This window comes from Serratia sp. H1w, from assembly GCF_000633355.1.
Lineage (GTDB): Bacteria > Pseudomonadota > Gammaproteobacteria > Enterobacterales > Enterobacteriaceae > Chania.
Genome location: NZ_AYMQ01000045.1, coordinates 115,344 through 164,464 on the forward strand (window position 1 = coordinate 115,344; position 49,121 = coordinate 164,464).

Annotated in this window: 48 protein-coding genes (1 of these 48 only partly in view); 33 read left to right on the forward strand and 15 right to left on the reverse strand. The window is 56.5% G+C overall.

Translation table 11 applies throughout. The features are described from left to right. On the forward strand, positions 1 to 887 hold the 3' portion of the coding sequence (gene recQ / locus U869_RS0109160) for an ATP-dependent DNA helicase RecQ (protein WP_025118990.1). It extends 946 nt beyond the left edge of the window; 887 of the gene's 1,833 nt are visible here — the last part of the coding sequence; the start codon falls outside the window, past its left edge; its stop codon occupies positions 885 to 887. Between the two features lie 12 nt (positions 888 to 899). Then, entirely contained in the window at positions 900 to 1,526 is a 627-nt protein-coding gene (rhtC, locus tag U869_RS0109165) for a threonine export protein RhtC (protein WP_025118989.1), read from the forward strand. Positions 1,527 to 1,653: 127 nt separating this feature from the next. On the opposite strand, the gene rhtB is transcribed toward rhtC, so the two are convergent. After that, positions 1,654 to 2,274, reverse strand: a complete 621-nt coding sequence (gene rhtB, locus U869_RS0109170) for a homoserine/homoserine lactone efflux protein (protein WP_025118988.1) — start codon at positions 2,272 to 2,274, stop codon at positions 1,654 to 1,656. Positions 2,275 to 2,411: 137 nt separating this feature from the next. Between rhtB and pldB the strand changes: the two genes are divergently transcribed. The 10 genes from pldB (at position 2,412) to U869_RS0109220 (ending at position 12,831) form a co-directional block, all read left to right on the forward strand. After that, entirely contained in the window at positions 2,412 to 3,449 is a 1,038-nt protein-coding gene (gene pldB, locus U869_RS0109175; RefSeq protein WP_025118987.1) for a lysophospholipase L2, read from the forward strand. 11 nt (positions 3,450 to 3,460) lie between these two features. Then, entirely contained in the window at positions 3,461 to 4,261 is an 801-nt protein-coding gene (gene yigL, locus U869_RS0109180; RefSeq protein ID WP_025118986.1) for a sugar/pyridoxal phosphate phosphatase YigL, read from the forward strand. 286 nt (positions 4,262 to 4,547) lie between these two features. Then, on the forward strand, positions 4,548 to 5,213 hold the full coding sequence (locus U869_RS0109185; RefSeq protein ID WP_025118985.1) for a cysteine hydrolase family protein: 666 nt from the start codon (positions 4,548 to 4,550) through the stop codon (positions 5,211 to 5,213). 21 nt (positions 5,214 to 5,234) lie between these two features. Next, positions 5,235 to 6,125 carry a DUF2877 domain-containing protein gene (locus U869_RS32380; RefSeq protein ID WP_025118984.1) on the forward strand — a complete coding sequence of 297 codons (891 nt, stop codon included), beginning with the start codon at positions 5,235 to 5,237 and terminating at the stop codon, positions 6,123 to 6,125. Between the two features lie 111 nt (positions 6,126 to 6,236). Continuing rightward, positions 6,237 to 7,796 (forward strand): acyl-CoA synthetase FdrA, encoded by a 1,560-nt coding sequence (fdrA, locus tag U869_RS0109195; protein ID WP_025118983.1) that lies wholly within the window; start codon positions 6,237 to 6,239, stop codon positions 7,794 to 7,796. Beyond that, positions 7,793 to 9,214: a DUF1116 domain-containing protein gene (locus tag U869_RS0109200; protein ID WP_025118982.1), complete on the forward strand. Its 1,422-nt coding sequence runs from the start codon at positions 7,793 to 7,795 to the stop codon at positions 9,212 to 9,214. Before fdrA ends, U869_RS0109200 begins: the two co-directional genes overlap by 4 nt. Further along, on the forward strand, positions 9,211 to 10,170 hold the full coding sequence (locus U869_RS0109205) for a carbamate kinase (protein WP_025118981.1): 960 nt from the start codon (positions 9,211 to 9,213) through the stop codon (positions 10,168 to 10,170). The genes U869_RS0109200 and U869_RS0109205 overlap by 4 nt, the downstream gene beginning before the upstream one ends. Positions 10,171 to 10,189: 19 nt before the next feature. Continuing rightward, positions 10,190 to 10,582, forward strand: coding sequence for a hypothetical protein (locus U869_RS0109210; RefSeq protein ID WP_025118980.1), 393 nt, complete (start codon positions 10,190 to 10,192; stop codon positions 10,580 to 10,582). 34 nt (positions 10,583 to 10,616) lie between these two features. Continuing rightward, a complete protein-coding gene (locus U869_RS0109215) occupies positions 10,617 to 11,840 on the forward strand; it encodes a cytosine permease (RefSeq protein ID WP_025118979.1) in 1,224 nt (407 codons plus the stop codon). A gap of 82 nt (positions 11,841 to 11,922) precedes the next feature. After that, positions 11,923 to 12,831 (forward strand): LysR substrate-binding domain-containing protein, encoded by a 909-nt coding sequence (locus U869_RS0109220; RefSeq protein ID WP_025118978.1) that lies wholly within the window; start codon positions 11,923 to 11,925, stop codon positions 12,829 to 12,831. Positions 12,832 to 12,834: 3 nt separating this feature from the next. Here the strand turns inward: U869_RS0109220 and U869_RS0109225 are convergent, their stop codons facing one another. Together U869_RS0109225 and U869_RS0109230 are read right to left on the reverse strand one after the other, a co-directional pair. Continuing rightward, on the reverse strand, positions 12,835 to 13,545 hold the full coding sequence (locus U869_RS0109225) for a hypothetical protein (RefSeq protein WP_025118977.1): 711 nt from the start codon (positions 13,543 to 13,545) through the stop codon (positions 12,835 to 12,837). A 103-nt stretch (positions 13,546 to 13,648) separates the two neighbouring features. Next, positions 13,649 to 14,320 (reverse strand): metalloregulator ArsR/SmtB family transcription factor, encoded by a 672-nt coding sequence (locus tag U869_RS0109230; protein WP_025118976.1) that lies wholly within the window; start codon positions 14,318 to 14,320, stop codon positions 13,649 to 13,651. A gap of 90 nt (positions 14,321 to 14,410) precedes the next feature. Between U869_RS0109230 and U869_RS0109235 the strand changes: the two genes are divergently transcribed. Beyond that, positions 14,411 to 14,899, forward strand: coding sequence for a DUF2938 domain-containing protein (locus tag U869_RS0109235; RefSeq protein WP_029987206.1), 489 nt, complete (start codon positions 14,411 to 14,413; stop codon positions 14,897 to 14,899). A gap of 37 nt (positions 14,900 to 14,936) precedes the next feature. On the opposite strand, the gene glpQ is transcribed toward U869_RS0109235, so the two are convergent. After that, positions 14,937 to 16,016 (reverse strand): glycerophosphodiester phosphodiesterase, encoded by a 1,080-nt coding sequence (gene glpQ, locus U869_RS0109240; protein ID WP_025118974.1) that lies wholly within the window; start codon positions 16,014 to 16,016, stop codon positions 14,937 to 14,939. An 88-nt stretch (positions 16,017 to 16,104) separates the two neighbouring features. After that, on the reverse strand, positions 16,105 to 17,457 hold the full coding sequence (gene glpT, locus U869_RS0109245) for a glycerol-3-phosphate transporter (RefSeq protein WP_024484654.1): 1,353 nt from the start codon (positions 17,455 to 17,457) through the stop codon (positions 16,105 to 16,107). Positions 17,458 to 17,817: 360 nt separating this feature from the next. Between glpT and glpA the strand changes: the two genes are divergently transcribed. Genes glpA through glpC form a run of 3 tightly spaced genes read left to right on the forward strand, consistent with a single transcriptional unit; the run spans position 17,818 to position 21,924 of the window. Then, a complete protein-coding gene (gene glpA, locus U869_RS0109250) occupies positions 17,818 to 19,467 on the forward strand; it encodes an anaerobic glycerol-3-phosphate dehydrogenase subunit A (protein ID WP_025118973.1) in 1,650 nt (549 codons plus the stop codon). Next, entirely contained in the window at positions 19,457 to 20,728 is a 1,272-nt protein-coding gene (glpB, locus tag U869_RS0109255; protein ID WP_025118972.1) for a glycerol-3-phosphate dehydrogenase subunit GlpB, read from the forward strand. The genes glpA and glpB overlap by 11 nt, the downstream gene beginning before the upstream one ends. Then, positions 20,725 to 21,924: an anaerobic glycerol-3-phosphate dehydrogenase subunit GlpC gene (glpC, locus tag U869_RS0109260; RefSeq protein ID WP_025118971.1), complete on the forward strand. Its 1,200-nt coding sequence runs from the start codon at positions 20,725 to 20,727 to the stop codon at positions 21,922 to 21,924. Before glpB ends, glpC begins: the two co-directional genes overlap by 4 nt. Before the next feature lie 38 nt (positions 21,925 to 21,962). On the opposite strand, the gene U869_RS0109265 is transcribed toward glpC, so the two are convergent. The 3 genes from U869_RS0109265 to U869_RS0109275 form a co-directional block, all read right to left on the reverse strand. Beyond that, positions 21,963 to 22,529: a DcrB family lipoprotein gene (locus tag U869_RS0109265; RefSeq protein ID WP_025118970.1), complete on the reverse strand. Its 567-nt coding sequence runs from the start codon at positions 22,527 to 22,529 to the stop codon at positions 21,963 to 21,965. A gap of 73 nt (positions 22,530 to 22,602) precedes the next feature. Continuing rightward, positions 22,603 to 23,037, reverse strand: a complete 435-nt coding sequence (locus tag U869_RS0109270; protein ID WP_025118969.1) for a GNAT family N-acetyltransferase — start codon at positions 23,035 to 23,037, stop codon at positions 22,603 to 22,605. A gap of 36 nt (positions 23,038 to 23,073) precedes the next feature. After that, complete coding sequence (locus U869_RS0109275; RefSeq protein ID WP_025118968.1) at positions 23,074 to 23,739, reverse strand: 7-cyano-7-deazaguanine/7-aminomethyl-7-deazaguanine transporter; 666 nt, start codon at positions 23,737 to 23,739, stop codon at positions 23,074 to 23,076. 199 nt (positions 23,740 to 23,938) lie between these two features. On the opposite strand from U869_RS0109275, the gene tusA reads away from it, so the two are divergent. Further along, positions 23,939 to 24,190 (forward strand): sulfurtransferase TusA, encoded by a 252-nt coding sequence (tusA, locus tag U869_RS0109280; protein ID WP_025118967.1) that lies wholly within the window; start codon positions 23,939 to 23,941, stop codon positions 24,188 to 24,190. A 48-nt stretch (positions 24,191 to 24,238) separates the two neighbouring features. Here tusA and U869_RS0109285 read toward each other — a convergent pair whose 3' ends face one another. Together U869_RS0109285 and U869_RS0109290 are read right to left on the reverse strand one after the other, a co-directional pair. Continuing rightward, positions 24,239 to 26,560, reverse strand: a complete 2,322-nt coding sequence (locus U869_RS0109285; RefSeq protein ID WP_025118966.1) for a zinc/cadmium/mercury/lead-transporting ATPase — start codon at positions 26,558 to 26,560, stop codon at positions 24,239 to 24,241. Between the two features lie 139 nt (positions 26,561 to 26,699). Then, positions 26,700 to 27,326 carry a lysoplasmalogenase gene (locus tag U869_RS0109290; protein WP_021181510.1) on the reverse strand — a complete coding sequence of 209 codons (627 nt, stop codon included), beginning with the start codon at positions 27,324 to 27,326 and terminating at the stop codon, positions 26,700 to 26,702. Between the two features lie 164 nt (positions 27,327 to 27,490). On the opposite strand from U869_RS0109290, the gene U869_RS0109295 reads away from it, so the two are divergent. Further along, the gene (locus tag U869_RS0109295) at positions 27,491 to 27,850 is read left to right on the forward strand and encodes a DUF2500 domain-containing protein (RefSeq protein ID WP_025118965.1); all 360 of its coding nucleotides are present in this window, start codon (positions 27,491 to 27,493) and stop codon (positions 27,848 to 27,850) included. A gap of 22 nt (positions 27,851 to 27,872) precedes the next feature. On the opposite strand, the gene U869_RS0109300 is transcribed toward U869_RS0109295, so the two are convergent. After that, positions 27,873 to 28,145 carry a DUF1145 family protein gene (locus tag U869_RS0109300; RefSeq protein ID WP_025118964.1) on the reverse strand — a complete coding sequence of 91 codons (273 nt, stop codon included), beginning with the start codon at positions 28,143 to 28,145 and terminating at the stop codon, positions 27,873 to 27,875. Then, positions 28,135 to 28,758, reverse strand: a complete 624-nt coding sequence (gene rsmD, locus U869_RS0109305; protein ID WP_025118963.1) for a 16S rRNA (guanine(966)-N(2))-methyltransferase — start codon at positions 28,756 to 28,758, stop codon at positions 28,135 to 28,137. Before rsmD ends, U869_RS0109300 begins: the two co-directional genes overlap by 11 nt. Before the next feature lie 208 nt (positions 28,759 to 28,966). Between rsmD and ftsY the strand changes: the two genes are divergently transcribed. From ftsY to rpoH, 4 genes are all read left to right on the forward strand, one after another. Beyond that, the gene (gene ftsY, locus U869_RS0109310) at positions 28,967 to 30,526 is read left to right on the forward strand and encodes a signal recognition particle-docking protein FtsY (RefSeq protein ID WP_025123975.1); all 1,560 of its coding nucleotides are present in this window, start codon (positions 28,967 to 28,969) and stop codon (positions 30,524 to 30,526) included. 5 nt (positions 30,527 to 30,531) lie between these two features. Beyond that, positions 30,532 to 31,203, forward strand: coding sequence for a cell division ATP-binding protein FtsE (ftsE, locus tag U869_RS0109315; protein WP_025120118.1), 672 nt, complete (start codon positions 30,532 to 30,534; stop codon positions 31,201 to 31,203). Beyond that, positions 31,193 to 32,146 (forward strand): permease-like cell division protein FtsX, encoded by a 954-nt coding sequence (gene ftsX / locus U869_RS0109320; protein ID WP_025120117.1) that lies wholly within the window; start codon positions 31,193 to 31,195, stop codon positions 32,144 to 32,146. The genes ftsE and ftsX overlap by 11 nt, the downstream gene beginning before the upstream one ends. Before the next feature lie 315 nt (positions 32,147 to 32,461). Beyond that, complete coding sequence (rpoH, locus tag U869_RS0109325) at positions 32,462 to 33,319, forward strand: RNA polymerase sigma factor RpoH (RefSeq protein WP_025120116.1); 858 nt, start codon at positions 32,462 to 32,464, stop codon at positions 33,317 to 33,319. A 58-nt stretch (positions 33,320 to 33,377) separates the two neighbouring features. Here the strand turns inward: rpoH and U869_RS0109330 are convergent, their stop codons facing one another. Genes U869_RS0109330 through panM form a run of 3 tightly spaced genes read right to left on the reverse strand, consistent with a single transcriptional unit; the run spans position 33,378 to position 37,043 of the window. After that, positions 33,378 to 35,447, reverse strand: coding sequence for a hypothetical protein (locus U869_RS0109330; RefSeq protein ID WP_025120115.1), 2,070 nt, complete (start codon positions 35,445 to 35,447; stop codon positions 33,378 to 33,380). Continuing rightward, a complete protein-coding gene (locus U869_RS0109335) occupies positions 35,434 to 36,651 on the reverse strand; it encodes a DUF3142 domain-containing protein (protein ID WP_025120114.1) in 1,218 nt (405 codons plus the stop codon). Before U869_RS0109335 ends, U869_RS0109330 begins: the two co-directional genes overlap by 14 nt. After that, a complete protein-coding gene (panM, locus tag U869_RS0109340; RefSeq protein WP_025120113.1) occupies positions 36,648 to 37,043 on the reverse strand; it encodes an aspartate 1-decarboxylase autocleavage activator PanM in 396 nt (131 codons plus the stop codon). The genes U869_RS0109335 and panM overlap by 4 nt, the downstream gene beginning before the upstream one ends. Positions 37,044 to 37,507: 464 nt before the next feature. Here panM and U869_RS0109345 point away from each other — a divergent pair, with 464 nt between their 5' ends. The 11 genes from U869_RS0109345 to ugpQ all read left to right on the forward strand — a co-directional run bounded on the left by U869_RS0109345 (position 37,508) and on the right by ugpQ (position 49,016). Then, positions 37,508 to 38,623, forward strand: a complete 1,116-nt coding sequence (locus U869_RS0109345) for a branched-chain amino acid ABC transporter substrate-binding protein (protein ID WP_025120112.1) — start codon at positions 37,508 to 37,510, stop codon at positions 38,621 to 38,623. A gap of 148 nt (positions 38,624 to 38,771) precedes the next feature. Continuing rightward, entirely contained in the window at positions 38,772 to 39,698 is a 927-nt protein-coding gene (gene livH, locus U869_RS0109350) for a high-affinity branched-chain amino acid ABC transporter permease LivH (protein WP_025120111.1), read from the forward strand. Beyond that, positions 39,695 to 40,978, forward strand: a complete 1,284-nt coding sequence (locus U869_RS0109355; RefSeq protein ID WP_025120110.1) for a high-affinity branched-chain amino acid ABC transporter permease LivM — start codon at positions 39,695 to 39,697, stop codon at positions 40,976 to 40,978. The genes livH and U869_RS0109355 overlap by 4 nt, the downstream gene beginning before the upstream one ends. Further along, a complete protein-coding gene (gene livG, locus U869_RS0109360) occupies positions 40,975 to 41,742 on the forward strand; it encodes a high-affinity branched-chain amino acid ABC transporter ATP-binding protein LivG (protein WP_025120109.1) in 768 nt (255 codons plus the stop codon). The genes U869_RS0109355 and livG overlap by 4 nt, the downstream gene beginning before the upstream one ends. 4 nt (positions 41,743 to 41,746) lie before the next feature. Then, a complete protein-coding gene (gene livF, locus U869_RS0109365; RefSeq protein ID WP_025120108.1) occupies positions 41,747 to 42,448 on the forward strand; it encodes a high-affinity branched-chain amino acid ABC transporter ATP-binding protein LivF in 702 nt (233 codons plus the stop codon). A 201-nt stretch (positions 42,449 to 42,649) separates the two neighbouring features. Continuing rightward, the gene (locus tag U869_RS0109370; protein WP_025120107.1) at positions 42,650 to 43,837 is read left to right on the forward strand and encodes a PLP-dependent aminotransferase family protein; all 1,188 of its coding nucleotides are present in this window, start codon (positions 42,650 to 42,652) and stop codon (positions 43,835 to 43,837) included. 190 nt (positions 43,838 to 44,027) lie between these two features. Further along, positions 44,028 to 45,347, forward strand: coding sequence for a sn-glycerol-3-phosphate ABC transporter substrate-binding protein UgpB (gene ugpB / locus U869_RS0109375; protein WP_025120106.1), 1,320 nt, complete (start codon positions 44,028 to 44,030; stop codon positions 45,345 to 45,347). Between the two features lie 115 nt (positions 45,348 to 45,462). Beyond that, entirely contained in the window at positions 45,463 to 46,350 is an 888-nt protein-coding gene (gene ugpA, locus U869_RS0109380) for a sn-glycerol-3-phosphate ABC transporter permease UgpA (RefSeq protein ID WP_025120105.1), read from the forward strand. Beyond that, a complete protein-coding gene (gene ugpE, locus U869_RS0109385; protein ID WP_025120104.1) occupies positions 46,347 to 47,192 on the forward strand; it encodes a sn-glycerol-3-phosphate ABC transporter permease UgpE in 846 nt (281 codons plus the stop codon). The genes ugpA and ugpE overlap by 4 nt, the downstream gene beginning before the upstream one ends. Before the next feature lie 4 nt (positions 47,193 to 47,196). Then, the gene (locus tag U869_RS0109390) at positions 47,197 to 48,270 is read left to right on the forward strand and encodes a sn-glycerol-3-phosphate import ATP-binding protein UgpC (RefSeq protein ID WP_025120103.1); all 1,074 of its coding nucleotides are present in this window, start codon (positions 47,197 to 47,199) and stop codon (positions 48,268 to 48,270) included. Then, positions 48,270 to 49,016 (forward strand): glycerophosphodiester phosphodiesterase, encoded by a 747-nt coding sequence (ugpQ, locus tag U869_RS0109395; protein WP_025120102.1) that lies wholly within the window; start codon positions 48,270 to 48,272, stop codon positions 49,014 to 49,016. The genes U869_RS0109390 and ugpQ overlap by 1 nt, the downstream gene beginning before the upstream one ends. Positions 49,017 to 49,121 lie beyond the last annotated feature (105 nt).

Consider the following 49,121-nt stretch of genomic DNA (forward strand, 5'->3'; position numbering starts at 1 on the left):
ACATCGAATCCTACTATCAGGAAACCGGTCGTGCAGGGCGTGATGGCCTGCCAGCGGAAGCGATCCTGTTGTATGACCCGGCCGATATGGCCTGGCTGCGCCGTTGCCTGGAAGAGAAGCCAGCGGGCCAGCAGTTGGATATCGAGCGCCATAAGCTCAACGCCATGGGGGCATTTGCCGAAGCGCAAACCTGCCGCCGTCTGGTGTTACTGAACTACTTCGGTGAAGGCAAGCAGCAAGCCTGTGGCAACTGCGATATCTGCCTCGATCCGCCTAAGCGTTATGACGGCCTGGATGATGCGCGCAAGGCGCTGTCGGCGATTGGCCGCGTCGGGCAACGCTTCGGCATTGGCTACGTGGTGGAAGTGTTACGCGGTTCCAATAATCAGCGTATTCGCGAGTTTGGTCATGAAAAACTGCCGGTGTACGGCATTGGCCGCGACCATACCACCGAACACTGGACCAGCGTGCTGCGCCAACTGATCCATCTGGGCTTTATTACCCAGAACATTGCGATGCATTCGGCATTGCAACTGACTGAAGCCGCGCGCCCGGTGTTACGGGGTGAGGTCGTGCTACAGCTGGCGGTGCCGCGTATTCAGAGCCTCAAGGTACGCAGCAGCGCCAACCAGAAATCCTACGGCGGCAATTACGATCGCAAACTGTTTGCCAAACTGCGCAAGCTGCGTAAATCGATTGCCGACGAAGAGAACATCCCCCCGTACGTGGTGTTTAACGATGCAACGCTGTTGGAGATGGCCGAACAGATGCCGATCAGAGCCAGCGAGTTGTTGAGCGTCAACGGCGTAGGGCAGCGTAAGCTGGAACGTTTTGGTGCGCCATTTATGGCGATGATCCGTGCTCACCTCGACGGTGACGACGAATAAGGATAATCACTCATGCTGATGTTGTTTTTAACGGTAGCGCTGGTGCATATCATTGCTTTGATGAGCCCAGGGCCGGACTTCTTTTTTGTGTCGCAAACCGCGGCCAGCCGTTCCCGCCGCGAAGCGATGATGGGCGTGGTAGGGATTTCCCTCGGCGTGATGGTCTGGGCTGGCGTAGCGCTGCTGGGGTTGAACCTGATCCTGCAAAAGATGGCCTGGCTGCATCAAATCATTATGGTTGGCGGCGGGCTGTATCTGTGCTGGATGGGCTGGCAATTGTTGCGTTCTGCCCGTAAGCAGAACGCACAAACCGCGCCGACAGAAGAAGTGAAGGTGGCGTTAGCCAAGCCGGGCCGCAGCTTTATCCGCGGTTTGCTCACCAATCTTTCCAACCCGAAGGCGGTCATTTATTTTGGTAGCGTGTTCTCGCTGTTCGTCGGTGAGGATGTTGGGGCTGGGGCGCGCTGGGGTTTGTTCACCTTGATCACCGCCGAAACCTTTATCTGGTTCAGCCTGGTGGCGATCATTTTCGCGTTGCCCGCCATGCGCCGGGGCTATCAGCGGATGGCGAAATGGATCGACGGTTTGGCCGGGGTGTTGTTCACCGGTTTTGGCCTGCATCTGATCTTCACGCGCTAGGCTATTTTACTTGCCATTTTGAACCCGGGCAGTGCTCGGACTCCTCACGTACTTCAACGTACGCTGCCGGTCCTGTGCACTGTCCGTGTGCAAACTGCCTGCGACAATAACGCCTAGAATCGTGTTCTCATGCCTTTCTGGCCGTTGCCAGCAATCCCGCCACCAGAATAAACAGCGAGCCAAAAATGCGGTTCAGCAACTGCATCTGGCGCGGTGTCTTTAGCCAACCGGCAATGCGCGTGGCCAACGTGGCATAGCCAATCATCACCAGAATATCGATCACCACCGTGGTCACGCCGAGAATGACATACTGCTCGGCCTGTGGTTGGTTGGGTATGATAAATTGCGGGAACAGGGCCGCCAGGAAGACGATGCTTTTGGGATTGGTCAGATTCACCAGCACGGCGCGGCGAAACAGACGACGGCGCGGCATGGTGCCTGCCAACGTATGCAGATCCAACGCGCCTGCGGCACGCCATTGCTGGATACCCAGCCACACCAGATAGGCCGCACCAAACCATTTCAGCAGCTCAAAGGCCAGCAGCGATTGGGAAACTACCGCGCCGAGACCAATCCCCACCAGCACGATGTGGATGCTCAGGCCAACCTGCAGGCCCGCAATTGACGCTGCCGCTCCGCGATAGCCGTGGCTGATGCCGGTACTCATGGTGTTAATCGCACCGGAGCCGGGCGAAAGACTGAGGATAAGAGTTGTCAGCAGATAGGTTAACCACCAGTCTAAGGTCATCGCAAGGCTCCCTGAAAAGCGTAATTTGTGCCACAATAGAGTCTGTTTTTGTCAGAACCGATCCACAATACGCTAGTATGATTTCTCGTGCCACAGATCACATTTGAGTCTCCGAACATCCCGTTAAAAGGCAGGCAATGACGTCATCCACCCTCGATCCCGCTGAATGGTTAAACCGTGAAAAGCAGTTTTCTGCCTTCGCGACCGGGCCGTTGCTGGATTTTTGGCGGCAGCGCGAAGAGGGTGAGTTCATCGGAGTCGGTGACGTGCCGATCCGCTTTGTGCGCTTTGCATCCCCGCAGCACCAACGGGTGGTGGTGATAAGCCCAGGCCGCATCGAAAGCTATATCAAATACCCGGAAGTGGCGTACGATCTGTTTCACTGCGGCTATGACGTGATGATCATCGATCATCGTGGTCAGGGGCTGTCTGGCCGGATGCTGGCAGATACGCACCGGGGGCATGTGGTAAACTTTGCCGACTACGTGGACGACTTTGCCCAGTTTTACCATCAGCAAGTCAAACCCTTGGGTTACCAGCAGCATGTCGCTCTGGCGCACTCGATGGGGGGCGCGATACTGGCGCAGTTTCTGGCGCGTGAGCCACAGGCGTTTGCCGCCGCGGCACTCTGCGCGCCGATGTTTGGCATTTATCTGCCAATGCCTGGATGGATGGCCAACGGCATCTTGAACTGGGCGGAAAAACGCCCGGGGCTGCGAGATTATTACGCGGTAGGCACCGGGCAGTGGCGGCCGTTGCCCTACGTGGTCAATACGCTGACCCACAGCCGCGAGCGCTATCGCCGCAGCCTGCGCTATTACGCCGATTATCCTGAACTGCGGGTAGGGGGGCCAACCTACCACTGGGTCAGGGAAAGTATTCAGGCCGGGCAGCAGATTATTGCCCAGGCTGCTAACATAACCACACCTATTTTATTATTGCAGGCCGGTGAGGATCGGGTGGTCGACAACCGTTCCCAACGTGCTTTTTGTCAGGCACTGTCAGACGCGGGGCATCCTTGTGAAGGGGGAAAACCGTGGGTTATCAAAGGCGCTCGCCATGAGATCCTGTTCGAACGGGACGCGATGCGCGCCGAGGCACTGAACGCAATCCTGCGCTTCTTTGCTCAGCACTTAGGTGGTACTGCTGCCGCCGACCACTCCACTAGAGGTTAGAACAAATCGCTATGTATCACGTCGTTGCTTCCGATTTAGATGGCACACTGCTGTCCCCTGAGCACACCCTGACGCCGTACGCCAAAGAGACGTTGCAGCTGCTGACGCAGCAAGGCGTACACTTTGTGTTCGCTACCGGCCGCCACCATATCGACGTTTCCCAGATCCGCGATAATCTCGGTATCAGTGCCTTTATGATCACCTCCAACGGTGCACGGGTACACAACACCGCCGGTGAACTGATCTTCAGCCACAACCTGGATGAGGATATCGCTCGCGATCTGTATAACATGATGCATGATAATCAGGATATCCTGACCAACGTCTACCGCAACGACGACTGGTTCATGAACCGTGAAAGCCCGGAGCAGGAAGAGTTTTTCCAGGAGTCCATCTTCAAGTATCAGCTGTTTGAGCCGGGCTTGCTGGAAACCGATGGCGTGTGCAAGGTGTATTTCACCTGCGAAGATCATGAAAAACTGCTGCCGCTGGAAGATGCCATCAACGCGCGCTGGGGCGACCGGGTCAACGTCAGCTTCTCGTTCCCTACCTGCCTGGAAGTGATGGCCGGTGGCGTATCGAAGGGGCATGCGTTGGAAGAGGTGGCCAAGATCATCGGCTATTCGCTCAAAGAGTGCATCGCCTTTGGTGACGGTATGAACGACCTGGAAATGCTGTCGATGTCAGGGAAAGGCTGCATCATGCAGGATGCTCAACAGCGTCTGAAAGACAAACTGCCGGAGCTGGAAGTGATTGGCTCCAACGTTGACGACGCCGTGCCTCACTACCTGCGCAAAATGTATTCGATTTAAGTTATTGGGGCGCAGTCTCGCTGGCTGCGCCCATCTAGCGACTCAGCTCACATTCCATCAACGATTTTTTTGCTTCTATCCCCTCATCTGCATCAATTTAATTGCATCTAAAACTCCCTTTATGGCTAATCTCACACTTATTGTCGGGGTATTTGCCTGCTGCAAAATATTCGTTGCTGCACGCAAAATCGTTTATCTGTGCTGTCGGCCGTAGCCCCTTATACTCGGATCAGACCCCAGAATTCCCGGCCCTCAGGCCGCAAAATAACGATCCAGGAGATGCGCCATGACACAGAAAACTTTTCACGCAGAACCCTTCGACCTTCCTTTCGCTACTGCCAGCACCGCGCTGGTGATGATCGACATGCAGAAAGACTTTGTTGAACCGGGGGGCTTTGGTGAAGCACTGGGCAACGATGTTTATTTGGTACGTAGCGCGATCGAGCCTTGTAAAAAGGTGCTGGCTGCCGCGCGTAGTCAGGGGCTGCTGGTGATCCACACCCGCGAAGGCCATCGTGCCGACCTGACCGATTGCCCACTCGCTAAATTAACCCGTGGTGGCCAGACCTTTATCGGCACACATGGGCCGATGGGCCGTATCCTGGTACGAGGCGAAGCGGGCCACGACATCATTCCTGAACTTTACCCACAGGCCGGTGAGCCGGTGATCGACAAGCCAGGCAAAGGCGCGTTTTACCAGACCGACCTGCATCTGATCCTGCAAAACCACGGTATCAAAACGCTGATCGTGTGCGGCGTGACGACCGAGGTCTGCGTCACCACCACGGTACGTGAAGCCAATGACCGTGGCTTTGAATGCATCATCCCGCAGGACTGCGTCGGTTCTTACTTCCCTGAATTCCAGAAGTATGCACTGGAGATGATCAAGGCGCAGGGCGCGATTTTTGGCTGGGTCAGCGATGCTGCCGCCATTGTGGATGGTCTGCGGTAATCTTCGGTTCAGGAGAAGCGCATGGCAGGCACGGCGTTTTCAGCACTTTCTGTCGGTTATCTGGCCGCCAACAGGCTGGTAGATCACGTTCGGCTTCAGGTGCACAGCTGTTTCCAACGCTCGCTGAATCTGCGCCATCCTGATGGTTATCTGCTGTCGCTGCTGAGCAGTGATTTTCAAGACCTGCCGGATGCTATCCGCATTCAGATGAGTCGTGAGTGGGATTGGCGGTGTCACGCTCAGATTGGGCAACCTGCAACTTTTCACCATGGAGTGTTGCAAGGAGCAAGTTGGAGCGTGGTGCTTGGCGATACTCCCCGTTGGCAGCCGACGTTGATGGATGCGGGAGAACCGGCACTGCTGAATGCTCTGAGCCATTACGCGGTGTTGGCATGGCAACTCGGCCAGTATTGCCTCCAACACGCCTGTGAAAGCGACTTGCAACTGTTACCCGGGGTGGAACAAAGTGGCGCATTGCGCAACTCGCCACCACGTGCAGTACAACTTCGGTTGCTAGACAGCCCTGAGCGGCTGACAGCAGAAGTGAGCGCGCTGATTGGTTACGGGCGTGGGCTGACGCCAGATGGCGATGACTATCTGTTGGGCTATATGGCAGCACTGTGGCCATGGCGGCAACGTTCCGAGCTTGTCGTCCATGACAGCACATTGCGTAGCTTGATTGGCGACCAGTTGGCCTGCACCAATGATATCAGTAGGCACTATCTGGCACGCGCGTTGGCGGGCCACTTTTCGGCCCCGATCTGCCAGTTAATATTCGTATTGGCAACGGCGACTTCCGCCACACAGGTGCAGGCCGCGGCGCTAGAGGTGATGCAGTTCGGCGCCTCATCCGGCGTGGACTGCTTAGCCGGGATGCTACATGGCCTGAGAACGCTGCGAAGCTCACTCTGATCCCGGCGCAGTGAATATCTAGATTTTAACATGCTGAAAAATTTAATTTTTTAGCACGGAACCCTTTTGCCCGAATTCCCCAAGCGGGCAGATCTCGAACAGGTAAATGCGATGAGTGTAATGCATAAAGTTTTTGCCAATCTCTATCAGGACTCGGTGTCGCTGATGCAGATTTCGGCGCAAATCAGCCAGCTTCCTGGCATTGAACAGGCTTCGGTCGTCATGGGGACAGCAACCAACCTTGCCCAGTTGCGCGATGCCGGATTGGACGATGGCTGCAAGGCTGGCCCCAACGATTTGATTATTGCCGTACGCGGCGAACAGGCGGCCTGCAACGACGCGTTGGAGATCGCTCATCAGCGGCTTAACAGCAAGCCAGTGGAAGGCGGTTCGGATGGCCTACAGACTCCACCGTTGGTGAGCTTGGAAATGGCTGTGGAACTTCAACCCGATATCAACCTGGCACTGATTTCAGTGCCGGGGGATTACGCGGCGGCGGAGGCCATCAAGGCATTGAATTTAGGCATGAACGTGATGCTGTTCAGCGACAACGTCAGCCTGGAGCAGGAAAAACAGATCAAACTATTGGCCCAGCGCAACAACCTGTTGGTGATGGGACCGGACTGCGGTACTGCCATCATCAACGGCCTACCGCTGGGTTTTGCCAACGTGGTGAAAGCCGGTTCGATTGGTATTGTCGGCGCTTCTGGCACCGGTTTGCAGGAGGTGACCTGCCGTATTGACCAGCTTGGTGCCGGGATCTCGCAGGCGCTGGGCACCGGCGGCCACGATCTGCATGAAGAAATTGGTGGGATCTCGATGCTGCACGGGTTACAGGCTCTGGCAGCCGATCCGGCCACTCAGGTGATTGTGTTGATCTCCAAGCCGCCAGCCCGTCCGGTGGCCGAACGCATTCTGGAGCGGGCGCAGGCCTGTGGCAAACCCGTGGTGGTCAACTTCCTGGGGGCGGCTCCTGAGGATATTACCCGTCCAGGGATCACCGCGGTATCCACCTTGGCCGATGCGGCCGAGATCGCAGTCGCGTTGTCTGAGGGTATTTCTGCACCGGCTTCGGTGACGGTCATTTCACCGCAGGATATGCAGATGCTGCAACAGGCCTGCGTCCCGCTATCTGCTGCTCGTCATGCTATCCGTGGCGTTTTTGCAGGCGGCACCTTCTGCTATGAGAGCCAGTTGTTATGCCAGCAGCAAGGGTTCAGCGCTGCCTCCAACACCCCGGTAAAAGGCAACACCACGCTGACGGATATCTGGCATAGCCAAGGGCATACGCTGATCGATATGGGTGACGATGATTTCACCCGCGGCCGGCCACACCCGATGATCGACCCCACTCTGCGCAACCAGCGCATTGAGGCGGAACTTAACGATACGGATACCGCCGTGGTGTTGTTTGATCTGGTGCTGGGCTATGGCGCAGCGGCAGAACCGGCTACCGAACTGCTTACGGTTCTGAACCAACACCGCCGCCAGAACGGGCCGTTACTGATTGCCCACGTCTGCGGCACCGAGGCCGATCCTCAACAACGCTCACGTCAGATTGCTGCTTTACAGCAGGCTGGCGTCCTGGTAGCCGGTTGCAACGCCCAGGCGGCGCTGTGGGCCAGTCAGGTGGCTCATATTCAGGCTGAGAAAAACGGAGAAACAGCATGAACCCATTATTTCAGCAGCCACTGAAAGTGGTTAACGCCGGGCTGGCCGGTTTTGCCGACAACTTGCAGCAGGCTCAGGGGGACGTGGTGGCTCTGCACTGGCAGCCACCAGCATTGGGCAACGTCCAGGCCGGATTGGATCTGGCGGCATTGACCCGCCACCCGTTGGTTGAGCAGGCCAACCAGATCGCTTTTGAACGCTACCTCAGCGCCCAGCCGGTATTGGTTGACGTGATGAGCGCCAGCGAGGCTATCCCTGCGATGGCACAGCGTAAGTTGATCCTGCACTCTGGTCCGCCAATTGCCTGGCCAGATATGTGTGGCCCGGTGAAAGGGGCGATCGTTGGCGCGATCCTGTTCGAAGGCTGGGCCAATGACCACCAGGCCGCCGAACGCCTGGTTACCGAGGGGCAGATTGATCTCGAACCTTGCCATCATCATCAGGCGGTTGGCCCGATGGCGGGCATTATCAGCCCTTCGATGCCGGTATGGGTCATAGAGAACAAAACCAATGGCCAGCGGGCGTTCAGCAACTTCAACGAAGGACTGGGCAAAGTGCTGCGCTTTGGCGCCAACAATGAAGAAGTGTTGCAACGCCTGCAATGGATGAAGCAAGAGCTGGCTCCGGCATTAAAGGCCGCAGTGCGCCAGATGGGCGAACTTGAACTGAAGCCATTGATGGCGCAGGCGCTGCATATGGGGGATGAGGTACATAACCGCAACTCTGCCGCCACGGGCCTGCTGATTAAACGCCTGGTACCGGCTCTGCTGACCTGCAACCTGCCGCTGGAAACGCTACAGCGCGTGGTGGCGTTTATTACCGGCAACGATCACTTCTTCCTCAACCTCTCGATGGCGGCCTGTAAAGCGATGATGGATGCCGCGACCGGCGTGCCTTACAGCTCGATGGTCACCGTTATGGCCCGCAATGGCGTCAATTTTGGTATTCGTTTGTCAGGGACCGGCGATCGCTGGTTCCAGGCTCCGGCCAACGCGGTTGAAGGGTTGTTCTTCCCTGGCTACGGTGTTGACGATGCCGCCGCCGATCTGGGGGACAGCGCCATCACCGAAACCGCAGGGGTTGGAGGATTCGCCATGGCCTCGTCACCGGCCATCGTGAAATTTGTGGGTGGTACACCAGCGGATGCAACCAATAACAGCCGTCGTATGCAGTTCATCACCCTCGGCGCTAACCCGGCCTTCACGTTACCAGCGCTGAACTTTGCGCCGACGGCGGCTGGCATTGATGCCCGTAAGGTGGCTGACCGCCAGATCCTGCCGGTAATTAATACCGGTATCGCCCACAAACAGGCCGGGGTCGGGCAGATTGGTGCCGGGATCACTACCGCACCGATGCCTTGTTTTGTTGAGGCCATTCAGGCGTTGGCCCAGTCACTGCCAGCAGGAGATCGGGTATGAGCAGACCTTTAGCGGTAGTCGCCGTTGGTGGCAACGCGTTGATCCAGAGCGATCGGCACAACAGCATTCCCGATCAGTATCAGGCAGTGATTGAAACGGTGGAACACGTCGTCGAGATGATCGAAGCCGGTTGGGATCTGGTACTGAGCCACGGCAACGGGCCGCAGGTGGGCTTTATCCTGCGTCGCTCGGAGTTGGCGGTGGAAGAAGTGGCGCCAGTGCCATTGGACTATGCCGTTGGCGATACGCAGGGCGCGATTGGCTACATGTTCCAGAAAGCCCTGCATAACGAACTTCAGCGCCGTGGTATTCAACGGCCGGTGGTGGCGCTGGTGACGCAAACTCTGGTCAGTGCCGACGACGTGGCATTCCGGCATCCAAGCAAACCGGTCGGTGCCTTCTTCGATCACCAAACGGCGCTGGATCGTCAGCAAAAGCTGGGCTGGACGGTAATGGAAGACGCAGGTCGTGGCTGGCGGCGCACGGTGCCTTCACCGGCACCGTTGGAGATTATCGAACGTGAGGTGATCGGCCAACTGTTGGCACAGGGCTGCATCGTGATCGCCTGTGGTGGTGGCGGCATCCCGGTCGTGCGGGATGAGCATCAGCAGTTGCAGGGCGTGGAGGCGGTGATCGACAAAGATCTTGCATCGGCATTGCTGGCTGAGCAGTTGGGGGCGGATCTATTGATGATCCCAACTGGCGTTGAGCAGGTGGCGATTAACTTCGGCACGCCACAGCAGCAATGGCTGGATACGTTGAGTATCGAACAGGCGCAACAGCTGCTGCAACAAGGGCAATTTGGCGCTGGCAGCATGCAGCCGAAAATCGAAGCCATCCTGGGATTTGTTATGCACAGCCAACAACAGGGAAAAAACGGCCAGGGGCTGATCACCAGCCCGCAGGCGATTAAGGCTGCGCTGAATCACCAGACCGGCACCTGGATTAAGTCATAACCCATTAGGAGAGAAAACAATGAGCCTGACAACTTTGGTGGCGGTAAACGGCACCCTGATGCGTGGTCTGGAACTGAACGGCAACATGACCAAGGCCGGTGGCGTGTTTGTGCGTGAGGATCAAACCGATGCCCATTACCGGCTGTGGAGTATTAACGATCGTCACCCAGGCATGATCCGGGTGATGGAAGGTGGCGTTTCTGTTGCCCTGGAAATCTGGGAGCTGCCGATGGCTTCTTTTGCCACCCTGCTGCTGAGTGAGCCCGCCGGGCTGGCGATCGGTAAGGTGAGATTGAGCGATGGCAGCGAGGTGCTGGGAGTATTGGCAGAGCCTTGGCTGGTGGAAGGACAAAGGGAAATCACCGAGCACGGCAGCTGGCGGCAGTATACCGGTGAGGCCTTCACGGGTTGAGTCGAATGCCGTTTTTACTTACAAGGAGTCATGTATGCGTAAGACAGACGAAAGCATCAATACGGCCTCTGGGTTTCATATTGCGATGATCCTGTTGGGGATTGCGGTCACTCCGGTGCTGCTTTCCTCATCCAGCCTGGGTAGCCAACTCTCTCACTCCAGCCTGATCACCGTGCTGGCATTGGGTGGGTTGATCCTGGCGGTGCTGGCCGCTATTACTATCAGCGTGGGGGAAAAGGCCCGGCTGCCCACCTATGGCATCGTGAAATATCCTTTCGGTGAACGTGGGGCGGTCGCCATTAATATCCTGATGGCCATCAGCCTGTTCGGCTGGATTGCCGTGACGGCCAATATGTTCGGCCACTCGGTGCATGATCTGTTGGCACAACATGGGATGAACCTGCCGATCCCACTGCTGGTGGTTATCGGCTGTTGTATCTTTGTCGCCTCAACCGCTTTTGGTTTTGCCGTACTGGGTAAAGTGGCACAAATTGCAGTGCCGATCATTGTGCTGGTGCTGTGCTATATCCTGTATGTGGCGACGCACGGGCAGGTGGAACTGGTGCAGAGCGTTGGCAGCATGAACACCGGTGTGGCGGTTTCTACCTTCGTGGGGACGATTATTGTGCTGGTTGCCACCCTGCCGGATTTCGGCAGCTTTGTGCATAACCGCAAGCATGCCCTGATCGGCGCGTTGCTGACCTTCCTGGTTGCCTATCCGCTGCTGTATTGGGCTGGAGCAACGCCAAGTGCCTTGAGCGGGCAAGGTTCATTACTGGCGGCGATGGCAGCATTCGGTTCGGTATTACCTGCGGCCCTGTTGTTGGTGTTTGCCTGTATCACGGGTAATGCGGGCAATATGTTCCAGGGAACGCTGGTGGTCTCCACTCTGTTGACTCGTTTCCCTAAATGGCAGATTACGCTGGTGTTGGGCATTCTTGCGGCGATTGTTGGCAGCATGGATATCATGACCTGGTTTATCCCGTTTCTGTTATTCCTGGGGATTGCCACGCCGCCAGTGGCTGGGATTTATATTGCGGACTTCTTCCTGTATCGCCGGAACGGCTATCAGGAAAGCGTGTTGGCTGCCGAACCGCAGATCAAGTTGCTGACCTTCGTGGCCTGGGTAGCCGGTTCCGCCGTCGGCTTTATGACCGTTAATGGCATCTTCACTCTGACCACTATTCCTTCTGTGGATTCCATCCTGGTGGCTTGCGTGGGCTACGCGTTACTAAGCAGAATAGGCCGGCAGAAATAATCGCGTATAATTGAACATAATGAACGGACTGCCAGCGCTTGAGCTGGCAGCCTTGCTGGTGGCACGCTCTCAGGGAACCATTATGTTTATCTCCGACGAAGCTTTACGCGTTGTTCATCTGGTTGCCAAATACCAGAGCATTACCACCGCCGCCGAGCACCTGAATAAAGTCCCTTCCGCGATCAGCTACACGGTAAAAAAGCTGGAGGAAAGTTTCGGGGTCGAGCTGTTCCTGCGCAAAGGTCGCTATATCGAGCTTACTCCGGCGGGCGAGTATTTCGTTCAGCACAGCAAAACCATCCTCAATGATCTGGACGCCTTGCGGCGCAATACCGCGCTGATCCATAGCGGCGTGGAGCAGGAGCTGACGATTGCGGTAAACAATATTATCCCGCGTTCGGCGATCGTCGAGTTTGTCTGCGCCTTTGAGCTGGCGTTCCCCTCCACCCGTTTGACCATTGATACCGCGGTGTATAACGGCTGCTGGGACGCGTTGTACGGCAAAAGGGCCAACCTGGTGATCGGTGCGCCGCATGCGGTGCCGAGTAGCGAAGGGATCGTCAGCGAATCGATCGGCCATCTGGAATGGGATTTTGTGGTGGGGCCGCAGCACCCGCTGGCGATCCAGGTTCAGCCGTTACAGAACACCGAACTGCGCCAATATCCGGCGATCTGTATTCGTGATACCGCCGTTAACTTCGTGCCGCAGCAGGCCTGGCTGCTGGAAGGGCAAAAGCCGATGTTTGTGCCCGATTTTGCCACCGCCATTGAGCTGATCCAGCGTAACGTCGCCATTGGCTATGTGCCGCATCATCTGGCGCTCCCGTTGCTGAATGCGGGTTCTTTGGTGAAAAAACCGATGCAGGAGCATAAACACGCCACGCAGATCTTTTTCGCTGCCCGCTCCGACGGTATGGGCAAGGTTAGCCGCTGGTGTATGGACTACCTGTTGGCCCCCGCGTTTCGTGCCAAGCTGCATGGGCAACGGTGAGGATCACTCCTGAACCTTACAGACCAAATCATACGACGATAATTTGCCGTCAGGGGTACCCTGGATAAGCTCTATATCCTGATCCAGGCTGCAAAATAAAGCGGCGGCGCTGCGCACCGGTGTGGCGTAGGTAATATCAATGAACAGGCGGTTGGTGTTTTCAACAGGCTGGTTTTTTAGCGCTTTTTTCACCCACTGCTCCAGCTCCAGCGCAATTTTCTGCAGGTCATCGTTTTCCTTCAGCAGGTAGATATCCACGCTGTTATTCCCCTCAATATCCCGCAATTCACGCTGATATTGTTGCTGCAAACCTTGAGGGAGCAGCAGCGAGAGCCGTTCAGCGGTGGCATAGGTCTGCAAAAAGGCCGCGACCTGCCCAAGTGCTGGGGTGCCAGCCACATGCGGGCCGTGCAGCAGCGGTTTCTTCTTGGTAATGCGGTAGAGATGCGGCTTTTTAACGTGGTGTAGCGTCATGACCGAGGCCAGTAATAGCAGCAACGTGGTAAACAGTAGCGGGATGAACCAGATGAAGAAGCTGGTTAAATCGGTAAACGGATGTGAATAACGCTCAACATCCTCCGGGCGGAAGAAACGCAATATCATCTTGAAAATCAGCCCCTCGTTCAGCGCATCGGTGACCCAACCGGTTAGCACGATGGCGGACAGGGCATAACATGACGTTTTAATATGATGCAGTAATACTGAACGTTCCACGATCGCTTTTCCTTATTAATCGCCGACGTCAGTATCCTTTCATCACGTGGGGCAATAAGCAAGGCGAGGGGCGCTTTATTGTCAGCGTGAGAAATTATCAAGCCTACCTGTCGTTTTGCACTTCCAGTCCGGCTGCTTTCCATTCTGGAAAGCCATCTTCCAGACAACGGGCGGTAAAGCCGTTGGTGCGTAACGTCCGCATGGCATTGAGCGACAGCGCACAGTAAGGCCCGCGGCAGTAGGCCACCACTTCTTGCTGTTTGAGTAATTCGGGCAGTCGGCTTGCCAGCTCTTCTGCCGGGATATTAATTGCGTTGGGCAGATGGCCGGAGGCGAACTCATCTGCTGGCCGAACGTCTAGCAAGGTGACATCGCCTTCTTGAAGCCGGCGCAGTAACTCGGTGCGGGAAATGGACTCTAGGCGCTCACGTTGGTTGAGGGCGTCTGCGACAAAGGTGCCAATCTCATGATGGCGGTACTCTACATATTGGCGGATTGCGGCCAACAGCGGTTGCACTGGCCCCTCCCCCAAACGGTAGTAAACGTGTTTTCCTTCTCGGCGTGATTGCACAAAACCGGCGCGTTTGAGGTGTTGCAGATGTTGAGATGCGTTGGCGATCGTCAGCCCGGCCAGTTCGGCCAGCCTTTCTACCGGCCTTTCCCCCTGCGCGATATGCTCGAGCAGCATCAGGCGATGCGCATTGCCCAGTGAGCGGGTGATTTCGGCAAACTCATTAAACACCAGACGTTGGCTATCATCACTGAGTGTTGACATACTGCCCTCATTAAATCATCATTCAATTAATTCATTGAATGTTAGAATATCAAAACCGGCTATCACTAGCCAGCAGAAAAGGGTCGCTTGATGGAGATGTTATTGCACGCCACTGTACTTGGGATCGCTGCGACTGTGGTGATGGATCTGTGGGCAATAGGGCAAAAGCGCCTGTTCAATATTCCTTCACTCAACTACCGACTAGTCGGGCGTTGGATCGGCCATATGCCAGGCGGCAGGCTAGTTCATCACACTATTGTGCAGGCAACGCCGGTGAAAGGCGAAGTTGTGATGGGCTGGGGTGCACACTATCTGATTGGGATCGCGTTTAGCTGGCTATTTCTCGCCATCATGGGGACTGGCTGGCTTGAACAACCGACGTTCCTGCCCGCTCTGGCGGTGGGGCTGATCAGCGTGGTAGCGCCGTTTTTCCTGATGCAGCCTGGCTTCGGCTTTGGTGTTGCAGCCTCCAGAACACCGCAGCCGAATGTTGCCCGCCTGCGTAGCCTGATTGCCCATGCCTCATTCGGCATCGGCATTTATGTGGGCGCTTTGCTGTTACAACCGCTCTGGTCCTGATCCCCACCGGGCAATCCGGCGGGGAGGTCGGGAGGCGTTACTTATGTTGCCCCTGCTTTTGCAGGAACTGGACGCCCTTATCCGGGAAGTCGGTAAACACGCCGTCAACGCCCGCCTGATTGTAAATTGCGTCGAACAACTGGTTCACGTCGGTGACGTATTTCGGCAGCTTATCGGCACGGATGGTGTAAGGGTGCACCGCCATATTGTTGGCATGAGCGTCCTTGACCATCTCGGTGAGTACGATCTGGTTCGGCTTGGATTTTTCTTCGACGATCAGCATGTGATAGTCCGGCCCGATGCCGTCGGCATACTGGGCGATCTTTTTCATCGCGCCCGGTTTGAACATCCAGTCGTAGTCATAGTTGACCCACTTGCCATCGGCCTTCTGCTCGTAGGTTTCGTTCCAGTCGGTGTAGGCAATCAGCTGCACCAGCTTCAGATCCATCCCCATTTTGGGTTCCAGCTGATCCTTGATGCGTTTCAACTCGTTGGCATCAAAGCACTGTAGGTAGACGTTGTCGCTCTTGCTGGTGTAGCCGTATTGCTTGAGCACGTCCAACACCTTGCTGGAGATATCTTTCCCTTCCTGCTGGTGGAACCAGGGGGCCTTGATTTCCGGGTACAGGCCGATGTTCTTGCCGGTTGAATGGTTGAGGCCCTGAACGAACTCGATTTCTTCCTGGAAGGTGTGGACGCGGAAGTCGGATTTGCCCATTGGGAAGCGACCCGGGTAGCTTTGTACCTGCTTACCGTCCTTGATATCAAAACCTTCGGTGAACTTCAGCGACTTGATCTCGGGCAGGGTAAAGTCGATGGCATAGTAGCGGCCATCTTTACGCGCCCGGTCAGGGAAACGTTCGGCGACATCGGTGACGCGATCCAGATAGTGGTCGTGCAGTACCACCAGCTCATTGTCTTTGGTCATCACCAGGTCTTGCTCAAGGAAGTCGGCACCCTGCGCATAGGCCATCGCCTTGGCCGGTAGCGTATGTTCCGGCAGGTAACCGCTGGCACCGCGGTGAGCGATAACCACTTTATCCGCAGCCTGGGCGGCGTTGAGCATTGAAGTAGCAAGAATGATCCCTGTCAGCAGGGCTTTGGTTTGAGTCCGCATTCTGTGGTGCTCCATGTTGTAGGTTGAGGGGTAAGAAAAGGGCCGCAAAGCGGCCCTTAGATTCGATCATGTTAAAGCGTGGTCACGATTAACCGCGTTTGGCCGCGATTTCTGCGTGGTGTTTCTTCTCACTGATCATGGTCAGAACCAGCAGGATCACCGCACCGATGCTGCCGCCGATCATCACCATAAAGCCGCCGTCCCAACCGAAGTAGTCAACGGTATAACCAACGATGGCGCTCGCAGCGACCGAGCCGCCCAGATAACCGAACAGACCGGTAAAGCCTGCGGCGGTACCTGCCGCTTTCTTCGGTGCCAGTTCCAGCGCGTGCAGGCCGATCAGCATCACCGGACCATAGATCAGGAAGCCGATGGTGATCATACAGGCCATATCGATGCCTGGGTTGCCTACTGGGTTCAGCCAGTAAACGATGGTGGCGATGGTCACCAACACCATGAAGAACACCCCGGTGGCGCCACGGTTGCCTTTGAACACTTTGTCCGACATCCAGCCGCACAGCAGGGTGCCTGGGATACCGGCGTATTCGTACAGGAAGTAGGCCCAGGAGGACTTATCCAGCGCGAAGTGTTTCACTTCTTTCAGGTAGGTCGGTGACCAGTCCAGGATGCCGTAGCGCAGCAGGTATACGAACACGTTGGCGATCGCGATGTACCACAGCAGTTTGTTTGGCAGCACGTACTGCATGAAGATTTGCTTGGCTGTCAGCTCTTCTTCCGCTTCTTCGCTGTAATCATCCGGGTAGTCGTTTTTGTATTCTTCAATCGGTGGCAGGCCAACAGATTGTGGGGTATCACGCATCAAGGCAAAGGCAATCAGCGCCACCAGGATCGCACCGAAGGCAGGCATATACAGCGCAGCATGCCAGTCGTTGAACCAGGCCATACCCAGCAGGAACAGCAGCGGAGGCAGGCCGCCACCCACGTTGTGAGCACAGTTCCATACCGAAACGATACCGCCACGCTCTTTCTGTGACCACCAGTGCACCATGGTACGACCACAAGGTGGCCACCCCATGCCCTGGAACCAGCCGCACAGGAACAGCAGCACGAACATCACGGCAATGCTGGAGGTTGCCCAAGGCACAAAGCCCATGAACAGCATTACGGCAGCGGCCAGGATCAGGCCGGCGGGTAGGAAGACGCGGGGGTTGGAACGGTCGGAAACCGAACCCATGATGAACTTGGAGAACCCGTAGGCGATGGAGATGCCCGACAGCGCAAAGCCCAGGTCTCCACGGCTGAAGCCCTGATCGATCAGATACGGCATCGCCAGGGTGAAGTTTTTACGCACCAGATAGTAGGCAGCGTAACCAAAAAAGATCCCCATAAATATTTGCCAGCGCAGTTTGCGGTAGAGCGGATCTACCTTATCGACTGGCACACGGGAAATGTGTGCGGCTGGCTTAAAAATACTCAACATTGAGCGCCTCCGATGGCTTTATCTGTTTATTGCATCAGCAGGAAACGACTGTCCTGAAGATGATTGCGGATACCTGATGTGTTGTTAAATGTTCCATAACGAGCGCAATGCTAGTGAAAACCACCCGGTATCACCGTGATGGATGGCGCATTTGTTACACTTTTATGAAACTGTGGCGCATTTTGAGTGATAGGTTAACATTTTGAAATGGCTAAATAGCATAATTGCGTGATATTGGTCACATTCATGGTTTTTAAAGGTCATAAAACTTTCGTTTTCTGTTCGTTATTGTTCCTTATCAAACAAAGACCCTACTGACTGTGGCTAAATAGGGCCATAACCACAGGCTCTGGGGGCATGATGAGCAACAACTCAGCCATCACCGAAACGGACGTGATCATTATTGGCGGCGGCGCTACCGGTGCGGGAATTGCCCGTGACTGTGCGCGGCGTGGCCTGCGCTGTATTTTATTGGAAAGGCATGACATTGCGACCGGCGCCACTGGCCGTAACCACGGGTTGTTGCACAGTGGGGCGCGCTATTCGGTCACCGATGGTGAATCGGCACGCGAATGCATTGAAGAAAATCGTATCCTCAAACGTATTGCCCACCACTGTATCGAACGCACCGATGGCCTGTTTATTACCTTGCCCCAGGATTCGTTGGATTTTCAGCAGCAGTTCATTACAGCCTGCCACAGCGCCGGGATCGAAGCCGAAGCCATTGACCCCGCATTGGCATTACGCCTGGAGCCTGCGGCCAACCCGGCCTTGATCGGTGCGGTACGAGTGCCTGATGGCACCGTGGATCCTTTCCGCTTAACGGCGGCCAACATGCTTGATGCGCGTGAGCATGGCGCACAGATCCTTACCTATCATCAGGTTACCGGTTTGCTACGCACTGGCGATCGCGTTACCGGCGTGAGCGTTTTCGACCATCAGGCGGCACGACAATACGACATTCATGCGCAGGTGGTGGTCAACGCCGCCGGGATCTGGGGCCAGCAAATTGCCGAGTATGCCGATCTGCGGATCCGCATGTTCCCTGCCAAAGGGGCGTTGCTGATCCTGGGCCATCGCATCAATAACATGGTGATCAACCGCTGCCGTAAACCAGCGGATGCCGACATTCTGGTGCCTGGCGACACCATCTCGCTGATTGGCACCACCTCCACCCATATCGATTACGACCAGATTGACAACATGGTGGTGACGCCACAGGAAGTGGATATCTTGATCCGCGAAGGCACGCTGTTGTCGCCGAAACTGGCGCAAACGCGTATTTTGCGTGCCTATGCGGGCGTGCGGCCACTGGTCGCCAGCGATGACGATCCCTCTGGGCGCAACGTCAGCCGTGGCATCGTGCTGCTTGACCATGCGGCGCGCGATGGGTTGGAGGGTTTTATCACCATTACCGGCGGCAAGCTGATGACCTACCGGCTGATGGCCGAATGGGCCACCGATCTGGTCTGCGCCAAGCTGGGCATCGATAGCGCTTGCACTACGGCGGAAGTGGCATTGCCCGGCTCCCGTCAGAGCGCCGAAGAAACGGTGCGTAGCGTGGTTTCACTGCCTGCCAGCATCCGTGGATCGGCGGTGTATCGTCATGGCGATCGCGCCAGCCTGGTGCCTGCTGGCAACCGGCTGGACAATAGCCTGGTATGCGAGTGTGAAGCGGTGACCGCCGGTGAGGTGCGTTATGCGGTGGATTCTCTTACCGTCAACAATCTGGTCGATCTGCGCCGCCGTACCCGCGTTGGCATGGGAACCTGCCAGGGTGAGCTGTGCGCCTGCCGCGCAGCGGGTTTGTTGACGCGGTTTAACGTGGTGACTCCGCAGCAATCCATCGCCCAACTGTCCCATTTCCTCAATGAACGCTGGAAAGGTGTCCGGCCAATTGCCTGGGGGGATGCGCTGCGGGAGAGCGAGTTCACCAGTTGGGTATATCAAGGGCTATGTGGGTTAGATGCGCAGGGTGATGCCAAGCAGGAGGCGGATGATGCAATTTGATGCGGTGGTAATTGGCGGTGGCCTGGCCGGGATGAGCTGCGCTATCCGGTTAGCCGAGCAGGGCAAACGCTGCGCAGTGGTCAGTTCCGGCCAAAGTGCGCTCTATTTCTCTTCCGGCTCGCTCGATCTGCTGGCTCATTTACCCGATGGCACTCCGGTGTCATCACCCTTGTCTGCTTTGCCTGAACTGGCGCAACAGGCCCCTCAGCATCCTTACAGCCTGATGGGAGCCACGCAGGTAGCCGCGCTGGCAACGCAAGCCGAGCAATTGCTACAGCGTTGCGGGTGGCAGATGCAGGGCGATAGCAGCCAAAACCATCTGCGCGTGACGCCACTTGGGACTCGCCGTGCCACCTGGCTCAGTCCGCAGGCGATCCCGGTTTCTCCCCTGGGCGGCAAGCTGCCATGGCAGAATATCGCCGTGCTGGGGATTGAAGGATTTCTGGATTTCCAACCGCAGATGGCGGCCAGCTCATTGATGCAGGAGCAGGACCTCAAGGCGGAAGTCGCCTTTATGCATCTGCCAGTTCTCGATCGCCTACGTAATAACCCTAGTGAATTCCGGGCGGTGAATATAGCCCGCGTGCTGGATCTGCCAGAACATTTGGCACTACTGGCAGAAGAAGTGCTGCGCCAGGCAGGGGACGCTGAGGCCATTTTGCTGCCAGCCTGCCTGGGACTAGAAGATGACGAACCGCTGACCACGCTGCGTCAGTTGGTGGGTAAGCCGGTGTACCTGCTGCCAACGCTGCCGCCTTCCGTACTCGGTATGCGGTTGCATCAGGCATTGCGCCAGCGCTTGCAGCAACTGGGTGGCGTGTTTATGCCGGGCGATAGCGTATTGCGAGGTAGTTTCGATGGGCAGCGCGTCACTGGCCTGTATACCCGCAATCACACCGATATTCCGCTGCGGGCACAGCATGTGGTGTTGGCCAGCGGCAGCTTTTTCAGTAACGGTTTGGTGGCTGCCTTTGATGGCGTTCGCGAACCGGTGTTTGGCCTGGATGTGTATAGCAAAGCCGAACGCGCAGACTGGAGCGACCCTAATCTGTTTGCCCCGCAGCCCTATCTGCAATTCGGGGTCCAGACCGATGCGGCCCTGCGGGCGCTGAAGCAGGGTGAGGCGATGACCAATCTGTATGCCATCGGTGCCGTGGCTGGCGGTTATGATCCGTTGCAGCAGGGCTGTGGCGCCGGAGTTTCGTTGCTCGGTGCACTGCACGTTGCCCAACAGATCCTGGCACAGGAGGTTTTAGCATGAGCGTGTCAACAGACAACAGCTTCGAGAGCTGCATCAAATGTACCGTTTGCACCACCTATTGCCCGGTTGCCAAGGCCAACCCGCTTTATCCGGGGCCAAAACAGGCCGGGCCGGATGGGGAACGCCTGCGGTTGAAAGATCCGGCACTGTATGATGAAGCGCTGAAGTATTGCACCAACTGTAAACGCTGCGAAGTGGCTTGCCCTTCCGACGTGAAGATCGGCGACATTATCCAACGCGCCCGAGCCAATTTCAGCCAGAGCAAACCGACGCTGCGTGATGCTATCCTCAGCCACACCGACATCATGGGCACGCTTTCGACGCCGTTTGCACCGATTGTTAACGCCACTACCAGCCTGAAACCGGTGCGCAAGCTGTTGGATAAGGCACTGAAGATTGACCACCGGCGTGAACTGCCAAAATACTCGTTTGGCACCTTCCGCCGCTGGTACCGCCAGCAGGCAGCGCAACAGCAGAGCTATGCCGAGCAGGTCGCGTTCTTCCACGGATGTTTTGTCAATTACAACCACCCACAGCTGGGTAAAGATCTGATCAAGGTGTTTAACGCCATGGACATTGGTGTGCAGTTGCTCAAACGTGAGAAATGCTGCGGTGTCCCATTAATTGCCAACGGCTTTATTGAGCAGGCAAAGAAACAGGCCAAAGTGAATGCGGAGTCACTGCATGATGCGGTGCTGAGTAAAGGCATCCCGGTGGTGGCCACTTCGTCGAGCTGCACGTTCACCCTGCGTGACGAGTATCCGCATTTGCTGGACGTAGACACCTCGGCGGTGCGCGAACGAGTGGAACTGGCTACACGTTATCTCTACCGTCTGCTCAGCGAAGGGCGCGCCTTGCCGCTCAAACGGACACCGTTGCGAGTGGCTTACCACACGCCATGTCATATGGAGAAAATGGGCTGGACGGCCTATACGCTGGAGCTATTGCGGCAGATCCCCGGGCTGGAGTTGGTGGTGCTGGATTCGCAATGCTGCGGCATCGCCGGCACTTACGGCTTCAAGTCGGAAAACTATGAAACCTCGCAAGGCATTGGGGCCTCACTATTTCGCCAGATTGAGGCGAGCGGGGTGGATATGGTTATCACCGACTGTGAAACCTGCAAATGGCAGATCGAAATGTCCACCAGCAAGCGCTGTGAACATCCGATCACCCTGTTGGCACAGGCATTAGCGTAACGCGTTGAACGGGCCAGCGTACTGGCCCACAGCCGTTACTACTTGATTTTAACCGTATTGAACACGCCTGCCGCCACGTCTTGCGACTGCTGCTGGTTATCTGCTGGCAGCGTGATTTGCAGGGTCACTTGCTTACCATCTGGCATCATACCGAGCAGTACACCAGAGTAGGCTTTTTGGCCAGCAACGGTGATCACGGTATCCAGTTGGCGCATTGACGCACCGTTAATTTCAACCGCTTTGTTGGTGATGACCTGCAGGTTGGCATCGCGGGAGCGTTGCTGTTCTTCCATACGTTTAGCCAGAGTTTCCAGATCGCTTGCTGCCGCTTTATCTGCAACGATCACGATCACCGCACGTTGGTTGCTGCCGTCAGCATAGATGTGCACGTTACTCGGCTGGTTGGTCAGCTTATCGCTCTGATCGGCCAAACCGTTCGGCAGGGTAAAGGTCAGTTTGCCATCCAATAAACTCACCTGTTGTCCACTTGGGACGCTGGCCGCTGCGCTGTCTGCTGGTGCTTTGCTGTCTTTGGTCGCGCCATCACAGGCCGCGAGGCCCAGCACTAACAGGCTGATACCCATCAATTTTGTTACTTTACGCATCTGGTATTCCTTATTCCTTTACAGGTAGAGTTTCTTGGTCGTATGACAGCGCCGAATGACCGATGAGACGATGTCACAAGATTTTTTTAAGTAATAGACGATACTCGGCCACTTCGCCTCTCTTTTCCAGAGAGAAAATCTGATAATCGTGATTAATTAGCATTATTAGCATGGCGCGGAACTGATTACGGGTTTTGACCCATAGCTGCTGATAGCCCTGTGTGCGGGCCCAGTGCTCCTGTTCCACCAGCAGAGCTTGAGCAACGCCCTGACGGCGAAAGGCAGGTAAAACCGCCCCCAGCCAGCTGTAAAACTCCCCCGGCCCGGTTTGATAGCCGAGTTTAAAACCGGCCGCCTGGCCATCAATTTCAGCAATCAAGCCGTGAGTGGGACTATCTGCGACGCGTTGTTGCAAATCGCTCAGGCTATGCAGACTGCCAAATTCAGGAATAGTCAGGTAGAGACGGTGGATTTCTTCAAGTGTAGCTTGGCGGGTGATTAATCGCATGGGCAGTCTCCATAAAGTCAGACTGCCCATACTAACTTAACTCGGTTGCAACTGATTGGCCGGTTGGCGTTCTGCCAGACGTTTGAGCAGCATATTGAGCAGCACACCGTACATTGGCAGGAAGAACGCCAGGCAGATCAGCACCTTGAAGCTGTAATCCACCAGCGCGATTTCCACCCAGTTGGCGGCCATAAAAGGATCGCTGCTTTTGTAGAAGGCGATAAAGAAGAATGCCAGGGTATCGCTGATATTGCCCAGGAACATGGCTACCGCGGGAGCAACCCACCAGGCGCTGCGTTGACGCAGGCGGTTGAACACCTGCACGTCCAGGATCTGGCCCAGTACGTACGCCATAAAGCTGGCGGCGGCGATACGCGCTACAAACAGGTTGAAACTGGCCAAGGCGGCAAAGCCCTGCCACTCACCCTGGAAAGTCACGGTCGAGATCACATAGGAAATAAACAGCGCCGGGACCATGACGGCAAGGATAATCCTGCGCGCCAATGGGGCACCGAAGATCCGTACGGTCAGGTCAGTGGCCAGGAAGATAAACGGAAAAGTGAAGGCCCCCCAGGTGGTGTGAAAGCCGAAAATGCTGATCGGTAACTGCACCAGATAGTTGCTGGAGGTAATGATGGCAATATGGAATAGCGATAGCCAAATCAACGCGATTAAGCGTTGTCGATCGGTAAACGAATACATGATGTAGCCTTTTTAGGTTATGGGGTGAGGGAACCCATTTTTAACTGCGCGGCGACATGGTACGCGTTTGCGTATTCAATGCAATGGTTAAATTTAACGCAAACGTTAACGTGCCTTGCGCAGAAAAACTACCGGCGTAAACTAGCGGGTAATCAGATCCGGCGAGGGTTCGCCGATCGTTTTAGATCGAGAGAAATGCATGACTGACATTTTTGCCCAGGCAGACCAGACGCTCGACGCGCTGGGGCTGCGCTGCCCGGAACCGGTAATGATGGTGCGTAAAACCGTACGCCATATGGATAACGGTAAAACGTTGCTGATCATTGCCGACGATCCGGCCACTACCCGCGACATTCCGGGTTTTTGCCGCTTTATGGAACACACATTGGTGGCACAGGAAACCGATCAGGCACCGTATCGCTACCTGCTGCGCAAGGGCCTGCCCGAATAATCATAGCGTTGTTGACTGGGCGCGGCATGCCACGCCCGTCTATCTACACTATTGGCGTTTCCTCAGCAGCCGCAAAGCGTTGGCGGTTACCAGCGCGGTCGCACCGGAGTCTGCCAATACGGCCAACCACAGGCCGGTTAGCCCCAGCAGAGTGGTGACCAGGAAGATCGCTTTCAGCCCCAGCGCAATGGTAATGTTTTGGCGAATATTGGCATGGGTTGCGCGGGAGATACGGATCATCTCTGCGACGCCGACCAACCGGTTGTGTGTCAGGGCAGCATCCGCTGTTTCCAGCGCGACATCGGTGCCACTCCCCATCGCAATCCCAATGCTGGCGGCCTTCATCGCCGGAGCATCGTTGATCCCGTCGCCGATCATGACGGTGGGTTGCAGCTTGCTCAACTCGGTTACCGCTTTCACTTTGTCTTCCGGCATTAGCCCGGCGCGATAATCGATCCCCAGCTCACTGGCAATAGCGGCCGCCGCGCGTGGGTTATCCCCAGTGAGCATCACGCCACGTATCCCTAGCTGTGCCAACTCGGTAATCGCCTGTTTGGCGTCGCCGCGCAAAGTGTCACGTAATGCCAACAGGCCGATAGCTTGGCCATCCTGTAATACCACCACCGCGGTTTTACCCGCCGTCTCCAGCGTCTCAACGCGACTACGCCATTCGTTGGTTAACTGGCTTTCTGTCAACTTGCCCGGGGCGCTGATCAGGATGGTTTTACCGTCAACAGTCCCTTCAACGCCGATGCCTGCCAACGCTCGACGGCCTTCGGCCAGCGATAATGCCGCCCCGTTTTCCGCCGCGCGATTGACGATGGCCTGTGCCAATGGATGGTGCGAACCTGCCTCGACAGCTGCTGCGATGGCCAGCAATTGTTGCTCGCTGAGGCCATCTGCTGGCAGTATGTCGGTCACCGTCGGTTTACCTTCGGTCAGCGTACCGGTTTTGTCGAATGCGATGGTCTGCACTTGGCCCAGTTGTTCCAGAGCTGCGCCGCCTTTAATCAGTGCACCCCGGCGTGTTGCCGCGGCAAGGCCGGAGGTAATCGCTGCTGGCGTAGAGATTACCAAGGCACATGGGCAACCGATCAGCAACAGGGTCAGGCCACGGTAGATCCACATCTCCCAGGGTTCGGCAAACAGCAACGGTGGCACCAGGATCACTGCCACAGCCAGCAACATGATTGCCGGAGTGTAGTAGCGGCTGAAACGATCGAGGAAGCGTTCAATCGGCGCTCTGCGCTCTTCGGCCTCTTCAATCAGTTGCAGAATACGGTCGATGGCATTGTTGCCCGGTTCGGAAATGACCTTCATCTGAGCGGCCTGATCGACGGACAGGCTACCCGCAGCCACTTTCTCACCTTGCTGCCGTTCTACCGGTACGGATTCACCGGTTAACGCGCTTTCGTCAAAGCTGGCGAACGGGTTGAGCAATTCGGCATCGGCAGGCAAACGGCCACCGGGCGCGATTTCTATCACGTCACCGGGGCGCAGGCTGGCCACAGCAACGCGTTTGCGTTCACCCCCCTGGATAAGCAGGGCATCTTCCGGCACCAGTTCCATCAGCGCCTTCACGCCACGGCGTGCACGGTTGGCCGCGTAGGATTCCAGCAATTCCCCCACCATAAACAGCAGCAGTACCATGGCCGCTTCGGCAGTGGCACCGATAAACAGCGCACCGATGGCGGCAACGCTCATCAGGGTTTCTATGGCGAACGGTGTGCCTGAGCGGATCAGACGTAAGGCTTTGCTGGCAACGGGGGCCAGGCCGACTAACGTAGTGGCGATAAAGGCAATTTCGCCGAGGCGTGGGTTAAAAGCGTCCAGGATCCAACTGAGCACCATCAGTACGGAGATCAACACGATGGGGCCGTACTCGCCCAGACGGGAGGCTTGCGGCTCAGCAGAATTGGCCGCCGGGGTTGCCCCCAGCAGGGTAAATCCGGCCTGTTTTACCGCATCCTGCACCCGCATGCTGACGTCGGATTGGGCATCTACCACCAGTTTTTCGGTGGCAAACAACACCCGAGCACTATCGACGCCGGGGATCGACGTTACGGCATTCTCGATTTTCTTGGCACAGCTCGGGCAGTCCATGCCGGTCACTTTCCAACTGAAACGCTGGCTGCCGGAAGGGGGAGCGGCAGCCAGCCTGTCGCTTTCCTCATCCGGATCGTTGGGGCCATCGCCACTGCAACAGCTGGCTCCGTGCTCATGGGCCGATTCATGGTTATGAGCGGGAGTTTCCCCTACCGTGGTTTTTTCACTGCAACAGCCATGTTGGGTTTTGGCATGGTCATGACCACAGCCGCAGCCATGATCGTGGTTATGTTCTTGATGCTGATGTTCTTTATGAGTGTGCATAGCGCCCCCTTCAGGCAATCCATTATCTTCTCAGCATGAACTCTACACCTTGGAGCTGACTCCAGAGTCAAGAGCTATATGAGAATTATTGTTAATTGAAGGGGAGAAGGGTTCGGTTGCCCGGACCCTTCACCGGAGATCAGAGATACAACGAGCGGACGATGAGGAAATGCCCGGAGAAGTAGCAGAAGGCGACCACAGCGTCTGCCGCGCGGAAGGTAAAGCGATAGCGGTTCAGCAGCCAGACGATATTCGCCAACAGCAGCAGCGAGGTGCCCGCCAGCAATGAGAAGCCAAAGTCGGTACTGCGCAGGAAATACTGTTCCCCCGCCAGCCACACCATCAGCAACGTCATGGCAACCAGCGTGGCGATTGGCCAGCGCATTTCTTCCAGGCGACTCCAGATGATAGCCAGTAGTAGCGCACCAATCACCAGCAATACCAGCGGCAACGGCCAGAACAGACTGAAGGTCATCTGGCTGGCAAAGCTCAGGGTATACAACAGATGCGAGAGGAAGAAAGCACCGATAGCATACAGCACCCGCTCACGCGGCAGCAGCAGCAAGGCATCGCCCGCCAGCGTTGCCAACAGACCCAAAACGATCAGGTAACCTGCGGGGCCCAATACCGGCGCCTGCCAGGCCAATAGCAGCAACAGCAGCAAGGTGACCGGTTTAAACACCCAGCGCTGCCAGCGCGGGCCGCGATAGGAGGCATCAACGAACAACCAACCGGAAAAAAATACGGCAAGGAACGGCCAACTCATATGTCTTCCTTATTTATCATGGGAGCTGGGATAACCCGCTCCAGGTTGTCACATTCACAGTGTAAGCAGCGCGCAGGGGTTCGACAATGCTTTCTTCTGAATGCTATGTTTACGCCGTTTTCGGTGTGAATGACATCCGCCGCATAAAAAGAGGAAAGCCTTTGATGAGTAAGCCACCGCTGTTTTTTGTTGCCGTGATCGCGCTGATTGCGGTGCTGGCGACCCGCCAGTACCTCAACAAACGCCGCCAGGATGTGGATAATGACCGCCAACCGGTGCGCACATTGCAGGTGGAAGTCAGTGCCAAGCGGGAGTTTCCCTCGCCGAATCGTCGTTCGCGGCAGCGGGAAAACATCGTGGTGGAAGATATGCGTTACGAAGTGTACTTCCGGCCGTTGACCGGCGGCAGTGAGATCAAAATACCGCTACCACAGCAGCAATATAATCAAATAGATAAAGGCGAGAAGGGCACGCTGAGCCTACAGGGCACCCGCTTTATCTCTTTCACGGCACAAACTCTGTAGGGGCGCCGCATGCCATGCCCGTCTATTTTTTCTTTAGCGGCGGCTGCTTTTTCTGCCAGTCCAACAGCTCAAACACGCCAAAGATAAAGATCTTGGTTTCCAGCCAGCGGCTAATGGGTTGGTCTTTCGGTTGGGTAGATTTCAATAGCACCAGTTGCAACCCGTGCATCACCACCATAAAGAACAACGCCACGTTGATGAAGTAGGTTAGCGGCTTAGGGTACGGGTGGAACAGATTGGCGAGCAGAAAGCCCCATACGCACAGCATTAGCAGACGGCCCAGATTAATCAGCATGTTCGGTGTTCTCTTCGAGGGAACGGAGGTAAAGGCGATAGGCGACCTGGCCGGCGACCTTCTCACGATGCAATGTCCAGCTTGCCGGGACATCTGTGGCGGCACTTTCGGCTTCCGCCTCAACGTAAATCCAGGCCTCGTTCGCCAGCCAGCCCTGTTGTTCCAACAGCGTGACGGTTTCGGCCAGCAACCCTTTGCGGAACGGGGGATCGAGAAACACCACGTCAAAAGGTTGTCCGTTACCCGCCAGCCAGGTCAAGGCGTTGGTATTGACGACGCTGCCATTGCCCTGCAACAGCGCCAGGTTTTTCCCCAGTTGCTGTGCCACTGGCCGCTCGTATTCCAGCAGCGTGGCGCTTTCGGCATAGCGCGACAGCGCTTCCAACCCCAACGCACCGCTGCCAGCGAAGCAGTCCAGACAACGAGCCCCGCGGATCACTGGAGCCAACCAGTTGAACAGGGTTTCGCGTACGCGGTCAGTGGTTGGCCGCAGCCCTTCGCTGTTAGGCACCGGCAGTTTGCGCCCGCGCCATTGGCCGCCGATGATGCGGATCTGGCCAGCAGAGGCCGTCTGCGGTTTTTTGAGTGCGCCGCGCGGTGGTTGTTTTGCCATAAAGAGTCTTAATCGGTTGCGAGGTTAACGAAAAGTTACCGCCATTCTATACCGAATTGCGGATAAGTTGCAGCCTGGCAGCGGTGGGGCGTGAAAAACTACTGCGATGAAAGCATTGCCGATGCGTGTTGCTGTGCCAGGGAAAGTGATAGACTCGGCGAATTAATTTTTCGCATTTGCAGCCATTGGTACGGAGTAGGGTCAGAGCATGGCAAAAGATAAAAAACGTGGGTTTTTCTCCTGGCTGGGCTTTGGCCAGAAGGAAGAAGAGCAGCAACAAACTGAATCTGCCGTAGAACCGGCGGAGCAGCAGGCCGCAGAAACCCCGGCAGCCCCCAAACTGGACGATAAACTGCCCGCCCAGGAGTCTGCGCCAGCCGCCACCAAAGACATCCCAGGGGAATGGGATAGCAGCCTGAGCGGCGAGCCTATTGCCGAAAATATCCTGCCGCTGGAAGAACACCACGCTGAGCCGGTGGCGATCGAAGAAGTTACTGTAGCGCCACATCCTGAGGTGCCAGCAGAAGAACCTGTGCTGATTGAAGCGGTGGTCGAAGCGCCTGCCGAGATTATCGAACCTGAGCCAGAGCTGATTGAAGCGGTGGTCGAAGCGCCTGCCGAGATTATCGAACCTGAGCCAGAGCTGGTTGAAGCGGTGGTCGAAGCACCTGCCGAGATTATCGAACCTGAGCCAGAGTTGGTTGAAGCGGTGGTCGAGACGCCTGCTGAGATCCTCGAGCCTGAGCCAGAATGGGTTGAAGAGGTTATTGAACCCGAACTGGAAGAAGAACCTGAACAGCCTGAGCTGCTGGCTCCTGCGGTGACGCAAGAACAGGAACGCCCGAGTAAAGAAGGCTTCTTTGCGCGCCTGAAACGCAGCCTGCTGAAAACCAAACAGAACCTGGGCTCCGGCTTTATCGGCCTGTTCCGTGGCAAGAAGATCGACGACGATCTGTTCGAAGAGCTGGAAGAACAGCTGCTGATCGCCGACGTTGGCGTAGAAACTACCCGTAAAATCATCGAGTCGCTCACCCTGCACGCCAGCCGTAAGCAGCTGAAAGACGCCGAATCGCTGTATGTCTTGCTGAAAGAAGAGATGGCGGAGATTCTCGCCAAGGTGGATCAGCCGCTGGACGTCGGCGGCAAAACGCCGTTCGTGATCCTGATGGTTGGCGTCAACGGCGTGGGTAAAACCACCACCATCGGCAAGCTGGCGCGTCAGTTCCAGGCTGAGGGCAAGTCGGTGATGCTGGCCGCAGGCGACACCTTCCGTGCCGCAGCGGTCGAGCAGTTGCAGGTTTGGGGTGAACGTAACCGCATTCCGGTCATCGCTCAACATACCGGTGCCGATTCCGCTTCGGTGATTTTCGACGCAGTGCAAGCTGCCAAAGCCCGCAATATCGATGTGCTGATTGCCGACACCGCGGGTCGCCTGCAAAACAAGGCGCACCTGATGGAAGAGCTGAAGAAGATCGTGCGCGTCATGAAAAAGCTGGACGAGCAGGCCCCCCATGAGGTTATGCTGACTCTGGATGCCAGCACCGGACAAAATGCGGTTAACCAGGCGAAATTATTTAATGAAGCCGTGGGCCTGACCGGCATAACGCTGACTAAACTGGACGGTACCGCCAAAGGCGGGGTGATCTTCTCCATCGCCGATCAGTTTACTATCCCAATCCGTTACATCGGCGTTGGTGAAGGTATCGAAGATTTGCGGCCGTTTAAGGCTGATGACTTTATTGAGGCACTTTTTGCCCGAGAGGATTGATACGGATGATTCGCTTTGAACAGGTCAGTAAAGCTTATCTGGGCGGACGGCAGGCCCTGCAGGGGGTAGATTTTCATCTGCGTCCGGCGGAGATGGCGTTTCTGACCGGCCATTCCGGCGCGGGGAAAAGTACCCTGCTGAAACTGATTTGTGGGATTGAGCGGCCAAGCGCCGGTCATATCTGGTTTGGTGGTCATGACATCAGCCGGTTGAAAAACCGCGAGGTGCCTTTCCTGCGTCGCCAGATCGGCATGATTTTCCAGGATCACCATCTGCTGCTGGATCGTACGGTGTATGACAATGTGGCGATGCCGCTGATCATCGCTGGTGCCAGTACCGAGGATATCCGTCGCCGCGTTTCGGCTGCGCTGGATAAAGTCGGGCTGTTGGATAAGGCGAAGAACTTCCCGATCCAGCTTTCCGGCGGTGAGCAGCAACGCGTTGGCATTGCCCGCGCGGTGGTGAACAAGCCTGCGGTGCTGTTGGCGGATGAACCGACCGGTAACCTGGACGACGCCCTGTCGGAAGGGATCCTGCGCCTGTTTGAAGAATTCAACCGCGTTGGGGTGACGGTGCTGATGGCAACCCACGACACCGGGCTGATCGCCCGGCGCAATTACCGCATCCTGACGTTGAGCCAGGGCCGTATGGCAGGGGGATCACAGCATGGCGAATAATGCAAAAACCGCCAAGAGCAAGGCACTGCGCGGTGGCTGGCGTGAACAATGGCGCTATGCCTGGATGAACGCCATTGCCGATATGCTGCGCCAACCGCTGGCAACGCTGCTGACCGTGATGGTGATTGCCATTTCCCTGACGCTACCGAGCGTGTGCTACATCGTGTGGAAGAACGTCAGTACCGCGGCGACGCAATGGTATCCGACGCCACAGCTGACGGTGTATCTGGACAAATCCCTCGACGATGACGCGGCGGTCAAAGTGCTGGATGCCATCAAGGCCGAGGCCGGGGTGGAGAAGGTGAACTACCTGTCGCGTGAAGAGGCGCGGGGCGAGTTCCGCAACTGGTCAGGTTTTGGCGGCGCGCTGGATATGTTGGAAGAAAACCCGTTGCCAGCCGTGGCGATAGTGACGCCACAGTTGAGCTTCCAGAGTTCCGATACGCTCAACACCCTGCGCGATCGCGTGGCGGCGGTGCAGGGCGTGGATGAAGTACGTATGGACGATAGCTGGTTTGCCCGCCTGGCGGCGCTGACCGGGCTGGTGGGCCAGGTGGCCTTGATGATCGGCATACTGATGGTGGTGGCGGTGTTCCTGGTGATTGGTAACAGCGTGCGTCTGAGTATCTTCAGCCGTCGCGATACCATCAACGTAATGAAACTGATCGGGGCTACCGACGGCTTTATCCTGCGGCCGTTCCTCAACGGCGGTGCGATGCTCGGCTTCTTCGGTGCGCTATTATCGCTGATCCTGTCTGGCGCGCTGGTGTGGAAGCTGGAGTCGGTGGTGACCAACGTGGCGAAGGTGTTTGGTACCACCTTTACCCTGCATGGCCTGGGCTGGGATGAGGCGCTACTGTTGCTGCTGATTTCAGCCATGATCGGTTGGATTGCCGCCTGGTTGGCCACAGTGCAACATTTACGCCGATTTACACCACAATAGTGATTTTTTGGTATACTCTTCTCCTGCTGCGGCCCGGTTGCCGTGCTGCGGGAGAAGAGTTGCCAGATATCAACATCTCCGCTATCTTCTCAAACGCACAAATTCCCAATCAACCCGAGCTTTCATGGCGTATTGTCGTGTGCACTGTGTGTGAAAAACGGTGAACTTTTTGGGTTGAGCACGGTCAAAATCTGCAGCAAAATGTTTAGGTGCCCGGCGTGTGGAACCGTTTTTGCAACAGCAACTGCCGTAAGATCAATCGCTCCCCGCCGTGAAATCGCCTGCATGACCAGTTTTATCAAGAGAGGGTTTTGAATGACCAAAGAAATGCGCACTTTAGCCTTAGTCCCACAGGGCAGCTTGGAAGCCTACCTGCGGGCAGCCAACACCTATCCGATGCTGACGGCAGAGGAAGAGCGGGAACTGGCTGAACGGCTGCATTATCAGGGCGATCTGGAAGCAGCTAAGCAGCTCATCCTGTCTCACCTGCGCTTTGTCGCTCATATTGCCCGTAACTATTCAGGATACGGTTTGCCAGTGGCAGACCTGATCCAGGAAGGGAATATCGGCCTGATGAAGGCCGTGCGTCGCTTCAACCCAGAGGTTGGCGTACGTCTGGTGTCCTTTGCGGTGCATTGGATCAAGGCAGAAATTCACGAATACGTGCTGCGCAACTGGCGTATCGTGAAAGTCGCAACCACCAAGGCACAGCGTAAGCTGTTCTTCAACCTGCGCAAAACCAAGCAGCGTCTGGGCTGGTTCAATCAGGATGAAGTGGAGCTGGTCGCGCGCGAGCTGGGTGTTACCAGCAAAGACGTGCGTGAGATGGAGTCGCGCATGGCGGCACAGGATATGTCTTTTGACCCAACGCCGGAAGACGAAGGGCGTGACGGTCATGCCATGGCCCCGATGCTCTATCTGCAAGACAAGAGCTCAGACTTTGCCGAAGGTATCGAAGAAGATAACTGGGAAAGCAACGCCGCAGACAAACTGGCCTACGCGCTGGAAGGTCTGGACGAGCGCAGCCAGCATATCATTCGTGCCCGCTGGTTGGACGACGACAACAAGTCCACCTTGCAGGAGCTGGCCGATCAGTACGGCGTCTCTGCCGAGCGTGTGCGCCAGTTGGAAAAGAACGCCATGAAGAAACTGAAGATGGCGATCGAAGCCTGATACTGACAGCGTTTACAGTTCGAAAAGCCCGGCTTGCCGGGCTTTTCTGTTTTTATCGCTAGTTGGTTGCGGTGCTAAAATCTGGAGCTGGGCAGTCGTAGCCAAACTTGGTGCCCCAATCGAACTGGGTGCCGTTCTTGATATAGCGCTGATACAGTGCCCGGCCAGTCTTGGCGTCACGGGCAATCACCCAACCCGCGGCGTTACACAGCACGGCGGCATAGGCCTGGCTTTTCGGTGGTAGTAAATCGGCGGCCTTTTGTGCCAGACCGACCGCTTGCCAGCGATAGTGCAGAAAACGGTTTTCTGCCTCCGGCAACGATTTCTTGGCCCGCGCCGCTTCGGCCGCACTGATCCAACTCTTGTCTTTGCTATCCTTGGTGTTGAACGCATCCCCCAGATAGGAATACCCCGCACCATAGATGTTGTAATCCGGCGTCATTTCGTAACCGGTGAACTCCAGTCCCTGCGAACGCAATAGCGCTGCTGCCTGATAGTAGCTTTTGGCGCGAGCGTTGTTATCTGCCGTTTTATCCTGTGCCGCTTTCATCAAATTGGCAAAGTCTTGCGCAGCCTGGCGGTAGTTAGGAATGGCAAAGTAGTTCACCGCTTCCTGATAACGGCCTGCACGCATCATTCTCCGCGCCAGCAGTTCGCGCAGTTGGACTTCCTGGGTGATCCGTTCGCCATTGTACTCATCAGGTTTAACCGGCTTCAGTGGCGTGGTTGGTGCTGGAGCGTGCTTATCCACAAAGCCCTTCAGCTCATCGATGGTCAGCACTCGCTCGGCGATATCCGCCACGTCTGCCCAGTAGTTTTCTTTGCCGCGATACATCAGGTCCATCGCTTGCAGATAGTCACCCCGGTTCAGCGCCAGAATGGCCTGCTCGCCAGCCACTCGGCAATCTGGGACGATCATCTCGGGTGCGAACTCGTCGTTACGTTGTTCTCCCCAGCTTTCGTCCGTAGGGAAGGCGGCTGCGGCCTTGGCATAGGCGGCAGTCGCGGCCTTCACATCGCCGTCGCGCAGGGCCATCTTGGCGCGTAGCCACCAGGCTAAACCACTATCAGCGGCGTTCTTCAGCAGGTTGGCCGCCATAGCATATTGCCCGGAACGATAGGCTAACGCCGCTAGCCGGTCGCTGCCGGTGAAACCACTTTTTACCGAATCGTTAAGCAGCGTCAGATTCTGGTCAATGACCTGTTTTGCGCCCACCCCGGTGCTATTGGCATCGGACATTTGCAGATTACTACCGCGGGCGAACAGTTCAATCGTGACCAACTGCTGGATCAACGGATCGTGAATGGCCTGTTTTAACGCTTCCACATGCTGCGGGTTGATCAAATAGGTAGAAATGTACTGGAGCGAAAGCCCTCCGTCGGGATCGCCCTGGGCGGCTTGCTGAGCGTAAAGCTGTGCCGCCGGGATAAACTCTCCAAGCCACAAATGAATCCGTGCTTGCTGACCCAGGCTGCTCAGTGCCAACTGGTCGGGATCGGCGCTGCCCTTTTTCACCTGGTCAATCACTTGTTGGAAGGCGGCCATGGCTTGCTCAAGCTGCGCTTTCTCCGGGTGCTTCACCACCGGCTCTGCACCGGATTCGTTTTCCGGGGTGCCATGATCGTCCATCAGCAGACGACCCAGTGAATATTGCGCCCGTAATCCCCACTCGCCCTGTTCGGCGTCAGGTAGCGCTAACACTTGCTGAAAATATTGCGACGCACGGGGATCTTCGCCGGCAAAAGCAACTGCGCCCAACGTATACAGGCGAGCGGCATTAGATAACCCCTGCGCATTCACCGCATCGGCTTCTTCAACGGTTTTGGTTGCCCGCATCTGGGCAATGGCCTGTTGTTCTGGCGAGAGCGGCATCGGTTTTGGCGGTGTGGCCGGAGCTGGAGCTGGAGCCTGCCAGCGTGGCAGTTGTGGATCTACCGCTACCAGACGGCTCGCTTCGAAAGCGAAGTTGCCCTCAGGCATCGACAGCAGGGTGCCGTTGCGGTCCATCAGCAGTCGGTTGGGAAAATCGGGTCCACAGGCCTGGCCGCTCAACGGCATGATCAATGCAGCGGCGATTAAGGATGCTAGTGGGAGCACACGGCTGCGGTGCGAATCAAGGTATGACATGAGTGCCTCCTGGCGCGATCTGTTGGCAGCGTAGCCAGCCCAGCGGGCGTGATTGCTCCGCTCGTAACTGATCGCCGCTAATGCGGATAAAGCGTAGTGGTGCCGATGGGGTTGCCAACTGGTAATTGCCTACAGCGTCGGCAGCCAGGCAACCTTCGGCTTGAATGTGGATCTCACGGGGTAATGGGGCGTCCACCGGTCCCTGATTTTGGATAATCAAATCGTACAACCCGTCTTGCTGTGGTTGCGGCAGAAACTTGACCTGCCAGTTGACGAGCAAGGGTTGATGCTGGATCACCGCCCGCAGCGTCGCCATCGACCAGGCGCGGCGATCGTTCGCCAGCGGCAGACGGAACCAGATAATGCCGCGCAGGTGCGGTAGTTGGCGTTGCGTGAGCTGCTGCAAGAAATCGGCAATCTGCTGTGGTGCCACGGTCAGTTCCTGCACCTTGCCCGCCACGCGCTGCGAGGTTTCACTTTCAACCAAGGCCCCTTGGGCATCGTACCCCAACAGAGCCATGCCGTAGGCGGGCAAGGCGATACGGAAAGGTTTAGGACTAAGGCGTGCGTAAAGACGTACCCATTCCAGCGCCAACTGGCCGTCGAATAGACCTTGGGTCGGTGAGAGTACCGCATGTACCTGGAGTACCGAGCTGTCTACCTGTTGTAGTACACCAGGCAGCGCCGGGGAGCCGATCCAGGCGGGCAGGGCGGTGATGCCAAGCTGTAATGAAGGGGGAAGCTGTCGACGCAGTTGTCGCAGGAATTTTTGATATTCGGGCAGTCGAACGGTGGCGGCGTCGTGGTCAATCTCCACGCCAATGACCGGTAAACCCGCCGCCTGCCAGCGTTGTAGCTGTTGTTGTAAGCGGGCATGGATGGTGGTCTCATCCAACTGCATCAATTGTCCATCCAGCCGGACGACCAGCCAAAGCGGGCGGCCATCCTGTTTCAGCAGGGCGGTATCAACCTGAATATCGCGAAAACCCTCACGCGGATGCACCTGCAAACCCAACACGCGCAAGGTGGTAAACAGGTCCTGGCTGGCGGCCAGCGCCTCGGCATGCTGGGGAGTCCATACGCGTTGCCAAATATAGACCTGCTGATCCCAGGAGTGAGACAGTTGGGTTGCCTGATAACGTCCTGCCAACCCGGCTGTCAGGGCGAGCAGCAGCAATACCTCCAGTGTTAGCCAACGTTTCATGGCTTATGCCAGCAATCATCCTGTGCCTGGAAGCCACAGGCGCGCATAAAGTTGCCGACCTCACCACGTTCACGTGCGGCCAGCCCGGCGGTAGTCAGTTGCCAATGTTGCACCTGTGGCAACTGACGTTGCGCATCCTCGATCAGATATAGCCCCACGCCACGGCGGCGAGTGACTTCGCGCACCATCAGGTCGTGCAATTGAGCGGTCTGGTCGTGGATCTCGATTTTTACCGCCCCCAGCAACCGCTCGTTAAATCGTGCGGCGAACAGCGTCTTGCCCTCCTCCAACCAGCTTAACCACTGTGCAGGCTGTTGATGTGGCCAGATTTTACCAAGGTCGATCAGGTCTTGCGGGGACAGGTTGGTCAAGCGCTCAATGGTCAGTTTCATGCCGGATTTCCGCACCGATAAAGGATGCCGATAGTGTAATGGATCTTGCACAGCGCGTTGTGTAAGTTTTTCTATACGTGTGCTGGGCAAAATGTTTTTTGCCGCGGGCATTTTCCGAGTAAACGATTGGTTAATGAGGTGTTAACCAGCATATCGCGCTGTTCCTGATGATAAACAGCGCAGATTTAATCCGGATTTTATCCTGTTTACACCGCTTGTTTCTGACATTGAGAGTTGCTTTGCAGAAGAAAATTCCTGTTTAATAACATGAAAAATAAAGTCTTATTAGAAAATATTGTCACAAATGTGCCTAAATCATTATTACTTATAGATAAAAGCGTTCTGGCGTCGTTTTGCTGGCCGTAGACAAGGGGCTGTAACTTGCAATCCGCCCGCTAGAAACAATGATTAGGTGTGACAAACAACAACAGCAACACTCACAACGACAGATGGGGATTAAGCGGATGAAATTAACAAAGGGTAAAGCGTTGCTGGCCGGTTGTCTCGCGATGGCTATTGGTCATGTTGCTATGGCAAAAGACATCAAAGTGGCCGTAGTTGGCGCGATGTCCGGCCCGGTGGCGCAGTATGGTGATATGGAGTTCACCGGTGCGCGTCAGGCGATTGCCGATATCAACGCCAAAGGCGGTATCAAGGGCGATAAGCTGGTAGCGGTCGAGTATGACGATGCCTGTGACCCGAAACAGGCGGTAGCGGTAGCCAACAAGGTCATCAATGACGGTATCCGTTACGTGATCGGCCACCTGTGCTCTTCTTCGACCCAGCCCGCTTCCGATATTTATGAAGACGAAGGCGTGATCATGATCACCCCGGCGGCGACTAACGCCGATCTGACCACCCGTGGTTACAAGATGATTATGCGTACCACCGGTCTGGACTCCGATCAGGGCCCAACGGCGGCCAGCTACATCCTCAATGACATCAAACCCAAGCGCATCGCCGTGATCCACGACAAGCAGCAATATGGTGAAGGCCTGGCGCGTTCAGTGCGTGACAGCCTGAAAAAGCAAGGTACCGACCCAGTGATGTTTGAAGGTATCACCGCTGGCGACAAAGATTTCTCTACTCTGGTCGCGCGTCTGAAGAAAGAAAACGTCGATTTCGTTTACTTCGGCGGCTACTACCCGGAAATGGGCCAGATCCTGCGTCAGGCCAAACAGGCCGGTCTGGCAGCCCGCTTTATGGGGCCGGAAGGCGTGGGTAACTCTTCGCTGTCCAACATCGCCGGTGCCGCGTCTGAAGGCATGCTGGTGACCCTGCCGAAACGCTACGATCAGGTACCTGCCAACCAGCCGGTAGTGGATGCGTTGAAAGCCAAAAAACTGGATCCGAGCGGGCCGTTTATCTGGACCACCTATGCCGCCTTGCAGTCTCTGGTCACCGGGATGGAGCGCAGCGGCAGCCAGGAGCCAGCCGATATCATCAAAGATCTGAAAACTGGCCAACCGGTGGAAACCGTCATGGGTCCACTGAGCTGGGATGACAAAGGCGATCTGAAAGGCTTCGAGTTCGGGGTGTTCGAATGGCATGCCGACGGTTCATCAACGCCGATTAAATAAGTCTGGTTTAAAGGTGGCTCCTGCTCCATCGGGAGTAGGGCCACCACGACAGCAAAATCTACAAACCGGGAATTCCCGGCGCCTGCAACGCCAGCAGGCCGTTGGGCCGCTCTTTGTCGGCCAGTACAACACCTTAGAAGGTCAGAGTATGTCAGAGCAGTTCCTCTATTTTCTGCAGCAGATGTTCAACGGCGTGACGCTGGGCAGCACCTATGCCTTGATCGCCATCGGTTACACCATGGTTTACGGCATTATCGGCATGATCAACTTCGCCCACGGCGAGGTGTATATGATCGGCAGCTATGTCTCCTTTATTGTGATCGCCGCCCTAATGATGATTGGCATCGACGTCGGTTGGGTGTTGATCGGCGCGGCGTTCATGGTGTCTATCGTCATTGCCAGCGCCTATGGCTGGAGCATTGAACGCGTGGCTTACAAGCCAGTGCGCAGTTCCAAGCGTCTGATTGCGCTGATTTCCGCCATCGGGATGTCGATATTCCTGCAAAACTACGTCAGCCTGACGCAAGGTTCGCGTGATGTGGCACTGCCAAGCCTGGTCACCGGCCAATGGGTGCTGGGTGAGAGTAACGGCTTTGCCGCGACCATCAGCACCATGCAGCTCATCATCTGGGTGGTCACCTTCCTGGCGATGCTGGCCCTGACGTTGTTTATCCGTTATTCGCGTATGGGTCGCGCTTGCCGTGCCTGTGCGGAAGATTTGAAGATGGCCAGCCTGCTGGGCATCAATACCGACCGGGTGATTTCGCTCACCTTCGTGATCGGGGCCGTGATGGCGGCGGTGGCGGGCGTGCTGCTCGGTCAGTTCTACGGCGTGATTAACCCTTACATCGGCTTTATGGCCGGGATGAAAGCTTTCACCGCTGCGGTGCTGGGCGGGATCGGCAGTATTCCTGGCGCGATGATCGGTGGGTTGGTTCTGGGTGTGGCCGAAGCGCTCACCTCGGCTTATCTGAGTACCGAATATAAAGACGCGGTGTCTTTCGCCTTGCTGATTGTGGTGTTGCTGGTGATGCCAACTGGCATCCTTGGGCGTCCGGAGGTTGAGAAAGTATGAAACTCGGTCTGCTTAACGCCTGTATTGCCACGGTCGTGCTGTTTGTCATGGCCTCCTTCCTGATGGGGATGCAACTGAGCCTCGACGGCACCAAGCTGGTGGTGCACGGCGCCGCCGAAGTGCGCTGGATGTGGATTGGTATCGGTTGTGTGGTGGTATTTTTCTTCCAATTGTTGCGTCCGTTGATGCAGCACGGGATGAAGAAAATCTCCGGCCCTGCGTTTGTATTGCCAAGCTTTGATGGTTCGACCTTGCGTCAGAAAGTGCTGGCGGCGGCGATCATTATTGCTGCCGTAGTCTGGCCGTTCCTGGTGTCGCGCGGTACGGTGGATATCGCCACCCTGACGCTGATTTACGTCATGCTGGGGCTGGGTCTGAACGTGGTGGTCGGCCTTTCCGGCTTGCTGGTGCTGGGCTACGGCGGCTTTTACGCCATCGGTGCCTATACCTATGCGCTGCTGAACCATTATTACGGCCTAGGGTTCTGGGAAAGTCTGCCGCTGGCGGGGATTGTTACCGCCGTCTTCGGCTTCCTGCTCGGTTTCCCGGTGTTACGCCTGCGGGGAGACTATCTGGCGATCGTCACGCTCGGCTTTGGCGAAATCGTCCGTATCCTGTTGCTGAACAACACCGAAATCACCGGTGGGCCGAACGGCATCAGCCAGATCCCGAAACCGACCTTCTTTGGCCTGGAGTTTAACCGCAGCGCCCGCGATGGCGGCTGGGATACCTTCCATAACTTCTTTGGTCTGAAATACGATCCCAGCGACCGCATCGTGTTCCTCTATCTGGTGGCGCTGCTGTTGGTGATACTGACGCTGTTTGTGATTAACCGTCTGCTGCGCATGCCGCTGGGCCGCGCCTGGGAAGCGTTGCGTGAAGACGAGATCGCCTGCCGTTCACTGGGCTTGAGCCCAACCAAGATCAAACTGACCGCCTTCACCATCAGTGCTGCCTTTGCCGGTTTTGCCGGGACGCTGTTTGCCGCGCGCCAGGGCTTTGTCAGCCCGGAATCCTTCACCTTTGTGGAGTCTGCCTTTGTGCTGGCGATTGTGGTGCTGGGTGGCATGGGCTCGCAGTTTGCGGTGATCCTGGCGGCGATTTTGCTGGTGGTGTCCCGTGAGCTGATGCGCGATCTGAACGAATACAGCATGTTGCTGCTGGGGGCGCTGATGGTATTGATGATGATCTGGCGGCCACAGGGGCTGCTGCCGATGAAACGCCCGCAGTTGAAGTTGAAAGTGGCTGATATCAAAGCGGTGAAGGGGGAGCAGGCATGAGTACTCAACCTTTACTGGCGGTTGCCGGGCTTTCGATGCGCTTTGGTGGTTTGCTGGCGGTAAACAACGTCGCGTTGGAACTGCATCAAGGTGAGATTGTCTCGCTGATCGGGCCGAACGGCGCAGGCAAGACCACGGTGTTCAACTGCCTGACCGGATTCTATCGCCCGACCAGCGGCACCATCAAACTGCGCGATCGCCATCTGGAAGGGCTTTCCGGCCAGACCATTGCCCGTATGGGCGTGGTGCGCACCTTCCAGCACGTACGCTTGTTCCGCGAAATGACGGTGATTGAAAACCTGCTGGTGGCTCAGCATCAGCATCTGAAAAGCGGCGTGTTTGCCGGTTTGCTGAAAACCCCGGCGTTCCGTCGTGCAGAGGCCGATGCGCTGGAGCGCGCGGCGGTATGGTTGGAACGCGTTGGTCTGTTGGAGATGGCTAACCGTTCGGCGGGCAACCTGGCCTATGGCCAACAGCGTCGGCTGGAAATCGCCCGCTGCATGGTTACGCGCCCGGAATTATTGATGCTGGACGAACCGGCGGCGGGCCTCAACCCGAAAGAAACCGATGAGCTGGACCACCTGATCGTCGAGCTGCGCGACCAGCATCAGGTATCAGTGCTGTTGATTGAACATGATATGAAGCTGGTGATGGGGATTTCCGATCGCATCTACGTGGTGAATCAGGGAACGCCGTTGGCGCAAGGCTCACCGGCAGAAATCCGTAATAACCCGGACGTGATCCGGGCCTATCTGGGCGAATAAGCATATGTTGTCATTTAATCAGGTTTCCGCCCATTACGGCAAAATTCAGGCGCTGCATCAGGTCAGCCTGAACATTCAGCAAGGGGAGATCGTCACCCTGATCGGGGCCAACGGCGCGGGTAAAACGACGCTGCTCGGCACGCTATGCGGCGATCCCCGAGCCACTGAGGGTTCTATCACGCTGCTGGATCAGGACATCACCCAGTGGCAGACTGCGAGCATCATGCGTGAGGCTGTGGCGATCGTACCGGAAGGGCGGAGGGTATTTTCCCGCATGACGGTGGAAGAGAACCTGGCGATGGGCGGTTTCTTTGCCGATCGCGAGCAGTATCACCAACGCATCGAACGGGTCTTTACCCTGTTCCCGCGCCTGCTGGAGCGCCGTAGCCAGCGTTCTGGCACCATGTCCGGTGGCGAGCAGCAGATGCTGGCCATTGGCCGTGCGCTGATGAGCCAGCCGAAGTTACTGCTGTTGGACGAGCCTTCGCTCGGGCTGGCCCCGATCATCATCCAGCAGATTTTCGACATCATCCAGCAGCTGCGTGAAGAGGGAATGACCATCTTCCTGGTAGAACAAAACGCCAACCAGGCACTAAAACTGGCGGATCGTGGTTATGTGCTGGAAAATGGCCGCGTGGTGTTGGAAGATACGGGGGCCGCATTGTTAGCAAACGAAGCAGTGCGATCGGCCTACCTGGGCGGTTAAAAATACCCGTCGTCTTTCAAGCTACAGCGTTGTTAGCTGCACATGTTGACCCCAGTCACTTACCCAAAAGTAAGCTCCTGGGGATAAACATGTTTGCTGCCTAGCTGTAACTTGAAATCCATAGGGTATTGGGTGGTATTGACTTATGAGGGGCATACTTATTGTATTGCGCCTATATATTAACGATTACGAGAACAAGCAATGAAGACTGAAGGACTACTCGCGCAGCGCATCGTAAAAGTCAAAAGCTCGGCAATCCGTGAATTGCTCAAGCACAGCAAAATGGAAAACGTTATTTCGCTGGCGGGTGGCATTCCCTCTGATGCGCTGTTTGATTTCGAAGGATTGAGCATTGCGACTCAGCAGGCCATTACTGAACAGCCAAAAAGCGCTTTCCAGTATGGGCTGACCGAAGGCAGCGAACGGCTGCGTGAAGGTATCTGCACGCTGTGCGCACAGCGCGGCGTAAATGCCCGGCCGGAAGATATCGTGGTGACCGCAGGCTCTCAACAGGCGTTGGATCTGGTGATGCGTGCGGTAATCAACCCAGGCGACGTGTTTGTGGTTGAACGCCCGACCTATCTGGCGGCACTGCAAACGCTGGAGCTGGCGGAGGCCAACATTATGTCCGTCTCTTCCGACAGCGACGGCATGGTGGTGGATGAACTGGCCGAACTGCTGAAAACCCAAAAGATCAAAGGGGTGTACGTGGTGCCGAACTTCGGCAACCCGAGCGGCCTGACCCTGAGCGCCGCACGCCGTGAGCAGTTGGTTAAACTGGCGGTGGAATATAACTTCCTGATTATCGAGGATGACCCGTACGGTGAACTGCGTTTCACCGAAGAGCGTAATGCCACGCTGTATCAGGTTTCGCAGCAGGTGCTGGGCCATACTGAGAACATCATCTACACCTCCACTTTCTCCAAGATCCTGGCACCAGGCTTGCGCCTGGGTTGGGCTATCCTGCCGCCGTTCCTGCTGCATAAAGTGGCGATCATCAAGCAGGCGGCGGATCTGCATGCCAGCGCGCTGTCGCAGAGCATCGTCGAATGCTACCTGGGGCTGGATCGTTTATCGGCGCAGATCGAAAAGATCCGCACAGCCTATAAACACAAGGGTGAGATCCTGGCCGGATTGGTGGAAAAAGAGCTGGGTGATGTGATCAGCTTTGATATGCCGAAAGGCGGTATGTTCCTGTGGGCGCGTTTCCGTCAGCCGTTCGATGCTACCGAATGGCTGAAAACCACCCTGAAACAGGGCGTGGTGTTTGTGCCAGGGGAATACTTCTTCTCTGACAAACCGGATCGTTCCACCTTCCGCCTGTCGTTTGCCACGGCAACCGAACAACAGATGCAAGAGGCCGTCGCCCGCCTGCGTCGCTCGCTGTAATTTCTCTGTGGCGGTAGGGTTAACCTTACCGCCGACATCAAACCGCCATCTGCACTTCACCTCGTCGTCATCTAGCTGTCATCTAAAGACTATTTTTCTGTCATCCGCGCATGGCATGTTAACTTCCGAACAAAAACTGTTTCTTTTCGCTCACGCGTTTTGATCACACCAGCTTTTTCAGGAGTTAGGCATGTTTACTCACGCGATTAAAAAAACCACATTGTGCGTTACGTTGGCCCTGGCGCTCGGCGGTCAGGCATTAGCGGCAACCGAGATCCCGTTCTGGCATTCAATGGAAGGGGAACTGGGCACCGAAGTGGATTCTCTGGCAGATCGCTTCAACCAAACGCACAGCGATGTGAAGATCGTCCCGGTTTATAAAGGCAACTACGAACAAAGCCTGGCGGCGGGCATTGCAGCCTATCGCTCAGGCAAGGCGCCGGCGATCCTACAGGTTTACGAAGTGGGCACCGCCACCATGATGGCGAGCAAGGCGATCAAGCCGGTATATCAGGTATTCCAGGAGTCGGGCGTCAAGTTCGATGAATCGGTGTTTGTGCCGACCGTGGCCGGTTACTACAGCGATAATAAGAGCGGCCATCTGCTGTCCCAGCCTTTCAACAGCTCCACCCCGGTGCTGTATTACAACAAAGACGCCTTCAAAAAGGCGGGCCTGAACCCGGATCAACCGCCGAAAACCTGGCAGGAGCTGGCAGCCGATGCGGCCAAACTGCGCGCGGCTGGCATGAAGTGTGGCTACACCAGCGGCTGGTTGGGCTGGATCCAACTGGAGAACTTCAGCGCCTGGCATGGTGTGCCGTTCGCCAGTGAGAACAACGGCTTTGGGGGGACCAATGCCAAACTGGAGTTCAACCAGCCGCTGCAGGTCAAACACATCCAGTTCCTGCAAGATATGAACAAGAAGGGTGATTTCACCTACTACGGCCGTAAGGACGAACCTACCGAGAAGTTCTACAACGGCGACTGCGCCATGGCAACGGCTTCTTCCGGCTCACTGGCCAGCATCCGTAAATACGCCAAATTTGATTTCGGCGTGGGCATGATGCCTTTTGACGCTGATGCTAAAAACGCTCCGCAGAACGCCATTATCGGCGGGGCCAGCCTGTGGGTGATGAACGGTAAAGACGCTGCGACCTACAAGGGCGTAGCGGAGTTTCTGCAATATCTGGCCCAGCCTGAGATTGCCGCCGAGTGGCTCCAGAAGACCGGCTACCTGCCGATCACTACTGCCGCTTACGAGTTGACCAAGCAACAGGGCTTTTACGACAAAAACCCAGGGGCCGATGTGGCTACCCGTCAGATGTTGAATAAGCCACCGTTGGCGTTCACCAAAGGGCTGCGTCTGGGCAATATGCCGCAGATCCGCACCGTGGTGGATGAAGAGCTGGAAAGCGTGTGGACCGACAAGAAAACTCCACAGCAGGCGATGGATGCCGCAGTACAGCGCGGTGATGTATTGCTGCGCCGCTTCGAAGCCTCGACCAAGTAAGCGTCAGATTGGGCACTATTCAGCCAAACGACATCGATCCACTCCCTCTCCCTTTGGGAGAGGGTTGGGGTGAGGGGCCCATATCGCTCCTCATCCCCATTTAACGGTTAACCCTATGTCATCATCCCGTCCCGGTTTCGGCTGTAGCTGGCTACCCTATGTTTTAGTGCTGCCACAACTGCTAATCACCGTCGTCTTCTTCCTGTGGCCTGCCGGCCAGGCGCTGTGGTACTCGGTACAAAGCGTCGATCCGTTCGGCCTCTCCAGCCAGTTTGTTGGGCTGGACAACTTTAAGCAGCTATTCCAGGACCCGTATTATCTGGATTCGTTTTACACCACGCTGCTGTTCAGCTTCCTGGTCGCCGGTATTGGCCTGCTGGTGTCGTTGTTCTTCGCTGCGTTGGTGGACTATGTGCTGCGCGGCAGCCGTTTCTATCAGACGTTGATGATCCTGCCCTATGCGGTAGCCCCCGCCGTGGCAGCTGTGCTGTGGATCTTCCTGTTCAGCCCGGGTATGGGCTTGATCACCCACGTGCTTGCCGGTTTCGGCTACGACTGGAACCACGCGCAAAATAGCGGCCAGGCGATGTTCCTGGTGGTGTTGGCCTCTGTATGGCAGCAGATCAGCTATAACTTTCTGTTTTTCCTGGCCGCGTTGCAATCCATCCCGCGTTCCCTGGTGGAAGCGGCAGCGATCGACGGGGCTGGCCCAGTTCGGCGTTTCTTCAATCTGGTGCTGCCGCTGATCACGCCGGTGAGTTTCTTCCTGCTGGTGGTGAACCTGGTCTATGCCTTCTTTGATACCTTCCCGGTGATCGATGCCGCGACCGGCGGTGGGCCGGTACAATCGACCACTACGCTGGTGTACAAGATTTATCGCGAAGGCTTTGCCGGTTTGGATCTGTCCAGTTCGGCGGCGCAATCGGTGGTACTGATGCTGCTGGTGATTGGCCTGACGGTGATCCAGTTCCGCTTTGTTGAACGTAAGGTGCGCTACCAATGATTGAGAACCGACGCGGGCTGGATATCTTCAGCCATACGATGCTGATCCTCGGCGTGCTGGTGGTGCTGTTTCCGCTGTACGTGGCCTTTGTCGCCGCTACGCTGGACGATCAGCAGGTGTTCCAGGTGCCGATGACGTTAGTCCCAGGTGGGCATCTGTGGGACAACATCCGCCATATCTGGCAGGGCGGCGTGGGCACGCTCAAGGTGCCGTTCTCGATGCTGCTGCTCAACAGCGTGATCATGGCGCTGGCGATCACCTGCGGCAAGATCGTGGTCTCGGTGCTGTCCGCTTATGCCATCGTGTATTTTCGTTTCCCGCTGCGCAGTCTGTTTTTCTGGCTGATTTTCATGACGCTGATGCTGCCGGTTGAAGTGCGTATTTTCCCGACGGTGGAGGTGATTTCCAACCTCAACCTGCTGGATAGCTATACCGGCCTGACGTTACCGCTGATGGCCTCGGCCACCGCCACCTTCCTGCTGCGCCAGTTCTTTATGACCCTGCCGGATGAGTTGCTGGAGGCGGCCCGCATCGACGGTGCTGGGCCGATGCGCTTCTTTTGGGACATTGTGCTGCCGTTATCAAAAACCAATCTGGCGGCGCTGTTTGTCATCACCTTTATCTACGGCTGGAACCAGTACCTGTGGCCGATCCTGATCACCAGCGACGCCTCGATGAGCACCGCGGTAGCGGGGATCCGCAGCATGATTTCCACCTCCGGTGCGCCGACCCAGTGGAATCAGGTGATGGCGGCAATGATTTTGACTTTGATCCCGCCGTTGGCGGTGGTTCTTCTGATGCAGCGCTGGTTTGTACGCGGCCTGGTTGATAGCGAGAAGTAATAATATGGCAGGTTTAAAACTACAGGCGGTCACCAAGTCTTACGACGGCAAAACGCCGGTGATCAAGCAAATCGATCTGGACGTGGCCGACGGCGAATTTATTGTGATGGTTGGCCCTTCCGGCTGTGGCAAATCGACGCTGCTGCGGATGGTCGCCGGGCTGGAGCGCACTACCAGCGGCGATATTTACATCGATACGCGGCGCGTCACCGATCTGGAACCGAAAGATCGTGGCATCGCCATGGTGTTCCAGAACTACGCACTGTATCCGCATATGAGCGTGTACGACAATATGGCCTACGGCCTGAAAATCCGTGGCTTTGGTAAACAGCATATCCGCCAGCGGGTGGAGGAAGCGGCGCGTATCCTGGAATTGGAGCCGTTGTTGCAACGTAAACCGCGTGAGCTTTCCGGTGGCCAGCGCCAGCGGGTGGCCATGGGACGCGCTATTGTGCGTGAGCCTGCGGTGTTCCTGTTCGATGAGCCATTATCCAATCTGGATGCCAAATTGCGCGTCCAGATGCGCCTGGAATTACAACAGTTGCACCGTCGTCTGAAAACGACCAGCCTGTATGTGACTCACGATCAGGTTGAGGCGATGACGCTAGCGCAGCGGGTGATTGTGATGAATAAAGGCGTTGCGGAGCAAATTGGTACCCCGAGTGAGGTTTATCAACGCCCGGCTACGCTGTTTGTCGCCAGCTTTATCGGCTCCCCGGCGATGAACCTGCTGCCCGGCACGCTGAGTATGGACGGTAAACAGCTGCATTTGGCCGGAGGCATGGTACTGGATCTGCCCGAAGCTCAGCCAAAATGGGGCGGGCAGGAGTTGACGTTGGGTATCCGGCCGGAGCATATTCAACTGAGTACGCGCGAGCAGGGCGGTATTCCGTTCGAACTGCAAACGCTGGAACTGCTTGGTGCCGACAATCTGGCACATGGCCAGTGGGGGAATTCAGGCGTGATCGTTCGCCTGAGTCATGAAACCCTGCCGCCTGCGGGCAGCGTCCTGCATTTGCAACTGCCTGCGTCGGCGCTGCACTTTTTTGCTACCCACAGCGGATCACGGATGGAATGATGACTACAGCCTGGCCTTATCCCCACATTGTCGCCCATCGCGGCGGTGGTTCTCTGGCACCGGAAAATACCTTGGCGGCAATTGACGTTGGCGCGCGCCATGGCCACAAGATGATCGAGTTTGACGCCAAGCTGGCGCAGGACGGGCAGATTTTCCTGCTGCATGATGACACGCTTGAGCGCACCAGCAACGGTTGGGGCGTGGCAGGCGAATTGCCTTGGGAAAAGCTGGTAGAGCTGGACGCCGGTGACTGGTACAGCTCGGCCTTTAAAGGGGAGCGTTTGCCGCTGCTGTCGGATGTGGCGGAACGCTGTCAGCAGCACGGCATGATGGCCAACATTGAGATCAAGCCAACCACCGGCAGTGACGAGGAAACCGGCCGGGTGGTGGCGTTTGCCGCCAGCATGCTGTGGCAGGGGCAAACCGAGCCGCTGCTCTCTTCCTTCTCGGTGGAAGCCCTGGCGGCGGCACAACTGACCGCACCGGAGTTGCCACGCGGCCTGTTGCTGGATAAATGGGATGAGAACTGGCGTGAGCTGACCGAGCGTCTTGGCTGCGTCTCGTTGCATATCAATCATAAGGAATTGACCGCCGAACGCGTCGTGGCGCTGAAAGAGGCCGGGCTGCGTATTCTGGTGTATACCGTCAATCAGCCGGAGCGAGCGCGTTTACTACTGAGCTGGGGCGTTGACTGTATTTGCACTGACCGGATAGACCTCATCGGCCCAGATTTTCCAAACGCTTAAATTTAAAGACTACCCCTCACCCTAACCCTCTCCCCAAAAAGGAGAGGGAAGCGTATGTGCTACATGTTAGCCCCTGCGTCTGACCTTAACACGGGCGCAGCATGC

What these genes read in the sequence shown, in the direction of transcription:
- rpoH (WP_025120116.1), top strand. Translation starts at nt 32,462, where the DNA reads ATGACCAAAGAAATGCGCACTTTAGCCTTAGTCCCACAGGGCAGCTTG.
- U869_RS0109220 (WP_025118978.1), top strand. Translation starts at nt 11,923, where the DNA reads ATGTTTATCTCCGACGAAGCTTTACGCGTTGTTCATCTGGTTGCCAAA.
- U869_RS0109200 (WP_025118982.1), top strand. Translation starts at nt 7,793, where the DNA reads ATGAACCCATTATTTCAGCAGCCACTGAAAGTGGTTAACGCCGGGCTG.
- panM (WP_025120113.1), bottom strand. Translation starts at nt 37,043, where the DNA reads ATGAAACTGACCATTGAGCGCTTGACCAACCTGTCCCCGCAAGACCTG.
- U869_RS0109185 (WP_025118985.1), top strand. Translation starts at nt 4,548, where the DNA reads ATGACACAGAAAACTTTTCACGCAGAACCCTTCGACCTTCCTTTCGCT.
- U869_RS0109235 (WP_029987206.1), top strand. Translation starts at nt 14,411, where the DNA reads ATGGAGATGTTATTGCACGCCACTGTACTTGGGATCGCTGCGACTGTG.
- ftsY (WP_025123975.1), top strand. Translation starts at nt 28,967, where the DNA reads ATGGCAAAAGATAAAAAACGTGGGTTTTTCTCCTGGCTGGGCTTTGGC.
- U869_RS0109390 (WP_025120103.1), top strand. Translation starts at nt 47,197, where the DNA reads ATGGCAGGTTTAAAACTACAGGCGGTCACCAAGTCTTACGACGGCAAA.
- U869_RS0109215 (WP_025118979.1), top strand. Translation starts at nt 10,617, where the DNA reads ATGCGTAAGACAGACGAAAGCATCAATACGGCCTCTGGGTTTCATATT.
- glpT (WP_024484654.1), bottom strand. Translation starts at nt 17,457, where the DNA reads ATGTTGAGTATTTTTAAGCCAGCCGCACACATTTCCCGTGTGCCAGTC.
- livG (WP_025120109.1), top strand. Translation starts at nt 40,975, where the DNA reads ATGAGTACTCAACCTTTACTGGCGGTTGCCGGGCTTTCGATGCGCTTT.
- U869_RS0109275 (WP_025118968.1), bottom strand. Translation starts at nt 23,739, where the DNA reads ATGTATTCGTTTACCGATCGACAACGCTTAATCGCGTTGATTTGGCTA.
- glpA (WP_025118973.1), top strand. Translation starts at nt 17,818, where the DNA reads ATGAGCAACAACTCAGCCATCACCGAAACGGACGTGATCATTATTGGC.
- U869_RS32380 (WP_025118984.1), top strand. Translation starts at nt 5,235, where the DNA reads ATGGCAGGCACGGCGTTTTCAGCACTTTCTGTCGGTTATCTGGCCGCC.
- glpC (WP_025118971.1), top strand. Translation starts at nt 20,725, where the DNA reads ATGAGCGTGTCAACAGACAACAGCTTCGAGAGCTGCATCAAATGTACC.
- U869_RS0109210 (WP_025118980.1), top strand. Translation starts at nt 10,190, where the DNA reads ATGAGCCTGACAACTTTGGTGGCGGTAAACGGCACCCTGATGCGTGGT.
- pldB (WP_025118987.1), top strand. Translation starts at nt 2,412, where the DNA reads ATGACGTCATCCACCCTCGATCCCGCTGAATGGTTAAACCGTGAAAAG.
- ftsE (WP_025120118.1), top strand. Translation starts at nt 30,532, where the DNA reads ATGATTCGCTTTGAACAGGTCAGTAAAGCTTATCTGGGCGGACGGCAG.
- rhtC (WP_025118989.1), top strand. Translation starts at nt 900, where the DNA reads ATGCTGATGTTGTTTTTAACGGTAGCGCTGGTGCATATCATTGCTTTG.
- fdrA (WP_025118983.1), top strand. Translation starts at nt 6,237, where the DNA reads ATGAGTGTAATGCATAAAGTTTTTGCCAATCTCTATCAGGACTCGGTG.
- U869_RS0109330 (WP_025120115.1), bottom strand. Translation starts at nt 35,447, where the DNA reads ATGTCATACCTTGATTCGCACCGCAGCCGTGTGCTCCCACTAGCATCC.
- glpB (WP_025118972.1), top strand. Translation starts at nt 19,457, where the DNA reads ATGCAATTTGATGCGGTGGTAATTGGCGGTGGCCTGGCCGGGATGAGC.
- rhtB (WP_025118988.1), bottom strand. Translation starts at nt 2,274, where the DNA reads ATGACCTTAGACTGGTGGTTAACCTATCTGCTGACAACTCTTATCCTC.
- glpQ (WP_025118974.1), bottom strand. Translation starts at nt 16,016, where the DNA reads ATGCGGACTCAAACCAAAGCCCTGCTGACAGGGATCATTCTTGCTACT.
- ugpA (WP_025120105.1), top strand. Translation starts at nt 45,463, where the DNA reads ATGTCATCATCCCGTCCCGGTTTCGGCTGTAGCTGGCTACCCTATGTT.
- rsmD (WP_025118963.1), bottom strand. Translation starts at nt 28,758, where the DNA reads ATGGCAAAACAACCACCGCGCGGCGCACTCAAAAAACCGCAGACGGCC.
- U869_RS0109295 (WP_025118965.1), top strand. Translation starts at nt 27,491, where the DNA reads ATGAGTAAGCCACCGCTGTTTTTTGTTGCCGTGATCGCGCTGATTGCG.
- yigL (WP_025118986.1), top strand. Translation starts at nt 3,461, where the DNA reads ATGTATCACGTCGTTGCTTCCGATTTAGATGGCACACTGCTGTCCCCT.
- tusA (WP_025118967.1), top strand. Translation starts at nt 23,939, where the DNA reads ATGACTGACATTTTTGCCCAGGCAGACCAGACGCTCGACGCGCTGGGG.
- ugpQ (WP_025120102.1), top strand. Translation starts at nt 48,270, where the DNA reads ATGACTACAGCCTGGCCTTATCCCCACATTGTCGCCCATCGCGGCGGT.
- U869_RS0109335 (WP_025120114.1), bottom strand. Translation starts at nt 36,651, where the DNA reads ATGAAACGTTGGCTAACACTGGAGGTATTGCTGCTGCTCGCCCTGACA.
- U869_RS0109205 (WP_025118981.1), top strand. Translation starts at nt 9,211, where the DNA reads ATGAGCAGACCTTTAGCGGTAGTCGCCGTTGGTGGCAACGCGTTGATC.
- ugpE (WP_025120104.1), top strand. Translation starts at nt 46,347, where the DNA reads ATGATTGAGAACCGACGCGGGCTGGATATCTTCAGCCATACGATGCTG.
- U869_RS0109355 (WP_025120110.1), top strand. Translation starts at nt 39,695, where the DNA reads ATGAAACTCGGTCTGCTTAACGCCTGTATTGCCACGGTCGTGCTGTTT.
- U869_RS0109290 (WP_021181510.1), bottom strand. Translation starts at nt 27,326, where the DNA reads ATGAGTTGGCCGTTCCTTGCCGTATTTTTTTCCGGTTGGTTGTTCGTT.
- U869_RS0109345 (WP_025120112.1), top strand. Translation starts at nt 37,508, where the DNA reads ATGAAATTAACAAAGGGTAAAGCGTTGCTGGCCGGTTGTCTCGCGATG.
- U869_RS0109265 (WP_025118970.1), bottom strand. Translation starts at nt 22,529, where the DNA reads ATGCGTAAAGTAACAAAATTGATGGGTATCAGCCTGTTAGTGCTGGGC.
- livH (WP_025120111.1), top strand. Translation starts at nt 38,772, where the DNA reads ATGTCAGAGCAGTTCCTCTATTTTCTGCAGCAGATGTTCAACGGCGTG.
- ftsX (WP_025120117.1), top strand. Translation starts at nt 31,193, where the DNA reads ATGGCGAATAATGCAAAAACCGCCAAGAGCAAGGCACTGCGCGGTGGC.
- U869_RS0109270 (WP_025118969.1), bottom strand. Translation starts at nt 23,037, where the DNA reads ATGCGATTAATCACCCGCCAAGCTACACTTGAAGAAATCCACCGTCTC.
- ugpB (WP_025120106.1), top strand. Translation starts at nt 44,028, where the DNA reads ATGTTTACTCACGCGATTAAAAAAACCACATTGTGCGTTACGTTGGCC.
- U869_RS0109370 (WP_025120107.1), top strand. Translation starts at nt 42,650, where the DNA reads ATGAAGACTGAAGGACTACTCGCGCAGCGCATCGTAAAAGTCAAAAGC.
- U869_RS0109300 (WP_025118964.1), bottom strand. Translation starts at nt 28,145, where the DNA reads ATGCTGATTAATCTGGGCCGTCTGCTAATGCTGTGCGTATGGGGCTTT.
- U869_RS0109230 (WP_025118976.1), bottom strand. Translation starts at nt 14,320, where the DNA reads ATGTCAACACTCAGTGATGATAGCCAACGTCTGGTGTTTAATGAGTTT.
- U869_RS0109285 (WP_025118966.1), bottom strand. Translation starts at nt 26,560, where the DNA reads ATGCACACTCATAAAGAACATCAGCATCAAGAACATAACCACGATCAT.
- livF (WP_025120108.1), top strand. Translation starts at nt 41,747, where the DNA reads ATGTTGTCATTTAATCAGGTTTCCGCCCATTACGGCAAAATTCAGGCG.